57 protein-coding genes and 2 pseudogenes (1 of these 59 cut by a window edge) are annotated in these 56,797 nt (G+C 67.4%); 29 read left to right on the top strand and 30 right to left on the bottom strand.

All coding sequences use genetic code 11. The features are described from left to right. The 3 genes from AP234_RS30215 to AP234_RS36770 form a co-directional block, all read left to right on the top strand. The coding region (locus AP234_RS30215; RefSeq protein WP_152990694.1) for a Tn3 family transposase at positions 1-619 on the top strand (619 nt) is incomplete at its 5' end. A gap of 430 nt (positions 620-1,049) precedes the next feature. Further along, positions 1,050-1,445 (top strand): peptidase inhibitor family I36 protein, encoded by a 396-nt coding sequence (locus tag AP234_RS39720; RefSeq protein WP_431999124.1) that lies wholly within the window; start codon positions 1,050-1,052, stop codon positions 1,443-1,445. Positions 1,446-1,476: 31 nt separating this feature from the next. Next, positions 1,477-2,460, top strand: coding sequence for a hypothetical protein (locus tag AP234_RS36770; protein ID WP_152990695.1), 984 nt, complete (start codon positions 1,477-1,479; stop codon positions 2,458-2,460). Positions 2,461-2,547: 87 nt separating this feature from the next. On the opposite strand, the gene AP234_RS30220 is transcribed toward AP234_RS36770, so the two are convergent. The 4 genes from AP234_RS30220 to AP234_RS30235 form a co-directional block, all read right to left on the bottom strand. Further along, the gene (locus AP234_RS30220; protein ID WP_235558472.1) at positions 2,548-3,411 is read right to left on the bottom strand and encodes a recombinase family protein; all 864 of its coding nucleotides are present in this window, start codon (positions 3,409-3,411) and stop codon (positions 2,548-2,550) included. A 456-nt stretch (positions 3,412-3,867) separates the two neighbouring features. Then, positions 3,868-4,674, bottom strand: coding sequence for a hypothetical protein (locus AP234_RS30225; RefSeq protein ID WP_055483164.1), 807 nt, complete (start codon positions 4,672-4,674; stop codon positions 3,868-3,870). A gap of 14 nt (positions 4,675-4,688) precedes the next feature. Beyond that, positions 4,689-5,261: an AAA family ATPase gene (locus tag AP234_RS30230; protein ID WP_055483165.1), complete on the bottom strand. Its 573-nt coding sequence runs from the start codon at positions 5,259-5,261 to the stop codon at positions 4,689-4,691. Continuing rightward, positions 5,258-6,184 (bottom strand): hypothetical protein, encoded by a 927-nt coding sequence (locus AP234_RS30235; protein ID WP_152990696.1) that lies wholly within the window; start codon positions 6,182-6,184, stop codon positions 5,258-5,260. Before AP234_RS30235 ends, AP234_RS30230 begins: the two co-directional genes overlap by 4 nt. Before the next feature lie 106 nt (positions 6,185-6,290). Here AP234_RS30235 and AP234_RS30240 point away from each other — a divergent pair, with 106 nt between their 5' ends. The 10 genes from AP234_RS30240 to AP234_RS30280 all read left to right on the top strand — a co-directional run bounded on the left by AP234_RS30240 (position 6,291) and on the right by AP234_RS30280 (position 16,501). Further along, positions 6,291-7,424, top strand: coding sequence for a hypothetical protein (locus AP234_RS30240; protein WP_055483167.1), 1,134 nt, complete (start codon positions 6,291-6,293; stop codon positions 7,422-7,424). 65 nt (positions 7,425-7,489) lie between these two features. After that, complete coding sequence (locus AP234_RS30245; protein WP_235558473.1) at positions 7,490-7,939, top strand: NUDIX domain-containing protein; 450 nt, start codon at positions 7,490-7,492, stop codon at positions 7,937-7,939. A 250-nt stretch (positions 7,940-8,189) separates the two neighbouring features. Further along, complete coding sequence (locus AP234_RS30250) at positions 8,190-8,495, top strand: hypothetical protein (RefSeq protein ID WP_055483168.1); 306 nt, start codon at positions 8,190-8,192, stop codon at positions 8,493-8,495. Beyond that, positions 8,492-9,235: a hypothetical protein gene (locus AP234_RS30255; RefSeq protein WP_055483169.1), complete on the top strand. Its 744-nt coding sequence runs from the start codon at positions 8,492-8,494 to the stop codon at positions 9,233-9,235. The genes AP234_RS30250 and AP234_RS30255 overlap by 4 nt, the downstream gene beginning before the upstream one ends. Further along, positions 9,232-10,638: a hypothetical protein gene (locus tag AP234_RS30260; RefSeq protein WP_152990697.1), complete on the top strand. Its 1,407-nt coding sequence runs from the start codon at positions 9,232-9,234 to the stop codon at positions 10,636-10,638. Before AP234_RS30255 ends, AP234_RS30260 begins: the two co-directional genes overlap by 4 nt. Continuing rightward, a complete protein-coding gene (locus AP234_RS30265; protein WP_055483171.1) occupies positions 10,635-12,092 on the top strand; it encodes an SCO6880 family protein in 1,458 nt (485 codons plus the stop codon). The genes AP234_RS30260 and AP234_RS30265 overlap by 4 nt, the downstream gene beginning before the upstream one ends. A 227-nt stretch (positions 12,093-12,319) precedes the next feature. Beyond that, complete coding sequence (locus tag AP234_RS30270) at positions 12,320-13,270, top strand: DUF6192 family protein (RefSeq protein WP_055483172.1); 951 nt, start codon at positions 12,320-12,322, stop codon at positions 13,268-13,270. Next, positions 13,267-13,752: a hypothetical protein gene (locus tag AP234_RS36775; protein WP_152990698.1), complete on the top strand. Its 486-nt coding sequence runs from the start codon at positions 13,267-13,269 to the stop codon at positions 13,750-13,752. The genes AP234_RS30270 and AP234_RS36775 overlap by 4 nt, the downstream gene beginning before the upstream one ends. 192 nt (positions 13,753-13,944) lie before the next feature. Beyond that, positions 13,945-15,381 carry a hypothetical protein gene (locus AP234_RS30275; protein WP_152990699.1) on the top strand — a complete coding sequence of 479 codons (1,437 nt, stop codon included), beginning with the start codon at positions 13,945-13,947 and terminating at the stop codon, positions 15,379-15,381. A 436-nt stretch (positions 15,382-15,817) separates the two neighbouring features. Then, positions 15,818-16,501, top strand: a complete 684-nt coding sequence (locus tag AP234_RS30280) for a pentapeptide repeat-containing protein (RefSeq protein ID WP_055483173.1) — start codon at positions 15,818-15,820, stop codon at positions 16,499-16,501. A 224-nt stretch (positions 16,502-16,725) separates the two neighbouring features. Here the strand turns inward: AP234_RS30280 and AP234_RS30285 are convergent, their stop codons facing one another. The 3 genes from AP234_RS30285 to AP234_RS30295 form a co-directional block, all read right to left on the bottom strand. Beyond that, positions 16,726-16,971: a type II toxin-antitoxin system RelE family toxin gene (locus AP234_RS30285; RefSeq protein ID WP_055483174.1), complete on the bottom strand. Its 246-nt coding sequence runs from the start codon at positions 16,969-16,971 to the stop codon at positions 16,726-16,728. Continuing rightward, the gene (locus AP234_RS37465) at positions 16,968-17,285 is read right to left on the bottom strand and encodes a DUF6247 family protein (protein ID WP_055483175.1); all 318 of its coding nucleotides are present in this window, start codon (positions 17,283-17,285) and stop codon (positions 16,968-16,970) included. Before AP234_RS37465 ends, AP234_RS30285 begins: the two co-directional genes overlap by 4 nt. A gap of 233 nt (positions 17,286-17,518) precedes the next feature. Beyond that, a complete protein-coding gene (locus tag AP234_RS30295; RefSeq protein WP_152990700.1) occupies positions 17,519-17,887 on the bottom strand; it encodes a hypothetical protein in 369 nt (122 codons plus the stop codon). A 463-nt stretch (positions 17,888-18,350) separates the two neighbouring features. Here AP234_RS30295 and AP234_RS30300 point away from each other — a divergent pair, with 463 nt between their 5' ends. The 5 genes from AP234_RS30300 to AP234_RS30320 all read left to right on the top strand — a co-directional run bounded on the left by AP234_RS30300 (position 18,351) and on the right by AP234_RS30320 (position 23,037). Beyond that, complete coding sequence (locus AP234_RS30300; protein WP_152990701.1) at positions 18,351-20,234, top strand: TraM recognition domain-containing protein; 1,884 nt, start codon at positions 18,351-18,353, stop codon at positions 20,232-20,234. After that, on the top strand, positions 20,231-20,611 hold the full coding sequence (locus tag AP234_RS30305; RefSeq protein WP_055483178.1) for a DUF4913 domain-containing protein: 381 nt from the start codon (positions 20,231-20,233) through the stop codon (positions 20,609-20,611). Before AP234_RS30300 ends, AP234_RS30305 begins: the two co-directional genes overlap by 4 nt. Positions 20,612-20,700: 89 nt before the next feature. Continuing rightward, entirely contained in the window at positions 20,701-21,096 is a 396-nt protein-coding gene (locus tag AP234_RS30310; protein WP_055483179.1) for a hypothetical protein, read from the top strand. Continuing rightward, positions 21,096-22,604 (top strand): hypothetical protein, encoded by a 1,509-nt coding sequence (locus tag AP234_RS30315; protein ID WP_055483180.1) that lies wholly within the window; start codon positions 21,096-21,098, stop codon positions 22,602-22,604. Before AP234_RS30310 ends, AP234_RS30315 begins: the two co-directional genes overlap by 1 nt. Before the next feature lie 76 nt (positions 22,605-22,680). Further along, the gene (locus tag AP234_RS30320) at positions 22,681-23,037 is read left to right on the top strand and encodes a hypothetical protein (protein ID WP_152990702.1); all 357 of its coding nucleotides are present in this window, start codon (positions 22,681-22,683) and stop codon (positions 23,035-23,037) included. Between the two features lie 35 nt (positions 23,038-23,072). Here the strand turns inward: AP234_RS30320 and AP234_RS37470 are convergent, their stop codons facing one another. Beyond that, on the bottom strand, positions 23,073-23,237 hold the full coding sequence (locus tag AP234_RS37470; RefSeq protein ID WP_160330520.1) for a hypothetical protein: 165 nt from the start codon (positions 23,235-23,237) through the stop codon (positions 23,073-23,075). A 69-nt stretch (positions 23,238-23,306) separates the two neighbouring features. Here AP234_RS37470 and AP234_RS30325 point away from each other — a divergent pair, with 69 nt between their 5' ends. After that, entirely contained in the window at positions 23,307-23,669 is a 363-nt protein-coding gene (locus AP234_RS30325) for a YchJ family metal-binding protein (protein ID WP_055483221.1), read from the top strand. A gap of 40 nt (positions 23,670-23,709) precedes the next feature. Here the strand turns inward: AP234_RS30325 and AP234_RS38220 are convergent, their stop codons facing one another. Next, positions 23,710-24,102: a hypothetical protein gene (locus AP234_RS38220; RefSeq protein ID WP_083502577.1), complete on the bottom strand. Its 393-nt coding sequence runs from the start codon at positions 24,100-24,102 to the stop codon at positions 23,710-23,712. A 250-nt stretch (positions 24,103-24,352) separates the two neighbouring features. Between AP234_RS38220 and AP234_RS30330 the strand changes: the two genes are divergently transcribed. Continuing rightward, positions 24,353-24,928 carry a hypothetical protein gene (locus AP234_RS30330; protein ID WP_063843140.1) on the top strand — a complete coding sequence of 192 codons (576 nt, stop codon included), beginning with the start codon at positions 24,353-24,355 and terminating at the stop codon, positions 24,926-24,928. A gap of 162 nt (positions 24,929-25,090) precedes the next feature. Here the strand turns inward: AP234_RS30330 and AP234_RS30335 are convergent, their stop codons facing one another. The 6 genes from AP234_RS30335 to AP234_RS30360 all read right to left on the bottom strand — a co-directional run bounded on the left by AP234_RS30335 (position 25,091) and on the right by AP234_RS30360 (position 30,601). Beyond that, a complete protein-coding gene (locus tag AP234_RS30335) occupies positions 25,091-25,594 on the bottom strand; it encodes a hypothetical protein (protein ID WP_055483182.1) in 504 nt (167 codons plus the stop codon). A 455-nt stretch (positions 25,595-26,049) separates the two neighbouring features. Then, positions 26,050-26,514 (bottom strand): single-stranded DNA-binding protein, encoded by a 465-nt coding sequence (locus AP234_RS30340; RefSeq protein ID WP_083502578.1) that lies wholly within the window; start codon positions 26,512-26,514, stop codon positions 26,050-26,052. A gap of 79 nt (positions 26,515-26,593) precedes the next feature. After that, positions 26,594-26,776: a hypothetical protein gene (locus AP234_RS30345; protein ID WP_055483183.1), complete on the bottom strand. Its 183-nt coding sequence runs from the start codon at positions 26,774-26,776 to the stop codon at positions 26,594-26,596. Between the two features lie 357 nt (positions 26,777-27,133). After that, complete coding sequence (locus AP234_RS30350; protein ID WP_055483184.1) at positions 27,134-28,279, bottom strand: hypothetical protein; 1,146 nt, start codon at positions 28,277-28,279, stop codon at positions 27,134-27,136. A gap of 99 nt (positions 28,280-28,378) precedes the next feature. After that, the gene (locus AP234_RS30355) at positions 28,379-29,989 is read right to left on the bottom strand and encodes a ParB/RepB/Spo0J family partition protein (protein WP_055483185.1); all 1,611 of its coding nucleotides are present in this window, start codon (positions 29,987-29,989) and stop codon (positions 28,379-28,381) included. 138 nt (positions 29,990-30,127) lie between these two features. Continuing rightward, positions 30,128-30,601, bottom strand: coding sequence for a single-stranded DNA-binding protein (locus AP234_RS30360; RefSeq protein ID WP_055483186.1), 474 nt, complete (start codon positions 30,599-30,601; stop codon positions 30,128-30,130). Between the two features lie 654 nt (positions 30,602-31,255). On the opposite strand from AP234_RS30360, the gene AP234_RS30365 reads away from it, so the two are divergent. Then, on the top strand, positions 31,256-31,534 hold the full coding sequence (locus AP234_RS30365) for a hypothetical protein (RefSeq protein ID WP_055483187.1): 279 nt from the start codon (positions 31,256-31,258) through the stop codon (positions 31,532-31,534). Positions 31,535-31,542: 8 nt separating this feature from the next. Then, positions 31,543-32,082, top strand: coding sequence for a pyridoxamine 5'-phosphate oxidase family protein (locus tag AP234_RS30370; RefSeq protein ID WP_055483188.1), 540 nt, complete (start codon positions 31,543-31,545; stop codon positions 32,080-32,082). Positions 32,083-32,104: 22 nt separating this feature from the next. On the opposite strand, the gene AP234_RS30375 is transcribed toward AP234_RS30370, so the two are convergent. The 3 genes from AP234_RS30375 to AP234_RS30380 all read right to left on the bottom strand — a co-directional run bounded on the left by AP234_RS30375 (position 32,105) and on the right by AP234_RS30380 (position 33,150). Then, complete coding sequence (locus AP234_RS30375; RefSeq protein WP_055483189.1) at positions 32,105-32,302, bottom strand: DNA adenine methylase; 198 nt, start codon at positions 32,300-32,302, stop codon at positions 32,105-32,107. An 11-nt stretch (positions 32,303-32,313) separates the two neighbouring features. Continuing rightward, positions 32,314-32,472, bottom strand: a complete 159-nt coding sequence (locus AP234_RS35555) for a helix-turn-helix domain-containing protein (RefSeq protein ID WP_083502580.1) — start codon at positions 32,470-32,472, stop codon at positions 32,314-32,316. A 69-nt stretch (positions 32,473-32,541) separates the two neighbouring features. After that, the gene (locus AP234_RS30380) at positions 32,542-33,150 is read right to left on the bottom strand and encodes a tyrosine-type recombinase/integrase (RefSeq protein WP_160330521.1); all 609 of its coding nucleotides are present in this window, start codon (positions 33,148-33,150) and stop codon (positions 32,542-32,544) included. A 257-nt stretch (positions 33,151-33,407) separates the two neighbouring features. On the opposite strand from AP234_RS30380, the gene AP234_RS30385 reads away from it, so the two are divergent. The 4 genes from AP234_RS30385 to AP234_RS30400 all read left to right on the top strand — a co-directional run bounded on the left by AP234_RS30385 (position 33,408) and on the right by AP234_RS30400 (position 37,428). After that, complete coding sequence (locus AP234_RS30385; RefSeq protein ID WP_055483191.1) at positions 33,408-33,815, top strand: hypothetical protein; 408 nt, start codon at positions 33,408-33,410, stop codon at positions 33,813-33,815. 365 nt (positions 33,816-34,180) lie between these two features. Continuing rightward, entirely contained in the window at positions 34,181-35,242 is a 1,062-nt protein-coding gene (locus AP234_RS34420; RefSeq protein ID WP_200926788.1) for a site-specific integrase, read from the top strand. Positions 35,243-35,529: 287 nt separating this feature from the next. Then, on the top strand, positions 35,530-36,837 hold the full coding sequence (locus tag AP234_RS35560; protein ID WP_083502581.1) for a glycoside hydrolase domain-containing protein: 1,308 nt from the start codon (positions 35,530-35,532) through the stop codon (positions 36,835-36,837). Positions 36,838-36,993: 156 nt separating this feature from the next. Next, on the top strand, positions 36,994-37,428 hold the full coding sequence (locus tag AP234_RS30400; RefSeq protein ID WP_055483193.1) for a hypothetical protein: 435 nt from the start codon (positions 36,994-36,996) through the stop codon (positions 37,426-37,428). Here AP234_RS30400 and AP234_RS30405 read toward each other — a convergent pair. Continuing rightward, complete coding sequence (locus tag AP234_RS30405; RefSeq protein ID WP_055483194.1) at positions 37,400-38,503, bottom strand: tyrosine-type recombinase/integrase; 1,104 nt, start codon at positions 38,501-38,503, stop codon at positions 37,400-37,402. The two genes, AP234_RS30400 and AP234_RS30405, sit on opposite strands and share 29 nt — an antisense overlap. A gap of 355 nt (positions 38,504-38,858) precedes the next feature. Here AP234_RS30405 and AP234_RS30410 point away from each other — a divergent pair, with 355 nt between their 5' ends. From AP234_RS30410 to AP234_RS30420, 3 genes are all read left to right on the top strand, one after another. Continuing rightward, positions 38,859-39,446, top strand: coding sequence for a recombinase family protein (locus tag AP234_RS30410; RefSeq protein ID WP_055483195.1), 588 nt, complete (start codon positions 38,859-38,861; stop codon positions 39,444-39,446). A gap of 575 nt (positions 39,447-40,021) precedes the next feature. Then, a complete protein-coding gene (locus AP234_RS38225) occupies positions 40,022-40,630 on the top strand; it encodes a hypothetical protein (protein WP_200926789.1) in 609 nt (202 codons plus the stop codon). Between the two features lie 42 nt (positions 40,631-40,672). After that, positions 40,673-41,530, top strand: a complete 858-nt coding sequence (locus tag AP234_RS30420; protein ID WP_055483197.1) for a hypothetical protein — start codon at positions 40,673-40,675, stop codon at positions 41,528-41,530. Between the two features lie 129 nt (positions 41,531-41,659). On the opposite strand, the pseudogene AP234_RS30425 reads toward AP234_RS30420, so the two are convergent. From AP234_RS30425 to AP234_RS38990, 11 genes and pseudogenes are all read right to left on the bottom strand, one after another. Continuing rightward, positions 41,660-44,692, bottom strand: a pseudogene (locus tag AP234_RS30425) (Tn3 family transposase). A gap of 408 nt (positions 44,693-45,100) precedes the next feature. Further along, a pseudogene (locus AP234_RS30430) lies at positions 45,101-45,295 on the bottom strand (transposase); the annotation flags it as partial. Between the two features lie 163 nt (positions 45,296-45,458). After that, a complete protein-coding gene (locus AP234_RS30435) occupies positions 45,459-46,046 on the bottom strand; it encodes a hypothetical protein (protein ID WP_055483199.1) in 588 nt (195 codons plus the stop codon). 84 nt (positions 46,047-46,130) lie between these two features. Further along, on the bottom strand, positions 46,131-51,137 hold the full coding sequence (locus tag AP234_RS30440) for a LamG-like jellyroll fold domain-containing protein (RefSeq protein WP_055483200.1): 5,007 nt from the start codon (positions 51,135-51,137) through the stop codon (positions 46,131-46,133). Positions 51,138-51,423: 286 nt separating this feature from the next. After that, positions 51,424-54,396 (bottom strand): BTAD domain-containing putative transcriptional regulator, encoded by a 2,973-nt coding sequence (locus AP234_RS30445; protein ID WP_055483201.1) that lies wholly within the window; start codon positions 54,394-54,396, stop codon positions 51,424-51,426. Beyond that, a complete protein-coding gene (locus tag AP234_RS30450; protein ID WP_055483202.1) occupies positions 54,393-54,809 on the bottom strand; it encodes a pilus assembly protein TadG-related protein in 417 nt (138 codons plus the stop codon). The genes AP234_RS30445 and AP234_RS30450 overlap by 4 nt, the downstream gene beginning before the upstream one ends. A gap of 2 nt (positions 54,810-54,811) precedes the next feature. Continuing rightward, positions 54,812-55,243: a TadE family protein gene (locus AP234_RS30455; RefSeq protein ID WP_055483203.1), complete on the bottom strand. Its 432-nt coding sequence runs from the start codon at positions 55,241-55,243 to the stop codon at positions 54,812-54,814. Next, on the bottom strand, positions 55,240-55,623 hold the full coding sequence (locus AP234_RS35565; RefSeq protein ID WP_160330522.1) for a TadE family protein: 384 nt from the start codon (positions 55,621-55,623) through the stop codon (positions 55,240-55,242). Before AP234_RS35565 ends, AP234_RS30455 begins: the two co-directional genes overlap by 4 nt. Positions 55,624-55,691: 68 nt before the next feature. Continuing rightward, the gene (locus AP234_RS37475) at positions 55,692-55,895 is read right to left on the bottom strand and encodes a Flp family type IVb pilin (RefSeq protein WP_055483205.1); all 204 of its coding nucleotides are present in this window, start codon (positions 55,893-55,895) and stop codon (positions 55,692-55,694) included. Between the two features lie 20 nt (positions 55,896-55,915). Further along, entirely contained in the window at positions 55,916-56,785 is an 870-nt protein-coding gene (locus tag AP234_RS38985) for a type II secretion system F family protein (protein ID WP_055483206.1), read from the bottom strand. Then, positions 56,782-56,797: the end of a type II secretion system F family protein gene (locus AP234_RS38990; protein WP_055483207.1), read on the bottom strand. It continues 851 nt past the right edge of the window; the window shows 16 of its 867 coding nt (coding positions 852-867); the start codon falls outside the window, past its right edge; its stop codon occupies positions 56,782-56,784. Before AP234_RS38990 ends, AP234_RS38985 begins: the two co-directional genes overlap by 4 nt.

Below are 56,797 nucleotides of genomic sequence, written 5' to 3' on the forward strand. Positions count from 1 at the left end.
GTATCGGGTGGAGAGCGGTGAAAGCGACCTGTACTCGCGGCTGACGCCGGCGATGACCCGGCCGATCCGCTGGGATCTGATCGAGCAGAACTACGACCAGATGATCAAGTACGCGACCGCGATCAAGCGGGGCACGGCCTCGACCGAGGCGATCCTGCGCCGCTTTACCGAGTCCGCCTCCCACCCGACCTACCAGGCCATGTTGGAGGTCGGCCGCGCGCAGAAGACGGTCTTTGTCGCTCGTTATCTCCGTCTCCGGGAACTGCAGCGGGAGATCCAGGAAGGGCTCAACGTAGTGGAGTCCTCCAACGGCGCCAACGGCGTCATCTTCTATGGCAAGGGCGGCGACATTGCCACCAACCGGCGCGAGGAACTGGAAATGACCGTCTTGTGCCTGCGGATCCTCCAAGCGGCGCTGGTCTACATCAACACCCTGATGTTGCAAGACGTGCTCACCGACCCCGCATGGGCCAACCTGCTCAAGCCCGAGGATCGGCGCGGGCTGACACCGCTGTTCTGGCAGCACGTCCAGCCTTACGGCGAGGTACGGCTGGACGTCGCTAAGCGCCTACGGCTTGGCCGTGCTGCGGAAACTGCTCGGCCGGGCGACCCGAACTGACGTTGCCCGATGCGTGCGGGCGCAGAAGGCCGCTATGAATGCGACGGCATCCTGTCACCGCTGGCGCACAATCTGCCCGCATTCGGGCGCCTCGCACGGTCACCGGATGGGTCGTGGCGAGCCGGATCCACTGACGCGAGCGGAGATGGCCCGGAGCAGAGACGGCCCGTAACGTGCATTCCAGGGGCGGGCCGTGAGCAGCTCTTGACATGATCCTCGATCATGACATATGTACGTAAGGGATGGTTAAGGCGCATATGGGAGAGTAAAGAAAGCGGACTCCACTTATCATAGATCAACTACGAAATCAACCTCTTGATGCACGAGCCCACCAGGCAGCCCTAATCAAAGGGCGAGCGACATGCACCCCCCAGCGCAATCATCTGCGGTTTACGGTAACGAGGAGGTAACCCCCATGGTTGCTAGGAAAATGGCCACGGCTGCCGCATCGGTCGCGTTAGCGGCAGGGCTCGTTACAGCAAGTCCCGCCTCTCCCGCCTTCGCCGACTCATCCTGCGCAAGCTCCTACTTCTGCGTCTGGGACTGGCCCGGGTATACTGGCTGGTACAGCGATGCAGCACGAACCCAGATCGCGATTCCAGAATGGCACCAATCGCAGATCAATCTTTTCCCCTTCATGGTCTGGAACGACGAGTCATACAAGAACCGCTTCACCACCCTCGAATGGGTCTGCGTATACGAAGGCTACTATACGAATCCTACGATCTGGATCAGAAAGGGGCAGAGCTTTTCCTCGGCCCCCAGCGGCATGACCGCGAACCGAGGGGACGGCCACCGCGGGCGAACCGCAAGCCAGAGCTGCTAATCAACCCCCACAAAAGAGGAGGACAACTAAAATGATCCTTAATTCACGGAAGAGAATTCCTCGCGGGGTTATCCTGGCTACCGTCGTGCTTGCAGGGACAACCATTGGCGGTGGCTCCATCCTGTCAAGCGCTAACGCTGACGATGGCAGCTCAGCAACGCCCCTTGCAACCTTCAAGCCCCTCGAGAATCATAGTCCGAACGTACGCGCCTCCCTGCTTGCGCTCTTTTCCGGAGCGAGCACGAGACATGCAGCGGTGGAAACGCTGGTCCAGCGCTGCATGGCACAAAAAGGGTTTACCTATGTAAAGGAACCTACGCCAACTGAGGACGTTGCTCCGACATTAAACCAGGACCCCTACGGTGTGACGGCCGAGAAAGCTAAGCGTAGCGGCTACAACGCCGCCGAAACTCTTAGCGATTCTCCCGGCGAAACAGACAGATCCGGCGTCACCAAGCTGTCCAGCATCGAGCAGAAGAATTGGGGCGAAGCCTACTTCGGCCCTGATAACGCCCCCGAGATTACCGCAACCATCCCCGGATACGGGGAGGTGGGAACGCCAAGCGAAGGCTGTCTCTCGCAGGCACGCGAGGAGATTTACGGGCCTTTGAAAGAATGGATAAAGCTAGACTTCCTGGCAGGGAATCTTCCTCTGGAGGCGAGATGGAAAGCGTCCGCCGACCCGGAGATGAAGAGCATAAACTCCGCCTGGTCGAGCTGCATGGCCGGCAAGGGCTATTCAGGCTTCAAAGATCCCAGCCAAGCCCGAATTAAAGCTCAAGAGTTCCATCAGCGGCTCGGTATAGGGTCGGACGAAGCACGAAGCAAAGAGGTCTCCCTCGCAACCGCAGACGCAGAGTGCGAGACTGCAACTGACTACGCACCACACCGCATAAAGATCGAGGATAAATACTATGCGCAGGTCCTAGAGGCTCGCTCAGCCGATGTTACAGCCATCAAGGAAATGAACCAAAGAGCGCTTAGCCGCGCAAAGGAAGTACTTCGTACGGGCTGAATAGCCAGTTCCAGCTGAAGCCATACTGAACTTAAATGGACCTTGTCCCGACAAGGTCCATTTAAGTTCAGTAGCTGAGCATGATGCTCAGGCCGTGGCCGTGTGCTCGTCGTGTTCGTGCAGCATGCGTAGGACGGTAGCGGGTGAGGGGTGCTGGCCCTTCTTCTTGCCCTTGGTGATGACGAGCCGCGCGGCGATGTCGCGCAGGCTCATCCCCTGCTCGCGCAGGTGAAGGGCCATCGACAGCATGGCGTCGTCGGTGACGGTGGCGCCGCCGATGGTCTTGCCGCGTGTGCGGGCGGATTCGTGGCCTTCCAGGGTCCGGTCGCGGATGTACTCGCGTTCCATCCCTGACAGGGCGGCCAGCACGGTGAACACGATCCCGGACGGGTCGTGCGTCCCCTGGAGTTCGCCGGTGAGGAACTCCAGGCCGATGTCGCCGGCTTTGAGCTGTTCGGCGAGCGCCGCGAGTTCGATGCCGCGGCCGAGCCGCTTGTGCTCGTGGACCACGAGGGTGACGGCGACGCCGGAGGCCCGTAGCTCGCGGGCGAGAGCGACGGCCCGCTCGAGTTCGGGCCGACTGGTGGCTCGGGTGGAGATCTTCTCGGAGAAGAGCCGGGTGACGCCCGCGGTCTTGAGGGAGTCCAGCTGGGTGTCCAGCGATTGGCGGACGGTGGAGGCGCGGGCGTAGCCGATCCGCGCGTGCCCGGACGGTTCGGCGCCGGCGGCCGCGGGGCGGGGCAGCTCGACCCACACCGACCCGGGCTTGCGCACCGGCGGCGTGGAGACGTTCAGGGCCTTGGCCAGAGAGGGCACGAGCCGGAACCGGGCGGTGTGGTACTGCAGGGCCACCTTCCCCTTGCCGGTGCGGCACGGAGACCCGGCGGGGACGGCGCAGGAGGACATGGGGCAGTCGTGGGCTTCCACGCGCGCGTAGTCGTTGTCACTCACCCCGATAGCGTTTCATGTGTATGTTTCACAGGTCGAGTCACTTGCAACAACTCATGAAACATACTTTGCGCTGGACGGCCCATACCGGGCGGCCTGTTTCATAGGCGACCGCTTATGAAACAGCAGGCATGCCCGGAGATGACGACGATCATGTCTTAAGGAAGGATGGCTCAGAAGCTGCTCCCCGTGTGGTGCCTCGCCGCCCCGCTCAGGCGGGGGCCTTGCGGGCAGTTCGATCGGTAGAGAAGCCGCGCTACGGCTGAGTCTTCCCCAGGCCGCCGATTCGGTGCGGAGCTGGTCGAGCTTGTCGAGGGCCATGTCGCAGGCGGGGCCGCCGAGTAGCGGGGGCTGGTAGGCCTCGACTGCGGTGACGATGGCGGCGGCCGCGTGGCCGCCCAGCATTGACCAGGAAAGTCACAACGAGATCAACGCCGTTTGGGGCTCATGACACGTTTCTTACCGGCACCCCCCGTAGGCCCAGTCGCCGCCCTTGACCATTACCGACAGGGTGACGTGGTCGCGGGCGGCCAGGCGTTCTTTGACCAGGTTGCGGTAGAGGGTGGCCAGGTCGAGGTAGGTGCTGGTGTCGGCGGTGACGGTGACCTCGTAGTCGCCGTGGTCGGTGCACACCGCGGCGAAGTCCGCGCCGCCGGAGCCGGTCCGCAGCAGCCTTGTACGCTCGGCGCGTTTTTCCGCCCACCCGCATTCGGGGCAGGGCAGGCGGATATGTACCTGGCCGTGCGAGGGGGCCAGCGGCCAGCGGATCTGTTCCAGGTGGCCGAGGGTGGCCAGGAACTCGTGCCGGAAGGCGGGGCTAGTCTGCTGGGTCGAGTAGGTCTCGATCTCGTAGTCGACGCCGGTGGCGTCGGCGAGCGAGTCGAACATGGCCCGGTAGTACTTGCCGATCAGATCCCCGACCGCTTGCTCGCCGAGGGCGTGGAAGTAGGTTTGCTGGTAGGCATGGTGGGTCTCGGGGTCGAGCTGGATGTCGTACGGCGCGTTGTCCAGCGCGCCGAACCGGACCACGGCGTCGACGTTGAAGGTCCGCTTGGTGGCCTTGGCGAGCAGGAACGCCGCGGTCTGTACCAGGGAGGTGCCCAGGTGCGGGGCGCCGTTGATCTGGGTGCCGACGCAGAAGGCGACGCGGTCGGGGCCCGTGGCCTGCAGGCGGGGGCGGACCATGTCGATGCTGCGCAGCATCGCGTTGGCCAGGACGTTGTTCGGGCTGATGATCTCCACACTGTCGGTACGGCCGTTCATCATGCTGCCCTTTCCGGTCAGGTCGTCGGCACGGGGATCTGGGCGAGGATGAAGTCGACGCGGCGGCCGCTTTCATCGGCGGGGACGAAGATGGGCCGGTAGCCGGCGTCGTAGTAGCCCTGGATGATCAGCTCGTGAACGCGGCGGATCTCGCGTTCCTTGGCCCACACCAGGTCGTCTTCGGAGTCGAAATCGTCCAGCGGGTCGAGCACGAACACCGCGTCGTAGCGGTAGACGCGGGCGGCCTGCTCCAGCTCTGGATACGGGCCCAGGCCGAAGAAGGCGTCCCAGCCGTACCCGTCGGGGATGCCGCGGTTGTAGAACCGCAGTCCGAACGTGTGGTCGCAGTACTCGGCGATGAACGCCTCCAAGACGTCACGGGAGTAGGCGCGCCGGTCGCCGACCTGCAGGTGCCGGCCGAGCCGATCGCGGTGCTTGCGGTAGATCTCCCGGGCCGGTTCGCCCTCGGTCGCCGGGATGCCACGGGCGTGTAGTTCGGCGAGCACGGCCTCCTTGCCGGCGGATGGGCCACCGGTCACGACGTACCGGCGGGGGGGAGTGTTGGGATCAAGGAGCTGTTCGAGGCTCATGACGTGGTGACCTCCATCGCGGTGCCGCCGTCGCGGCTGGACAGTACCCGCCGCCAGGTGGCGGCCAGTTGCTTGCCGCCGGCGGCTGCGTCCAGCCGCGCGGTGAAGTCGGCAAGCCCCTCAGTGGGGTCGGTGAGCTCGGCCAGGAGCAGCTCCTGAACGGGGGTGAGCGGGGGCGTCCACCCGGCGTAGGCGGCGATCTGCTGTGGGCCCAGATCGGTCGCCGCGTGCAAAACAGCGGCGCCGTAGGCGGCTCGGTAGCGCGCGGTGGCCGTCAGGACCAGGGCGTGTCGCCACAGCGCCGCCGCGGCCGCGCCGTCGACCTCGATTGCGGGGGCGTCCATGCTGACCAGCCGGGCGACGGTCAGCAGTTCGGCGCGCAGCAGGTAGACCGCACCCCACAACGTCGCCAGGACGTGCTGGTGCTCGGCGGCCTCCCACGCGAACACGTCTGCGGGGAGCACGAGCGGGCCGGAGGCGGCATGCAGCTCGGGTGGTGTGGCGTGCCGGGCGGTGAACTCCTCACTGTCGCGGCGCAGCTGCCAGGCCACCAGTTCGGTCACCTTCGGCTCGATGCGTTTGCGGAAGTGGTGCACCTCGTACCCGGCGGCGGCGGCCGCCGCCTGGCGGCGGGCCGTCAGCGTCGCCCCGGACGTCGCGGTCCGCGCTCCGAACAGCAGCCGGGCGGCGTCGGCGAGCTCGGCGTTCTCGAACCGGTCGAGCTGTTCGCGCAGCAGGCCGTCCAGCGCCCGCGCCCGGCTCGCCACATCCTCCGGACGCAGTGCCCGCGCCTTCACCCCGCGAAGCCCGAGCAGCGCCGGACCGCACGCCTCCGGCCTCACCGGCAGCCCGGCCCGCAACAGCGTCCGGACCTCGTCCGGTAGCGCGTCCGCCGACGCGCTCCCCGCTCCTTCACCTGTCATACGACCAGTGTCGCAAGAATGCCCACTCGATGCCCAGTATCAGGCCCAGAAAATACCCACATCCTTTCGGCAATGGAGCGCGCCCCCGCCGCGTCAGACTGATCGCATGGACTGGCATCCCTACGCGCACGCACTCGCCGGCCGCGTCACCCATCCGGGGTCACGGTGGCGCGACGCCGTCGCGAACATCCCACGCCACCACTTAGTTCCCGCCTGGTGGACCTGGAACGACCGCTGGAAGGTACGGCGCGGCCCGGACGATGAAGCGGCCTGGCTGGACGCCGCCTACTCCGACCGTACGCTCGTCACGAAGATCGGCACCCTGCACGCCGACCACGCCGAGCCCGGCGACGAGCCGACCGGCCGACCCACCTCCTCCAGCACCCTGCCGACCCTCGTGCTCCAGATGTATCGGCACGCCAGGATCGGCGAGAAGGACACCGTCCTCGATGTCGGCGTCGGCTCCGGGTACGGCGCGGCCCTGCTGTGCCACCTGCTCGGCGAAGACCAGGTGATTAGCATCGACGTGGACAACTACGTGACCACCGTAGCCGCGCGGCGGCTGGCCGACATCGGCTACCACCCGCGTATCGCACCGCTCGACGCCACTGGGACCATCCCGTGGGCGGCCGACCGGATCGTGGCGATGGTAGCCGTCCGGCCTATCCCCGCCTCGTGGCTGACCGCCCTCAACCCCGGCGGCCGTCTGGTGACGACCATCACCAACACCTCGCTCATCGTGTCCGCCGTCAAAACCGCTGACGGCGGCGCGGTCGGGACCGTGGAACGGGACTGGGCGATATTCATGAAGACGAGGACTGGCGGCGACTACCCGCCCGGCCTGACCGGGCTGGTGGCCACCGCGCGGACCGCCGAAGGCGAGCACGTCGCAATGACCCACTACCCCGTCCTGGACATCGAGGAGGACGCCTGGGAACTCCGCAGCATGCTTGAGGTGACCTGCCCGGGGATCGAGCATAGCTACCACGAGGATGCGAGCACGCGGACGGCGGTCATGGTCCACCCGGACGGGTCGTGGGCGCGGGCCGTGCAGGTTGACCACGCGCGGCCGGTAGTCCACCAGGCGGGCCCGCACCGCCTATGGGACGAACTCGACAGGGTCCGTGACTACTGGCTCCAGCACGGCAGTCTGCCGCTGTACGGCGCCCGCGTGCGGATCACCCCGGACGGGACGATCCACCTCCAGCGCGGCCGCTGGAAGGCCACCATCACCGGCTAGGGCCAACACGACGGTGGCGTCGACGCCACCGTTTCGCGTGATTCAAACCATCACCAGGAGATGCTGTGTCCACACCAGCCGGGATATTCCGCCCCCACGTCGGGGTGCATCTGATCCTCGTCGAGCACAGCAAGGTATTGATGCTTCAGCGAGCGAACACCGGCTTCGCTGACGGAATCTGGTCGGTGCCGGGCGGCTGTCTCGATGAAGGCGAGTCCCTGCTGGCGGGCGCGGCCCGTGAAGCCCTCGAAGAACTCGGCATTCTCATCGACCCCGCAGACCTGCGGTTCGTGCATCTGTGCCACCACGCCGACCCTGACGGGCAGGCACGCATCGGCGTGTTCTTCGCCGCTCGGTGGTGGAAGGGGATACCGTCCAACGCCGAACCGGGTAAATGCAGCAAGATCGACTGGTTCGCCCTCGGGGATCTCCCCGATGAGGTCGTCACGTACATCCGCACCGGCATCGACGCATACGCTCGCGGAGACACCTTCAGCCTCGACGGTTGGGCATAGCGCGGCGTGGCCTGCGCTGGCGAATCGACGAAGCCTCGGCCAATGGCCGGGGCTTCACCACGCAGTGCTCGATTGTGAGTTCAAGAGACGTGCTCGAGCGGATGCTATTCCACGCCCATCCGGTTGGCGATCTTCCGGATGTCGTATGTGTCCTTCCGCTGGCGTCACGGCGTGTGCAACCCCTGGTGGGGCTTCCTGAGCATTGACCGATGTGAGCTCGTGGGAGCTCGGGAGCCAGGGGAGAGGCCTGATGTGGCTGCATGCGCTGCAGGACGCGTTCGGTGGTGTCCTGCTCCCACATGATCTTGTTAACGACCCGTCGCCGAAGGTGCCGCCGGGGCTGCAGCCGAAGATCGAGCTCCTTCTCGCCTGGGGGAAGTGGGCCTGCCTGATCCTCGGCATCGCCGGGATCTTGATCTGCGCCGGGAAGATGGCGGTCGGCCAGTCCGGGCGGTCGCACTACGCGGCCGAGGGCGCCTCCGAACTCCCCAAGGTCCTGCTCGGGGTGTCGCTGGCGGCGGTCGCCGTACCGATCATCATGGCGGTCTTCGGGTGAGCCGGCCTCGCAACGGCCGCAGGCTGCTCGTCTACGGCGGGGTCGCGGCGGTTCTGGTCGCCGCCGTGGTGCTCTTGACGGTCACGCGGTGGTCGTCGCCGGTCGATCGGGCGCGCGCCATCCCCTCGCCGCCGGCTGCCCAGGCCCGTGCCGTACCGCCGGGCTTCGCCGATCCGGCTACGCCCGATGTGGACGTGCGCGACTGGCGGTGGACGGGCTTCCACGGCGTACGCCTGCCGTACTCCTCTTCCGACGGCCCGCGCGTGGTGGCCGGGGATCGGGCGTACGGCTTCGCGCCGACGCCGGCGGGGGCGCTGCTGGCCGCGCTGCATCTCGGCATGCGGGCCAGCCCACGCTGGGGCCCGGCCGTGTTCGAGCCGACCATCACCGAGCAGTTCACCGGACCGGAGACCTCGGCTCTGCTGCGGGCGGTGCGGGCCAGCTACGACAGCGTCCGTGCGGTGGCGGGCGTCGCCGACGGCGAGCCGATCGGGCGGGCGTACGTGGTGGTGGAGTCCTTCCGGTGGCAGGCCTACATCCCCGGCCTGGCGATCGTCGATGTGGTCGTGGCCGGGCCCGGACGCGACAGCACCACCGTACGTGCCGCCATGCGGATGCAGGTGCTGTGGCGTGATGGCGACTGGCGGGTGGTGGCCCCGCCCGGCGGCGACTGGGCGCGTACGTCGGCCGTGGTGACCGACGCGACCGGCTACACCCGCTTCCCCGCGTCCGCGCGATGACGGGGCGCCCGATGATGACCTTCCTCCCCGAACTGGTCACCGCACCAACGCCACCGGGCTGTGCCGACATGACCTCCCCGCTGTGCGCAGCCGAGACGGTCGGCAATGCCGTACTGCCCGGAGCCGGCGCTCTCGGCCGCGCCGCCGTCGAGGGCGGCGGCCAGGTCCTCAACGACGCCGCGGGAGCGGCGGCCAAGGGCGCGGTGCAGTACGGCGTGAACGGCCTGGCCGACGCGATCCAGTACGCGGTGTCCTGGCTGATCACCAACACGGTCTCCTGGTGGGTACGGATCGACTCGCCCTGCCTGGTGGTCGACCCCGTGGCCGGCTGCAGCGGCGGCACCTCGGCGGCCGATGTGATCGACCGGATGCAGCAGTGGACGCTGCCGTTCGCCGTGGCCATCGCCACGCTGTCACTGCTGGCGGCCGCGGCCAAGATCGCCATCACGCGCAAGACCACGCCGCTGCTGGACGTCGGCACCGGCCTGCTCGTCATCTGCGGTACCGGCAGCCTCGGCGTGCTGCTGCCCGCCCTGCTGCTGAAGATCGGCGACGAATGGTCCAGCTGGGTGCTGAACATGAGCACCGGCGACTTCGCCGAACGCCTCACCACCGTCCTCGGCCTGACCGGCGCCTCACCCGGAGTGGTGATCGTGCTCGGGATCGTGGCCATCATCGCCGCGGCCATCCAGGCGGTGCTGATGCTGTTCCGCCAGGCCGCGCTGGTCGTGCTGGCCGGGGTGCTGCCGCTGGCGGCCGCCGGGTCGATGACCGCGCTCACCCGCCCCTGGTTCCGCCGGGTGACGGGCTGGATGCTCGCGCTGATCTTCTACAAGCCCGCGGCCGCCATGGTGTACGCCACCGCGTTCGCGATGCTCGGCAACGCCTCCGACACCCGCTCGACGTTCATGGGCTTCGCGATGATCGTCTTGTCGATCCTGGCGCTGCCCGCGCTGCTGAAGTTCTTCACCTGGGCCACCGGCAGCATCAGCGAGACGGCCTCGGGCGGCGGCTTCCTCGGCACGGCCGTCGGGGGAGCGGTCGCCGTCGGCGCCTTCCGCGGCGGGCGCGGCCTGGGCGGGACCGGCGGGGCCAGTGCCGTCGACCACGCCCGCTTCATGTCCTCCTCCATGCCCCCACCTGGCGGGGCACGTCCCCCCACGTCCGGCCCGATCCCCGCGCCGGATCCGGCCCCTGCGGGCGGCGGGAGCCGTACGGCATCCGCCCGGCAGACCGCCACCACCGCCACCGCGTCCACGGCATCGGCGGCCAGGGCGGGAGCCGCCGCCGGTCCCGCCGGAGCCGCGGCCGGGGTGGTCGTCTCCGGGCTGGCCACCGGCGCGAAGAAGGCCGGCGGCAGCGTCTCCGATTCGATGACCCCGCCACGACAGGAACGGACATGAGCCCGCAGACAGAGCCGCGTACCTACGGGGGATGGCGGCGCCGGCGCGGCATCGGGCTGTTTGGGATGGGCGTCGGCGTGACCTTCGCCCTGCTCGGGGTCGTCGTGGCGCTGTTGGTGGCCGCCGCCGTCTCGCCCCGCGCGCTGGTGTACCTGGTGCCGCCGCTGCTCGTGGCCGCTCTGCTCGGGCTGGCCCCGGCCGGTGCCACACCCTTGGCGGGGGTGCTGCTGGTGCGGTGGCGCTGGTGGTACGGCACCCGCCGCGGCCTGACCCGCTTCCGTTCCGGGTCGCGTCTTGAGCTGCCCGGAGTGCTGGCCCCCACCGTGCCGCTGTCCATGACGGACGGGTACGGCCGGCCGTACGGTCTGGTGTGGGACCGCCGCACAGGTCATCTGACCGCGACGCTGCGGGTGGTGGCCACCTCGCCGTGGCTGGCCGACCGCGACGACGCCGACACCTGGGTCGCCTGCTGGGGCGGCTGGCTGGCCTCCCTCGGGCATGTGCCGACGGTACGCTGGGTCAGCGTCACCGTGGAGACCGCCCCCGAGCCGGGCAGCAGGCTCGCCGACACCATCGCCGCATCCGTCGACCCGGCATCGCCCGATGCGGCCAGGGCGATCCTGGCCCAGCTGGTCGCGTCCGCACCCGCCGCGGCCGCGCACGTCGACACCCGGGTATCGATCACCTTCGACCCCAAGGCATCGCCGCTGGCGCCGTCCACGCTCGCCGAGGCCGCCGCCGAGGTGTCCCGGACGTTGGAGGGCCTGGAATCGGCGCTCGGTTCCTGCGGGGTCACGGTGCTGGGGCGGGCGTCGGCCGCCGAGATCGCCGGCATGGTGCGTACCGCTTTCGACCCGAGTGCACGGGGCGAGGTCAGCAGGGCGCTGGCCCACCCGGCCGAGGGGGAGTGGCCCTCGGGGTGGGCCGATGCCGTACCGCTGTCGGCCGAGGAACTCCCCGGCTGCTACCGGCACGACAGCGGCGTTTCGGTGGCCTGGAGCTGGCAGGAGGCTCCCCGGCAGAACGTCCACGCCGACGTGCTGGCCCGGCTCGTCGCGCCCGGGCCGTATCCCAAGCGGGTGACGCTGCAGTACCGGCCGTTCCCGGCGGCGGCCGCCAGCCGGGTGCTGGAAAACGAGGTCACCTCGGCCGCGTTCCGCCAGGCCTACCGGCACCGCACCGGCAGGGACGAGACCGCCCGCGACGCCTTCGACCAGGCCCGGGCCCGTCAGGCCGCCGGTGAGGAGGCGATGGGCGCCGGGGTATGCCTGGTCGGCATGTTCGTCACCGTCACCGTGCTCGACCCCGCCGACCTGCCACAGGCCATCGCCACGACCGAGGCCGCCGCCGAGTCATCCAAGATCCGCCTACGCCTGCTGGCCGGCTCCCAGGCCGCCGGCTTCGCCGCCACCCTCCCCTGCGGCATCTGCCCACCCGCCCTGGCCCGCCGCTGACCGATTGACCGACCAACTGCGACGAAGCCTTACCCGAGGCTTGAGATTAGCGTTGCCCTGTCAGGTCGCTGGACGGGTAGATGACGGTGGATGGCCTCCCGGTTAGGCCGGGCCGCCCTTGGGGTGAGGGTCATCTGGAATTACACGGACGCTCACAACTCCCAAGGTCTACTGCTCCGCTGGGAGTCGCGGGCGTCCGCCAGCGCCGTCCGGCAGGAGTACTCGCCATGGCCGCAGAAATCAAGAGTCCGTTTCCTGAAAAGTTCACCGATGCCGAATGGGCTAAGTACGTCGAGCAGGGCCGAGACCTCATCGAGGAGGAGACACGGATCCAGTTCTCCCTGGGCGACCTGACACTGAAGATGATCCCTTGCCACCTCCACGACGGTAATCACGGAGTAGGTCGGGTTCTGGAGCGCTACGCCGATGAGATCGGTATCCCGTACGACACCTTGCGGGGCTATCGGCATATGGCCATCGCTTGGCCTAAGGAAAAACGCGCGAGCGGTGTCGGTTTCGCCGTGCACCGGGCCTTGGACGCCTGCCCCGACCGGTTCGAGAAGATCCTGCATCCACCGGAAGGCAAGGAGCGTTGGACCTACGATGACGCGTGCCGCCACGCCGGCCGTACTCCTCACACGCCGGAGGACTCTCGGGAGAAGCTCGATCGGGTCCGTACCCTGCTACGCGACGACGAGGTTGCCGCCGAGGCAGTCCAGGACCTAGTTATCCACCGCCCCGGCCTGGCTGAGCAAGTAATGACCAATCCCGATACTCGCTCGGCCATCTGGCGGGCAAATCTGGAGCGGCTGCGCCCCGAACCACAGCCGGACCAACCCCGATTCGTTCGGGAACCCACTCCTACCGAAGGCGATCACGAGCGAGCTCACGAGCAAAGTCGGCAGGGGGCATCCAGGTCGCCCCTCGTCGAGGACACCATCGCCTCGCGGCAGGTCTTGGAACTGCTGGGGCTGGGCACCGCTTTTTACACTGGCATGCAGGACCTCATCCCGAAGCTACGCGTGGGCGAGATCAGCGACCGCGCCCGAAAGGCAATTGTGGAAAATCACCGCCGGGTGAGAGCAATCGTGGACTGGTGCGACACCGTCATCGCCACGGGAGACACCACGATGGACGAGCAACTCGCCCAAATTTTGGGGGGTGAAGAACCGACATGACAACAGCAAGCCCCGGCGATCCCACACGAACCGCCGCTGTCCGGCTGCCCACGCAGTGGGTAGGTGAGCGGATCTGGAGCCTGGTCGAGCCGACCGGAGACGCCGGTGCGCCACGCGACGATCTGCTGAGAAACATCTTCTGCACGGTGAACCAGCTTGAACGAGGCAAAGGATACATCCGCGACTTCACGGCTATGGCCCGAGGGAAAGCTTTCCTGGCCACTCGGAGCGTCTACCTAATCAGTACCGACGCTAACCGCTGCTCTGAGTACATCGGATGGCGGCTGCGCACCGTGGACAGAGAGCTTCGCCGAATGTTGAGTGGAACAATCGATCCACTCGGCGACCTGGTAGTCCAACACGATGTACTGAACTACTATCGCGAAGAGATCTTGCGCATGCTCCAAGTAGTAGAAGGCATGCGTGAGCGCGGCTTCCCGGTCTCGATCATGCCGAACGGAGGAGGGGTGCCCGTGCCGTAGACAGCGCAGGCCTGACCCTACAGCTCAGGCGGCGAGGACCGCCATGGTGCGGTCACACCCTGTGCAATCTCCCCTCGTGCCTACTGGAGGTGGTGATCGACTAGGGAGGGCTTTTTGACTCTGCTGGAGGTCGGTTCGCGTACTCCGGTACGGCTGTCACCAGACGTCGTTGAGCGGGGGAGAGGACGGGCGGTGGCTCCTGCCCGGGGGTGGCGGAGGCCGTACGGCGGGCGGGCGGTGCATGTGGCGCCCGGGGTGGAGTATCAGGCGACGACCACACAGGTGTGCGGGCTGTACCCGTTCGTCGCGGGCTCGGGCACCCCCTCGATCGGCACCCCGATCGGGCGGCATCAGCTGTCCGGGGAGGTCGTCTGCCTGGATCCGCTGACGTGGCTGCGCGCCGGCCTGGTGACCAACCCCGGCGTGTTCGTGCTCGGCCAGCCCGGCACCGGCAAGTCCACCCTCATCAAACGCTTGATCACCGGGGCCGTCGCCTTCGGCTCCACCGCGCTGATCCTCGGCGACACCAAACCCGACTACACGCCGCTCATCACCCACCTCGGTGGGCAGGTCATCACGGTCGGGCGCGGGATGGACCGACTCAACCCCCTGGACGCCGGGCCGCTGGGCGCCGCGCTGCGGCACATGGCCGGGCCCGATGCCCGGCGGTTGCGCTGGGAGGTACGCGGCCGCCGCCTGTCGCTGCTGCTCGCGCTGTGCACCCTCGTACGGGAGACCCGGATCAGCAACGCCGAGGAGGTCGTGCTCGGCCGCGCCGTCGACCTGCTGGACGAACGCCTCGCACGCGAGCCGACGGTGCCCGACGTCCTGGCCCTCATTGAGGAAGGACCCCAGACGCTGCTCTCGGCCGCCCGCACCGACACCGTCGAGGCCTACCGTGAGCGCACGCGCGATCTGGTGTTCACCCTCGACCTGCTGTGCACCGGCTCCCTGGCCGGGGTGTTCGACGGGCCCACCACTCACCCGCTGGACCTGACCGCCCCGGCGGTCGGCATCGACATCTCCCGCATCGGCGCGGCCGGCGACAAGCTGCTCACCGCAGCGATGCTGTCCACCTGGGCGTACTCCTTCGCCATGGTCGACGCCTGCGCCGCGCTCGCCGAGCTGAGCCTGGCCCCGCGCCGGTCCTGGCTGGGCGTGATGGACGAGCTGTGGCGTGCCCTGCGCGGCGCGCCCGGCCTGGTCGAGCACGCCGACGCGCTGACACGGTTGAACCGGGCCAAGGGCATGGCCTCGATCATGATCACACACTCGCTGTCGGACTTGGACGCTCTGGCCGGTGAGGAGGATAGGGCCAAGGCCCGCGGCTTCGCCGACCGCTCGGCCATCACCGTGCTGGCCGGCCTGCCGCCGCGCGAACTCGCCCGCGTCAGCCAGATCACCCCGCTGACGGCGCCGGAACAAGAGATGGTCGCCTCCTGGTCGGCGCCGGACTCCTGGCAGCCCGGCGCCAAGCATCCTGGACGCGGCAAGTATCTGATCAAGACGGGGGAGCGACTCGGCATCCCCGTCGAGCTCGCCCTCGTCGGCGTCGAGCATGAGCTGTACGACACAGACCCGCAGTTCGGCCCATTTTCTGGACGGAGCCCGAGGGGCCATAGCCGGTGAGGCGGGTGTTCACACCCCGGGGTTCCCGGAACCGGGTTGGCGTTCGTGACGGCGCCGGCAGTGCCGCAGGGTTCGTTGATGGCCCGGCGGTGTCGGACTCGGCGGTTGAGACCGATCGGCCATGCGGCGGCGAGGCGGGCGCCATTCACCGCACAGGTCCAGGTCGGCGTTGCTGATGTGACGCGCGTCGTCGGCGAGTGCGGCCTTGAACCGCCCACCGGGCTTGGGGAGCTTCCCACCGAAGAGCTTGCGGTAAAGCCCTTGGAGGGGCCGCGTTCGCGGTCCGGCAGCACGGCCAGTTCCCGCACGCCGCCGGGCATCCAGCGCAGCCACCAGTACTCCTCCCAGTCGTCGGTCTGATCGAGGGCCAGGTGCGCGTTGTCGTGGCCTGGAACGCTTCAGTACGCCGAAGCGCACGGGCATCTAGGCTCCACCCATGTCCTCCTCCATCTCTCGTTCTCAGCAGAAGCAGCCGAAGGAACCGGCCGCCCCCAAGCTGCCCACGTCACTCGCCGTCGCGCGGTTACCCGCACACGACCTCGAAGACGACCGTACATATCGCTCGATGGCGTTCACGGGCATCGACCTGTCGGACCGTGATGTGGAGATCGCCGACTTCGAGGGCTGCCGCCTCGTCGACACCGGCTTCGCGGGCACCCGGCTGCGCCGGGCGGACTTCGTCGATGTGGAGTTCGAGCGCTGCGACCTGTCGACCATGGCGGCCAGGACGACGACCATGCGGCGCAGCCGGGTGTCGTCGAGCCGGTTGACCGGGACGACTTGGACGGAGTGCGCGTTCCGCGACGTGCTATTCGACGGGTGTCGCGCTGACCTGGTCGGGTTCAGATTCTCGACGTTCACCGGCACCGTCTTCCGGGACTGCTCGATGTCGGAGGCCAACTTCCAAAACGCCGACCTGCGGGGTGTTCGCTTCGAACGCTGCGACCTGACGAGAGCTCAGTTCTCCCAGGCCCAGATGGACGGAGCCCGCTTCGCTGACTGCACCCTGGCAGGGATCGGCGGCGTGACCGACTTCAAGGGGGCCATCGTCAGGAGCCAGGACGCCCAGGGCCTGCTCTACGTCCTGGCCGGGGCGCTAGGCATCACCATCGAGCAATAGACATGCCTGGTGGCCCCGAGATCCTGGGGCATCCGAACTCGGTCGGGCCCGGCCGGGAGCTTGCCGTCTCACGTACCTGAGGCATCTGAGCAAATACCTCATGATCGACGAGACATGCCTCAGGTCGTGAGACCGGACACTTGCCAGTCGGCACCGGGGCATGCCGGTTGTCGTCGGCCTGGGGTTCTGGCTCGTTAACGGCACCGACTTCTCACTCCTCGGGGTCAGCCTGCCCAGAGGATGTCGTACACCGTGATGGTGCGGCGGGGCCGGTCAAGGTAGAATGCGACGATGCCGCGATCGCCGAAGGTGGCGTGGCGGAAGTTCGGCTCCTCGGCGCGGACGGGCGTGCTGTCCAGCGGGTCGTCGCCGAGTTCCAGCAGGCGATCCACGAGCGCGGTGAACGCCTCCGGCGGTAAGCCGGGGATCTTGCTGGAGGCCGAGGCGTGATAGATGAGGTGGTAGTTCACCCGGCGCGGCCCGCTCGGCGGGCGGCCACCAGGTCGGCCCAGCCGGGGATGACGTCCTCGGCGGGAATGCGGTTGATGCCCTGCGCCGCCTCGTGCTTGGCCTGCTCGTGCCCGGGATCGGCGTACATCAGGGCGCGCAGGTGCCACAGGTGGAGGACCTTCTGCAGCTGGCGGTAACGCCAGGGTTCCGCGGCGGCGCTCAGGGCCTCGCGATACTCGGCGAGGAACTGGGACCGGTACTGCTCAGGCAGGCGGCTCACGATGTCATCGGGGTCGTGCCCGGCGTCGTGGTATTCGACCGGCTGAGCTGTCACCGTCGCCTCCTCCTGCTCGCCTCTGGGGCCAGTGTACGCCGGGAGCACCAAGTCATCTGTGGTGCCGATGCTCCCCGGAAATGCGGACACCGGTGTCCATACGGCCGAAGGCGGCAGCTTGACAGCGGAGGGAGAGCAAGCGGATACTGATCGTGTCGTGCTCTCTGGGGCATGGAAGTGGCGCCGGGAACCCCCCGATGGAATCGGGAGCCCGGCGTTCGCGTTTTCACCGGTCACATCTCGCCTGCTTCCAGGAACGCGACGCGCTCCTCGAACAGCGGCCACCACAGGTGCTCCCCGCCCAGCCACCCGGTAACGACTCCGGCGATGACGTCAGCCGTCCATAGCGCCGCGTCCAAACTGGCTCGCTCCCACCTGACCGACATCTCGCCGGCGACCTCGCCGCGTCTGCGAAGGACCGTCAGGATCGCCCGGTCTGCGGCATCCTGCTCCCTGCGCGACTCGAAGACCACGGTCCCGATGTCACGTGCCGACAGCTCGGGCAGCAGTCGGAGCAGACAGTGTCGCCTTGCGCGTTCCGGGCGGCTCGCTGTGCCGTGCAGACTGACGGCGACCACAGAGGTGAAGTCGAGGGTCGCCACCGCCTGCGCGATGAGAGACCTTCGAGCCGACCGTTCCGTCCTCCAGTGAACGGTGGGCGCCTTCCCATACCGAAGGGCGTCCATCAACGACCTGACGTGGTCAAGCCGCTCAGCAGGGAGGAGAACAGCGGCGAGGACGTAGACGCAGTCATCGTCCGCGCGCACTCGGCAGCTTTCATCGACGAAGGCGAGAAGCACGGCCCGACCTTACGTCACGACCAGTACCCGTCCTTATACGTTCCGCCACATCCACGGTGAAGGCATAGCGCCCAGGAGAGTTCGCTCAGCCGGTCAGTCTCGGCCAGTTACGCTAAGTGGCATAAGCCCCGGTCATGCCTCTGCTACGGCACGCAGCCGGGGCACGGCCATGTACGGATGCCACCGGCCCGCGGCCACAGGGTGAGCAACACCTCGACGCGACGCTCGCCGGCATGGATCTCTCGCAAACCGCGGGGCGTGACCGGTGAGCCGGGCGCTGGGGCCGGGGGTGCCGCTCATTCCCGGGCCCGCCTTCGGCGGCTGGTTCCTGCTCGGCGTGCTGTGGAGCCTGGCCGGCCTGACCGCGACGGTGTGGGTGGCGGCCAAGCTCGCAGCCGCCATCACCGGCGGCACGGTCGCCCCGCTGGGGACGGCGTTCGTCGCCGACGTGCTGCACGGCCGTACGGCTTCCGCCTGGCCCGGCACACCGACCGGGGTGGTCGTCGCCCTCGCCACTGTCCTGGTGGTGGCGGTCGCGGCGGTGACGCTCACGGCATGTCGGGTGGTGCTGCGGCGGCTTCCCGCTCCGGCCGATCCCGTCGCGGCGCTGGCGCGCAACCCGAGCCTGGCCGCCTTTCATGCCCTGCCGACCGCCCGTACGGCGATCCGGCTGCGCCCCTCGCTCGCTCGGCGGGAGCCCTACCGGATTGAGCCCGGCGAGATCGGCCTGGAGCTCGGCGAGCAACTGCTGCCCAAAGGCCGCAGGAGGCCGGTGCTGTATTCGAGCTGGGAGGACACCGAGGTCGACCTCATGGCCCCGCGCTCGGGCAAGACGACCGCGCGCAGCATCCCGCACGTGCTGTCGGCGCCCGGGGCGGTGGTGGCCACCAGCAACAAGGAGGACCTGTGGGCCGCCACCGCCGAGCTACGCGCCCGGCACGGCACGGTATGGCTGTTCGACCCGCAATCAATCACCTACCAGCCGCAGCGCTGGTGGTGGAACCCGCTGCGAGAGCTGGTCACGGTCGAGGACGCTCACCGCCTGGCCGGGCACTTCGTCCTCACCGTCGAGGACCCCGCCAAGCGGGACCTGTGGGGACCGGCCGCCCAGGACCTGCTGTGTGCGCTGTTCCTGGCCGCGGCGACCTCCGGCCGCACCCTGCGGCATGTGGCCGGCTGGCTGGACGAGCCCGCCGTGCCGACCCCGTGCGAGCTGCTCACCGAGGCGGGCTTCCATCTGCTGGCCTCCAGCCTGCGCGGCGCCCAGAACGGCGCCGTGGAGACCCGGGACGGGATCTACCAGACCGCCCGCACCGCCGCCAAGGCGCTCCGCGACGAGGCGATCATGGCCTGGGTCACCCCCTGCGAGTTGCCCGGCTTCGATCCGTACGGCTTCGCCCGCACCGGCACCGACACCCTCTACCTGCTGTCGCAGAACCGCTCGGCGGCCGCCCCGCTGATCGCCGCCCTGGCCGACGTGGTCATGCGCGCCGCCAAGCGCGAGGCCGAACGCATGGGCGGCCGGCTCGACCCGCCGCTGACCGTCTGCCTGGACGAGGCGGCCAACATCTGCCGGATCGCCGACCTGCCCGAGCTGTATTCGTACATGGGCTCGCGCGGCATCTGCCTGGTCACGATCCTGCAGTCGTACGAGCAGGGCATCACGGTGTGGGGCGAGCACGGCATGGCCGCCCTGTGGGGCGCGGCCACCAAGAAACTGATCGGTGCCGGGGTCGACTCTCCACGCCTGGCCCGCGACCTGGCCACCCTGGTCGGGCAGCACGACGTCCCGGTCAGGAGCCTGTCGTACGGCGACCGCCACGCGAGTGAGCAGATCAGCCTGCGCCGCCAGGACATCCTCGAGCCCGCCGCGATCCGCGCGCTCGAACCCGGCATGGCGCTGCTGCTGGCCACCGGGGTGCGGCCCGCCCTGATCCGGCTGCGCCCCTGGTACGCCGGCCCGCACGCCCAGCAGATCGCCGCCGCGCTCGATCGCGCCACCGCCTCCATCACCGAGCACGCCGTACGGCTGTCGTCGGCCGCGGCCGGGCCGGTGATCACCCGGCACCCGTACGACTCCGGCCGAAAGCGCGTGCTCCCCGCGCGCGAGCCGTACGACGGCGGTCCGGTGGGGGAGGGGCGTCCGTGAGCGCCGAGACCGAGCAGGCGGCGCAGCCGGTGTTCGCCTCGCTGGAGGACTGGGTGACCGAGCGGTTCCTGCCGATGTACCGGCGGACGCTGGGCGGGGAGTACCGCTGGTGCGCCGAGTGGTGGCGTCACGCCGAGGCCATCTCCCGGCTGACGACGCTGTGGCATCTGTGGGAGACCCTGCGGCTCAAGCCCGGCACCGGGATGGCCGAGTGGTACGTCCACCTCGACCACCACCTGCCGATTCTGCTCGGCGCCCGCGGCCCCTTCTATCAGTGCAGCCAGACCGAGCATCTGGAGCCGCAACCGGGCCGCGCCGTTCCCGCGCCGCCGTGGTGGTGGTCCGGCCTGTCCTCTCCTGAGGCGGCCGGCACATGAACCGGGCCATCCACAGATCCGCACTCGATCACGCCGTACGGCGGTGCCCGAGATGACCATTGAGGCCCATCTCGAGGAAAGGAAGAACCTTGATCTCCATCAGTGACGCGTACACCGCCCTCAGCGAGCGGCGCGAGGTCGGCCTGCAGGCCGTGACCGCCGCGGCGATCGACGCCTTCACCTCGATCGCCATCGGCATGGACGCGGGCGAGCTCAACGGTCCATCGGAGCAGTACTCCACCTTCGCACTGCTTCGGCAGGAGGCCCTCGAGGGCATGGCCGCGCTCGGTGTCCAGGTCGGCCCCGAGTTCCGCGATGCCTCCGCCCTCGCCCAGGTGCCAGACCTGGACGAGGTCGGCAGACTCGGCCGACTGTCGTGCGAGGTGCTCGTAGACAGCGCAGAGAACTGCTCCGACCCGGGCGAGGTGCATGGCCTGCTCAACGCCGCCATCCACGCGGGACGGATCCGGGACCTGCTCGCCTGATGGACACGACCTTCGGAGACCTCCTGGACGACGCCCGGGGACACCTGGGCGGCATTGCCGTCCAGGACCGTGATCACCTGGATGCCGCCGTCACAGCCGCGGCGAAGGACGCCAGCCGGTCACTGACCGCGATGCTGGCGCGCTGCGCCGAGGACTTCGCCCACGCCGGCGAGGTCGCGGCCCCCATTCGTCAGGCATCTCTCCTGCTCACTCGGCTGGAGGAGCCCGGACCGGCGGCGGCCGCCGCGCACCCGCTTCCCCTGCATCTGCGGGCAGCCGCGACGGCTTGGGGTGCCGCGGGTGACATGCTGGCCACCCACTTCACCCGGCTCAGAGAAGCCCCCCGGTCGGATTGGGCCGCCGTCATCGGCAACCGGCAGGTGCGCGAACACCTGCTCACCGAGGTCGCCGGCCACGCGCTGGCACTGGCGGAGATCCTGGATCGTACGGCTCTCGCCCACGAACCCGACGTGCAGCAAGCCTGCGTCCTGCTGCGCTCACCCGCCGTACAGCAGGCCTCCCGCTCGGGTGATGCCGCGGCGCTGCGCGCGGTCCCACTCAACTATTCCCCGCAGCCGCCCCAGCCGCTCCCGCAGGTGGCGCAGACCCCCCAGGAGCTGTCCACGCACATCGTCACCAACATTGACGCTCTGCGCGCGCTACACCACCGTGTCCAGACGTTCAGCCCACGGGACTGGCAGCGTACGGCTCTGGCCGCCTCGATCATCACCGACCTCGCGGCGAAGACCCTCATCCAGCTGATCAACCGGACCTACGAGCTGAATCCCGGCCATGGCCGCCTCAGGCGGGCGCTGCGGCGTGCGGCCGAGGGCGTACACCAAGCGAAAACGGAGTGGAAGTGCGTGCTCCGTGCGTGGAACGGCCGGGTCACGCCGGGCCCGATCGTCAATTCCGTACGCCAGCAGCATCTGGAGCAGGTGGCCGTACGGCTCGGCCGGCTGCTGCACGACAACCCGGCGTGGACCCCCGCCAAGCAGGACGCCGCACCGCCCAAGGCTCCTGGCGTGATCGCACCGACCACCGCCGACATGGTCCCGATCGCCAGTGCCGTGCTCCACTCGGTCGAAGGGCTGCTGGTCGTGGGCGAACGCGACCGCCGGAACGTGACAAAAGCACTTCACGTCGACGTCGGGCAGCCCGGGCGAGAGCAACTGCTGACCGCCTACACAGAACTCGGCACCTCGAAGTTCGGGACGTCGAGGGCACTCGGCGAGGCGATGCTGCTGGCCGCCCCCGCCGAACTACATGACGGGCTGCGGCAGGAGATCCACCTGCTGGAACTACGCCGAGGCGGCAGGAAACCCGACGACCGCGCCGTCCGGAGATCGTACGGAAGCCCGCACCCTCTGCAAACACTCAACGCCCGCGCGGCCATGTCCGACTCCCGTCTCGACCTGTCCGCCGCGTCGCAGGCGGCCTCCGTGCCGGTCCCACCGTCGCCGATCCCCGCACCGCCGGTACGGCACCGCGGCGGCCCTTCCCCCTGAGCCCGCCGATGCGACCGCCACCCCTCGTAACCGAACACTCCCTGATCACAAAAAGCACTCGGAAGGAACGATTCGGATGACTGCTGTTCGAATGGCGGCCTCGGCTCTGCTGGTCACCGGATGCCTGCTGGCCACCGCCTCACCGGCTCAGGCCGCAGGCACTGGCTGGAGCGACCAGTGGGACGGCGTCGGACGGGTCACGGTGACCTCCAACCGCTATGAGATCAAGCTCTGCAATCTCAGCCAGGACAACCAGGAGGTGACGGTGCGGTACTCGACGAACAACCCCTTCACCAAGGCCATCGAGACCCTCAAGGCGCCTCCGGGGGCGTGCACCAGCGAGGAGCCCTGGCTTTCCAAGATCAGGGTCTTCAAGCTCTGCAACAGGGCGAGCTGCAAGGCTCCGGTATGGGTCAACCGCTCCTGGCTTTGACGGGCTCCCCGGCCGACGAACCTGCCTAGGGAAGATCAGCCGCTGAGGTGAACGGGGGCCGCCGGCGCCCCCTCCCTCAGGTACTTCTCGACGAGCATCGCGAGACCGAGCGGGTAGACGGTCTGGTCACCCTGGTTGGCGTCGGTCAGAGTCCACCACCATGCGAGGCTGTCGTCGCCGGTGAGTTCACCGTCGATCACGTGGATCTTTCCCAGCGTCGACTACAGCCGCAGTGGCCGCACTTCTTCGCCTGGCCCAGAATGGGCGGCATGGCCAGAGGACGATCCGGTTGCCCGTGTGGGCTGCTCGCCAGGTACGAGGACTGCTGCGGGAGATTTCACAAGGGAGAGGCGGCTCCGACGGCGGAGTCGCTGATGCGGTCCCGGTACAGCGCCTTTGCCGTAGGCGATGCCGGCTATCTGCTCCGTACCTGGCATCCGGCGACGCGGCCGACGTCCCTGGAGTTGGAGCCCTCGCTGCGCTGGGTGCGCCTGGATGTCCTGGAGGCCGCCGGACGTACGGTTCACTTCGCCGCGCACTATGTGGATGCCGGTCGTCCCGGCGTCTTGGAGGAGCACAGCCGCTTCATCCAGGACGGCGACGGCTGGCTCTACGTCGGCCCCGTGTCCTGAAGCTGACATTGCCGGGAAAGCCGGGGGAGCGCGCGCGAGGCTACCCCGCCGGACACGGGATCCGCTTACACCTTGTCAGTTTTCCGTAGGGGTTCACCTGAAGTGGGACACCGTCCGGGTCAGGAGCCATCACGTCGCTCCAGCGGACAGGTAGCGGTGGAACGAGGTCTTGGGGATGCCGGTCTTGGCGGCGATACCGCCCAGCGCCCGTGTCTGTGCCCCTCGATGAACTGGGCCGAGATCGGCGACAGGCAGGAGGGAAGGAGTCGCTGGGTACGAACAGCGCGACGGATTCCGTGGAGCCGGCGACCTTACTGAAGTACTCCATGGTCCCGAGGGTGTCCACGTGCTTGCGGAGCTGCTGGTGGTCTGCCCAGTGGCTGCTCACCTCGGCCTCGTCGCTCGCTTCGATCGCCCCCATGAAGGCGTCCATCGGGACCTTGGCGTCCACGACGACATGTGCTTGCCGCCGGACAGATTGCCCTTGCTGACCGGAGACCGCTCGCCGACACGGCGGCACCGCGCCCGGCCGGGGAGTGGCGGGACGAACCGGTCGCGAATGTGAGACACGCGGCGTCACGCTCTGTCACGCTGTGTGGTGTGCTGCTGGCGTATGTGGACAAGAGCTATACCCGCGACCGCTACGGGCCTGGCCTCGAGGACACCCCTGGGGACGATGCCGAGTGAGGGCGAGCACCGCCTGGGCGGATGAGTCGTTCCAGGAGCACGACACGACCGGCTTCTACATCATCGCTGCCATGATCATCCCTACCCCCATGCAGGAGCCGGCCCGTACGCAGATGCTGCAGGCGCAGGCCCGGCACGCCCCGGCCAAGCTGCACTGGGTGGCCCGCGACGACAAAGAGCGGTTGGAGCTGGCCTACACGGTGGCCGGGATCGACGGGTTGCACGTCGTTGCGGTCGGCTCCCCGGTCCACCAGCGCAAACAAGAACGCGCCCGCGCCTACTGCCTTCACCAATTGGTGCTCGAGCTGTATAGGTTCGGGGTCGAGCAGTTGTTCATGGAGGCCCGCCAGCCAACGCTCAACACCAGGGATGTCACCACCGTGCAGCACGCCCGGTACACACTGCCCAAGGGCACCAAGTTCCGCGTCGATCATCTGCCCGGCGCGAGCGAGGCGCTGCTGTGGATCGCCGACATCGTGGCCGGCGCCGTCCGCGCCGAGAAGCTGGGCGATTCTCGCTACCGGGAGATTCTCGGTGAGAAGGTGATCGATTTTCCCGTCACGGTGCGCTGATCAACACGCTGAAATGCGCCAGGCCAGGCTCCCGGTCATGCCCCAGGTCACCTGGCCTCACGACTTCCAGGAACCCACGGCCCCTGGCGTCACTGACAGCCTATCTCCGGTGACCACGTCACCGGAAGCCAAGGGCACGAAGAAGCGACCGCCCGTCCGCCGCTACCTGCAGTTCTCCGGACTCTGTCCTTTCCGGTCGAACTCCTCCTGTGAGACCAACGTGTTGTCGCTCCACATGAGGACCTTCCCGGGCTGCAGCCTCGCGAGGTCCGCGATCTTGAACTGCACGTGGGTGGTCGAGTGCGTGTTGTCGTTCGACCAGCCGTAGGCAACATAGGTGATCAACGGGTCCGGTCTGAAGTGTCCTGTTGAGAGCGTCCAGCCGTCCGACGGCGCGTCGGGCCGGAACGAGGCGGCCTGGCCCGTCAGCGCGTGTGCCTCGTAGCTGGCGTCCGCTATAGATGGTTCGCCTGAGGGGCCCGGGGGCGTCCGATCGTGGTAGATGGTCACCCCGTCCGGGGCCGGCCCACACCAGGCAAGGACCACGACGAGATGACCGGCGGCGTCCACGCTGATTCCGGTGTGCCCGTTCGTTGCGACGGTGCAGCCCGTGACGCCCGCTGCCAGGAGCACACCGGCGAGGGTCGCGCTGATCCATCGGCGCATGCTCCGACGGTACGCTCTTATGCGATCTTGTTTGTAGTCCTCGATCGCGGCTCGTGACGCAATCGCCCCAAACCCGTTATGTCCGACCGCGAAGCGATCTCCTTGACGCGCGACCTCAGCGTTTGTCGCGCTATCGAGGGAACAGCACGGCAGGGACCTGCTGAATCACATCAATTACGTCGGCTGTCATCGTGACGCTGGGACATCTGACCGTGCCCGGCCGCGCGCTACCCCGACTCGGCGCTAATTCGACCCATATACCAGACAGAAATTACTTTCTGTCTGGTATATGGCTATAAATTCTGATTCGGACCAAAGGCTACTCGTTGGGTGGGCGATTTCCGCGAGGTGTCCAGGATGTACCCGCGCGGAGTCATCCAGCGGCACATATGTCGGCCTGCTCGCACTGTGTCGGCACATGGGCGGTACGAGACGGTGAGGCCGCCGCGCTGCGATTAGAAGCCAGGGACGCCGACGGTGGCGGCGGTGGCGGTGGGGATCGGCGTGACGGGCGGCCACGGATCCTGCTGGGGGATCTGGGCGGTCTGCTGGCCGCGTTTGACCTTGGTTACCTGGGCGGTGGCGAAGCGGAGGGCGGGGCCGATCTCGTCGACCTCGATCTCGTAGACGGTGCGCTTGTCCCCGGTGTCGGTTTCGTAGCTGCGCTGGCGCAGGCGTCCCTGGACGATGACGCGCATGCCACGCTGGAGGGACTCGGCGACGTGCTCGCCGAGCTCGCGCCAGGCGTTGCAGGTAAGGAAGAGGCTGTTGCCGTCCTTCCACTCCCCTGTCTGACGGTCGACGTACCGCTCGTTGGCCGCGATGCGGAACCGTACGACGGCCTGGCCGCTGTTGGTGAAACGGAACTCGGGGTCGTCGACGAGGTTGCCGACGATGGTGATGGCGGTCTCGTTGGCCATCGGGATGTCCTCCTCGGATCGTGATTGGTGGGGGTCTGGACGGGATGCGCGGGGGTCGGGGCCCCCGCGCGGGCTGTGTCTAGACCTTCCTGTCGGCCACAGCCGCCAGGCGGTGGGCCTCGACGGCCGCGGCCACGCAGTCGTGGCAGATCCAGGTCTTGTCGGCGCAGCGGAACAGCTGCTCGATCGGGGTCGTCTGGCCGCAGCGGCTGCAGCCGGTGAGGTCGGTGAGCTGGAGGGGGAGGTCGAGGGTGCGGGTCATGTCCTGCTCCTTCCGCGGGGCCCTTGCGGGGTGTTCGCGTCGTGTTCTGGTGAGGGAGGGGACGCAGGCGGAAGGGAGGGAGGGCAACCGGGCGGCCCCGTACGGGCACGATGTTTTGCCGCGGTGAGTTCGATAGACGGGTGGCGGGTGGAGCCGACTTCAGGCGGCAAAAGATCTTGAACGTGCGGGGTGAGCGGAGCGAGAGCCGGGTTGCGTGGACGACCGGGCCTGCGAGACTGACCGGCCAGAACACGACGCCGGGGTCACCCGTGCTGGGTGAGCGCAGGGCATGAACCTCGCCTGCGGCTACGCACGGGTCCCTTCACGCAAAGGAAGCCCGCGCGGGACCGGTGAAGGTCAGGTGCCAGCGGCGGCCAGGTGCAGGGCGCGCAGCGCCTGGCCTTCCATGTCGTGGGCGGTGTCGGCGTCGTCGATGGTCTGGGCGACGCTGGTGACGGCGTGCATCACACCGCCGGCGGTCAGGTCGCCGCCGCGGATGAAGTGGCGAAGGATGTCGCGCTGCTGCTCCTCGGTGAATCGCAACTTGGTGGCGACCACCTGAATGGTCTTCTCCGGGTCGGCGAGTTCGACGCCGGAGACCTCGGTCAACTCACGAATCTTGGCCTTGACGTAGTCGATGTCCAAGAAGGTGGCGATGGCATCACGACTCTTGGCGGTGATCAAGGCCAGGTTCTTGTCCTGGGTGTCGCCGCTCCAGCGGATGTCACCTCCGTCGTCCAGGCGGCCGCCGAGGTGGACGTGGCGATGGGCGTCAGCGTTGATGGTCATGCCGTTGTTACAGACCTGCACCAGCAGGCGCGGGGTGACGGTGAACGCTCCGCAGCCGGTCTCGCTGTTGCTGATCACGAATCCGGCGAACACCAGCGGGTTGTCAGCACCGGAGGCGCCGGTGAACGGGCTGCGGTAGTTGCGCAGCAGCTCCGGGGCCAAGGCGGCGACCTGCTCGCATACAACCCGCACGTACATGCGCCGCTCGGTCAGGTCGCAGCCGTCGATGCGGACGTCGACGCCGGCGAGCCGTACCCCGTCGAGTGCGGCCATGAGCACGTCCAGGTTGTCGATGATCTTGTAGCGGTCAGACAGGAACGCCCGGGCCACACCGGGGCCGCCGCCTACGCCCCGCAGGGCACGTACGAGGAATCGGCGGTCCTCGGTCTCCAGCCAGCCGTTGACGTTGGCCTCGTACAGGCCGGGCCGTTCGGCACGCAGTCGCCGCAAGTACGGCAGGGGGATGCCGAGCTTGTCGGCCAGGCCCTGGTCGCAGATCTCTGTCGGCAGGTACAGACCGGTGCTGGCGGTGACGCCGGCATCTGACAGCACGGGCGGGGTGTCGATCAGTTCCAGGTGCGTGCCGACGGCGCGGATCTGCGCGGCGCCAACCGGAACATCGACCTTGCGGGCGTGCTGGTCGCGTAGCAGCGCGTGCAGGTCGCCCAGGTCGGCGTTGCGGGTGGTGAGCGGAACGGGAGAGGCGATGGTCATCGAGATTCCTTCCGGGTGATAAGCGGAAGGCCCGGCCTCGTTGTGAGGCCGGGCCCGTAGGGCGTGTCTGGGCGTTCGGCGCGCGCCCTCGATGGTGAGTCAGGCCGCCGCCGAGTACGGCGTGCCGTCGTCGGCGTCGCAGTCGGTTTCGGGGTCAACCCAGGCATCGACGTGCGTCGCGTGCTCGCTGCCACCCGCCTGTGCCGCGTCGTTGTCCTGCGGCCGTTCATCGACGCTGGCGGCCTCGGCCGACGGGTCGAGTTCCAGTCCCTCGTCGGCGGGGGCGTCGCCGCGGTACGGCAGGCCGTCGATGATCGCCTGCTCGATCGGGGTGGGCGAATAGCCGAGCTCGGCCAGCAGGGACAGGTACCCCTGGGCGTCGGTGCGGCCGACCGGGCCGGATCGGTCCTGCCGCCAGGTGTATCGGGCCGTGTCCGGGACGGTCATCTGGTGCTCGTACGCCACGACGATCGGCGCCAGGGCCAGCAGCGGCAGCCGTCCCGGCCGGACGCTGGCGGCACTGTCCACGCTGAAGTTCCCGGTGAGCGTGGCCCACAGCGGGCTGTGCCGGGCAGCGGTGAGCTTGTCCCGCAACGGAGCAGGCATCTCCACCAGCTGCCGGGCGACCCAGGCCAAGACCGGCCTGGGCGCGGTGCTGCGGGCCAGCAGGGCGGCCACCCATTCCTGGCGTACGACGGCACTGGCCTTCCACGCCCGGTTACCCTCGATGACGAGCCTGCGCTCGAGATCATCACCCTTGGCCGGCTCGGTCGAGCCGGCCTCCACTGGTGGGGCCGGTGCGGCATGGCCGTGCTGGTCAGGGGTGGTGCAGTAGGCCACCGGGCCGGTCTTGTCCCACGAGCGGAAGTACACCCCGTGCCCGGCACAGGTGGTGTGGGTGTCGGGGTCGAAGCCGTGGACGGCATCGGCCAGCCGGGCGAGCGTGAGCGCGCCGGGCGGCAGTTGCTCGGTGACGGTGATGCCCGCCTGCTCCAGCTCAGCCCGCAGCCGGGCCTGTTCGGCGGCCTCGGCCCGCTCGGTGCGGACGCGCTCGACCACGTAGCGGACCTTGCCTCCCCAGCGGAGCCGCTCGTGGATCTCCGCCAGGCCCTCTTCGTCGCCGTCGAACTCGGCCAGCAGCGCCAAGTCCTCCAGCGTCCACTCATAATCCATCTGGCCGGCCACCTGCCGGGTCTGCGCGGACAGGCCGCCGACGGTGAGGGCCTCGCCGATCTGCCGACGGTTGCGGCCGGTGACCTGCTGGAGACGGGTACGGCTCGCGCCGGCCTGGTGTGCCTCGAACAGCGCCTGGGCCTGCTCGAAGGCGGTCAGCCCGCGTCGGTAGTCGTCGTCGTTCTCCACCACCATGTCGATGAACTGGCCGGCACGGTCACCGGCCTTGGCCAGGTCGATCAGGCACAGCAGGTCGGGCAGTTCCTTGCTGCGAGCGGCGGCCAGACGCCGGTTGCCCTTGGTCACCCAGAACCGGTAGTCCTCCTCCCCCTCGGCCCGCTGGTGGTCGGCGGGGATCGGGATGACGTGCACCGGCACCTGCTGCTCGGCGGCCAGGGACTGGCAGAAGGCCTCCGTCAGCGCGAAGTCGGAGCGGACGTTGTCGGGATGGTGGTCGAGGAACTTCAGCGGGATCCGGACCAGGCGAAGCCCCTCAGCCTCACCCAAGTCGGTCTCGGCGACGGTTGTCGTGGACATTCGAACTCCTTTCGAAAAACGAAACTGGACGAAAAGGGCAGGAAGTGCCGTACGGGTCGGTGCGCCACGGCGAGGGGGTCGCCCACAGGCAGAGCCGTACGGGCGGCCCGGTGATCGCGGGCCGCCCGTACGGGGAGGTCAACCGGCGAAAGATGCGGTAGCAGTGGTGGCGGGCTCCTCGGCGACGACCGCGGAGGCGCCCTGGGCCAGGCGACGCGGAGAGGCGTCAACCGGCCAGTTGGCGGTGCCCTCGTGTACGGGGCTGTAGCGGGAGGCCAGCCCGACGTTGGCGGCGATCACCTTGACCGTGGCGCGGACGGTCGGCTTGCCGGCGCGGTCCCTGGTCTCGTAGGTGCGCGGGATCAGGTCGCAGGCCTGGACCATGAGGAGCTGGCCCTTGCGGTAGGACTCCTGGGCGCGGATCGCCGCGACGCCGTAGACGACGACCTCCACGTGGCGCGTGGGGATGTAGGTCGAGCCATCACGGCGCGGAGTGGGGGGCCCGTTGACCTCCAGCACCGCCGACCACATGGCCGGCGCCTCGTGATCGGACGGGAAGAATCGCGGGTCGTAGGCGATCCTGCCGGTGAGACTGATGTGGATGTCGAGCACGGGTCCTCCCCCTTCGCTGTGGCCTGCCGCCACACGGGTTTCTTGCGTCTTGACCGGGGGGGAGCTGTTTCGGCGGCTGCCCCGTCCCGGCGAAAAGGCAGACGGAGCGACGGCGTGACCGGCCCCGCAACCCGGGTGCTGGTGGCCGTTGAAGATGTTTTGCGCAGCAAAAGATCTTCAACGGCCACCACTCGCCCACCACAGCCCGCAGCCGAGCGCGGGCGAGAACCCGGGTTGCGGGGACGGGCTAAGCCGGCGCATAGTCAGCCACCGGGACGGGGCGCCGCGTACGGCGACCACGGCGGGGATGCAGAGACCCTGGAAAAGGCCAAGCTCAGAAGGATCCGTACCGATCTCCCGGGCAGGTCCGGCAGCACTTGCCCGCCATGCCGACGAGAATGACGGAAATCTCTGGACTTGGGCTCGGCGGGAAGATCCGGCTTTAAGGGCCGGGTCGCCATCGATGCATGGGTGATCAGTGCTGCCAGACAGAGGAGTTGAACGTCGTCGCCGTCAGCGCGTCAGTGGACAGGGCCTCGGTCCGCACCGGTAGGCATCGTCGCTGGGGTTGACGTGGAACGGCGGCTCGTGAATCGTCGGCGACGCGTACCGATCTCTCCTTCTATGGGGTCATTCTCTATGAAAGGCTGAATCATGGCCATGCCTACCGTGATCAGGATCGTCTCGGACGACGAGTACCGCTCTGAGCGGCACAAGGCCGACTCAGCCCCCCGGCGCGGCAAATGCAGCTGGCACGGCGAACCACACGAGATCACCCGATCTATGCGGCTCGAGGAACACCGGTCGAACGGCGTCCGGGTGGCGCTGTACGGCGTGTGCGACGCGGCACGTGCCGAGATCACCGACCACGCGATGCGCGGGCCCAGTCTGCTGCTGACCACCGTGACGACACTGTCGGTGGGAGCTGATTGACTAGCCGAATGTTCGAAACTCCCGACGAGCTCCACAGCCTCCAAGTCCTGCTCGACACGTCTTTGGCTGGCTCCAGCAGCCACCTCAAATCGATCATCCGGCCAGGTGAAAGCACCTTGGACGCCGAGCAGGTTGTCCGAGTCTGCCAAGGCATGTGCACACTGGCCATCGCCACAGTCACCCGGCGCGGTGAGCCACGCATCAGCGGCGCCGACGGGCACCTCCTGCACGGCCGTTGGATCGTCGGCACCCACCGCCAGGCCGCTAAAGCCCGTCATCTCGCGGCGCGGCCCGGCATCAGCGCGACATTCATGCGCGGCGAGCAGCTCGGCATTTTCACGCATGGACACGCCGTTCCGCTGAACCCCGAGGGGACGAGCAGCGACCCGACTTGGCCGACCGTCCGCAACTACCTCGTCAACCACTACGACGGCGACGGCGACGATCCGTTCTGGGACGAGAACGTGTGGTATCGCATCGACCCCAGCTGGATGGTCGCCTACAGCGCCGACCCCGTCGAGCTGCTCGACCAACAACCGTCAGTCTGAAGAGAGCTCGCGCGGGTCCATCTCAGGCCGTTACTCCGGGGCCAGTCGAGGTTGACATCTTCACGTTCACCGTTTCCATGCGGCTGGGCGTCTTCGCCAGCAGCACCGACAGTCCACCGGCGAACGGCTCGACGTAGTGGGCGTGCTCGGGCAGGAGCGCGGCGATCCGGGCTGCCAGACGCGACTTGCCGCCGTAGTAGGCGAAGAGGGGAGCAGCCATCACGGCGCCTTTCAGTAATCCTGGGGCAGAGTGGCCCGGCCGCCGGACAGCTCGGGCAGGTACTTGTACAGCGTGGAGCGCGACACCCCGAGCAGGCGGGCGATGGACGTAACGCTGTTCTCCGGGCGGGTGAGCAGGTCGCGGGCGTGGCGCACCTGCTCCTCACTCATCGCCGGTCTCGTAGTGGCGGCCGCGCTCAATTGGGCACTCAGGTAGCGAGGTCTTCAGAACGGGCAGGGTTAGGGCGTCGACGGCGGCGCGGCGCTGGCGGCCGGGGCGGCGGTCGTGACGGGGGACGCGTGGCCCATGAGTTGCTGTACGCGGGCAAGGTCGACGCCGTTGTTGAGCAGGTCGCCGGCGAAGGTGCGCCGCAGATCGTGTGGTGACAGCCGGGTGAGGTCGGCCTGTCGGCGGCGGCGTTCCAGTACCGCGGCGATGGCGTCGGGTGACAGGTGCCGGGCCGTGGCGGTGCCCCAGCGGTTCACAGGTGCGATCAGCGGTCGGCGGATGTGCTCGGTCGTGGAGAGCCATCGGCCGAGGTAGAGCGCGGCGACCTCGTGGAGGTAGACATCGCGTGACTTGTTCCCCTTACCGGTGACGAGCAGGCATCGGTCGCCGGGGTCGTAGTGCGCCCTGGTCGCCTTGGCCAGCTCGTCGCGGCGCATACCTGTCGACTGCAGGACGGCGATCACCGCGGCATCGCGGATACCGATCAGGTCGCCAGCCGCGAGGCATGCCTTCAGCATCGCGGCGACTTCGTGCTCGGCGACGCTGCGTCCGGCCTTGGCACGGATGCCGCCCTTGACGTTCTTCACGGCTTTCGCGCGGTGGTAGTCCTCGGCAGTCATCTGGCCGAGCATCCATGCGTGGTAGGAGGACCTGACGCAGGGCGTTCAGGTGCTTGTGCACCCTGGAGGGCGAGCAGGGCACGGGCTCACCGTCGGCATATCGAGGTGAACTTGGTTCACCAGGTCGCTGCGGAGTGCCGCCGCATGCTGATAGCGCAGCAGACCCCCACGGCACGCTCCCACCGGTCGCGTTCTCTCTGTTTGCTTGCTTATTCTCCTCCCTCTGCGCTAATGTCCCTCTATAGAGAGGAGAGGCTATGCCTGAGACAGTCGAGGTGGACGAGCAGACGTACCGGTCGCTCGAGTTTGCGGCCCGCATGAGCGGGTGCACGGCGGGTGAGGTGGTTGCGCGGCTGGTGGCTGCGGCGAGCATGCCGCCGCCCGCAAAGGAGGAATCGGAGCAACGGGAGGCAGCCAGCGACGTGGCGGTGTACGCCGACTACGAGGGCCACCGCACGCAGGGCAAATACGACCAGAGGACTACGCGCATCGACATCACGTCGGGACCTCTCGCCGGGCGGAGCTTCAAGACGCCGACCGGTGCGGCCCGAGCCGTGGTGGCACACTACAAGCCCGGCGTCAGCCCGAACCGCAACGGCTGGTCCTTCTGGATGCTCGACGACGGCTCCGGGAGGTTCCTCCAGAGCATCCGGGAGACCTCGTAACCAGCTAGGCGGAGCGGCAGCACAAGATCAACAACAGGACCATCTAGATTCGGTGCAATGAAGGTCACGACGGTGACCTGGGCGAGCCGCTCGCTTGAGGCTCATGACGACTCGACCCTAGGACCTTTTGACCTGGTTCACCCAGTTCGCTTTGGAGTGCGGCCACCGTCTGCTGCTGGTAGCGCGCAGACACCACGGTATGGCTCACCGGCGTCACCCACTGAGCCACTGTACTGAAGATCTTTCCCTCCGATCAGTTCTGCTGAGGCGAGACAGCGGCTCTGTCGCCGCGTCCCGTGCTCACCGCCTCTAACTCACGTTAAGCTCACTTATCGATATTCAGAATCACGGCGAGGAGGAGCCGCGTGGATCTCGTCCCGGCGGGCGATGGCGAGCTTCTCGCCGTTCCGCACACTGCCATGCCGGACATCGTGACGGCGGCCGACGACGACACGCTGACCGAGGAGGCGGCCCGCCTTGTCTTCGAGGGCCTGGCCGAGAACACCCGGATCGGCTACGCCCACGACTGGCACCTCTATATACGGTGGTGCGCCGAGACCGGCCGTACCCCGGTTCCGGCCACCGGTGCGACGCTGGCCAACTATGTGGCCCATCTGTCGGCGACCGGCTATGCGCCGTCGACGATCGATCGCGCGCTCGCCTGCATCCTGGCCGCCCATGACCACGCGGGCGCCACCAAGCCGAACACGAAGGCCGCCCGCCTGGCGCTGCGCGCCTACCGACGGGATCAGGCTAAGAAGGGCCGCCGGGTCCGCAAATCTCCCCCGATCACCATCGACCGCTTGCGCGCGTTGATCGCGGCTCTTTCGGGAGACACCGTGCTCGGCATCCGTGACCGCGCCGTCCTGGTACTCGGCTTCGCTCTCATGGGCCGCCGCTCCGAGATCGCCGCGCTCGACATCGCCGATCTCTCGTTCACCGACGATGGCATCGAGGTCTACATCGCGACATCGAAGACCGATCAGGACGCCCAGGGTGAGACGGTCGCTATTCCCTACGGCTCGCACCGCGATACCTGTCCGGTGCGCGTGGTCCGGGTATGGCTTGCCGTCCTCGCCGAGCACGGCGTTACCGCCGGGGCGCTGCTCCGGCCGGTCGATCGGCACGGCCGGATCGGAGGCACCGGCCCCGTCCGCGCCGGCAGGGGCACCGGGGAACGGATCACCGGTCAGGCCATCAACATCATCGTCAAACGCGCCGCCAAGCGCGCCGCGCTCGATAAGGCCAGTTCCTACAGCGCCCACGGGTTGCGCGCCGGCGGCGCCACCTCTGCGGCCAAGGCCGGCGCCCCCATGTCGGCGATCACCTCGCACGGCCGATGGGCCGACGGCTCCCCCGTGGTCGCCGGATACATCCGCCAGGTCGACCGATGGAACGACAACCCCATGCGCGGGATCGGGCTGTAGGCCGAGAATGATCAACTCGCGTGAATTTCTCAGAGGTTGAAGATGGAGCCTTTCCGGCCTCGTACTCGGCGCGCCTCAGCGGGTCCGCCGCGGGCTGCTCAGCGCACTGATCGGAGGCGAGCGCCAGCCGGGCGGCCCAATGTCGTTTTGATAGCGATCTTGCTGGTACTTTCAGCCAATGGCACAGCCAGGCGAGATCGACAGCACATCACGCTTGACCGACCTCGAGACGTTGGGAGCGCCACCGCTGGAGCCCTGCCTCAAACGCGGGGGGCTCACAAGGCCATCTGACCAGGGAAGCCGGCCGCATCCAGGGCCTGGAGGCCATCGAGCGGTGCCGCACCCTTGGCTTACCTTGGGACAGCATGGTGTTCTTCAGCGTCGACTTCGACCCCGTGGGCGAGACGATCCATGGTCCGGTCCTCGACTTCTTCGAAGGTGTCAACGAGGTCATGGACTCCACACTCAACGGGTCCTTCAAGGTCGGGGTCTACGGCACTCGCAACGTCTGCCAGGTCATCCTGGACGAGGGGAAAGCCGAGGGTGCGTTCGTTGCCGGGATGTCGACCGGGTTCTCCGGCAACATGGGTTTCCCCATGCCGGAAAAATGGCACTACAACCAGATCGTCGAGGTCACGGAGAGCCTCGGCGGCACGTCGATCCCCGTTGACCACGACGTAGTATCCTCACGTGCCGCCGCGATCGACCTGTCCGGGGTCGTCGGGCCACCTGTCGAACGGGACGGGTCGCCCTCGGCTACCGGCTTCGACGTCGTATTCGAGTGGATATGCCGGGCTGAGGTCGCCTGTGAGCAGGCGATCAAGGAGGCCGACAGCATCTTGAACCCGATCAAGCAGTGGGTCGTCGCCGTTCCCGAATACCTACTCCACCACCTCCGCGTGCCGGAGTACTGGGGTAACAATTATCGCGGGCTCTGGAACCTGTACACACCGCAGATTGACGCAGACAAGTATGCAGCCGCTGCGCGCAGGGCCTGCGAGAATGCGCTCGCGTCGTTCTCACCGGCGAAGCCGGCGAGCAACCGCGATGTCGCGCACTGGGCCGTGACAATGCTCGGATATCGAGCGTGGGGCATCGAAACGGCCCACGATGACTACGGCCTCGGCGACCTCGGCGGGTGGCCCCTCGACCTCCTCCAGGCATGGGGCGTCTACGACAAGCTTCCGGCGAAACCCGACCTGATGTCGTGGATGACCACGAATCTTGGCAGTGTCAACTCATCGGGCTTCGGATATGCAGATGTCATCGCCGATGTCGACTCGTGGCTCATCGCCAAAGCTTTGAAGGACAGCGGGGGCGGCACTCTGTCGTCGTCAAGCCGCGGCCTGTGGCGTATGACCTCGGCGCAGCGCATCCGGAAGTTTTATGCGGATCGCTTCGGTTCATCCGAGAGCAACATCGGCGCCGCCTTCGCCAAGCTCGTCGACGGCATCGACGTCGGACCGATCGAAAACTTTCCGGTCACCGTCGATTTCCTCCGTCAAGCCGCGGGTGCCGATAACCTCCCGTCCCAGGCCCAGGCGGAGACGTGCGGACAGGCCTTCGGGCGGGTTCTCGCCCAGCTCGGCGCATGAGCACCGGCGTGGGAACCTCTTCCCCAGACCCCGACGCCCGCGGGGCGCGCATCGGGGTGGGCCGTCGCCGGGGCGCTGCTCGCGTTCGTCGGCACGTACTGGATCAGCTTCGGCGGTGCCCAACTCGCATATGTCCGTATAACCTCGCACACCATCATGCGCCCCACCCTTGCCCCGACGCCGTCGTGGGCGGTCCTCACGGCGGTGACCGCTGCCGGCCTCGCCCTGTTCACGGGGCCGCGCGCATGGGTCAGGTGGGCCGACCCCGTCTCCCTCGCCGGCGGCATCTGGACGCTCGGCTGGCTCGCGCTGTTCTCCTACCTCGAGTCGAATTTTGAGCTCACCGGTACGGCCCACTGCGTCTACGCCTCGTGCTGGCCACTCGGCTGGCGGGAGCTCGCGGTCGCGGCACCGCTCGGCCTCGGTTGCCTGGCCCTCCTCGTGATAGGCACGCTTGGCCGCCGCGCCCCTGGGTGGGTTCGGGCCGCCGTCCCCGCTTCACTGTTCGTCGTCTTGGCGGTGGTCCAGGTGGCGATCTGGGACGGCGTCGTCGTCCCCGTCCTCAACGGGCCACCACTGTCCTTGTTCTGACCCCAGGAGCCATCGTGCGCATGCCCTTCCCCCAGTCGACGTCGATCATGGGCCGCCGCGTCGTCCTCGGCGGCGGAGCCGCCATGATCGGACTGCTGTTCACAGGCCCGGTCGCCCAGGCGAGCACGGCCGGCGCCGCGATCGAGGTGACCCCCACCGGGGACACCATGTGGATCGCCACCGCCATCTTCGGTTTCGCCAGCTGACGGAGTATCTCGCAGCTTGGCGACACCTCCACGGCCGATGGGCCAATGGCTCCCCCCGTCGTGGCTGACGGGGAGTTGATCCATATGCGTTTGCGGCCATCTTTATATAGGAGCGGGAACAGAGCGCCGGGGGTTCGGCCGCGTACGGCGATCCACCGTTCGAGCCAGCCGACGGCGTCGGGGATGAGATACACCCTGCGTTCCTTGTCGCCTTTGCCGCGAACCTTCAGCGACCGGTCGCCCGGCCGGTAGTCGGCCATGGTGAAGGCGGCGAGTTCGGAGCGGCGGCAGCCGGTGGAGTACAGGGTCGCGATGATCGCGCCGTCGCGGGCGCCGATGAGAAGCCCGGCATCGGTGCCGTCAGCGGTTTCAGCGTCACAAACCCCGAGAAGGACGGCGACGACCTCCGAAGGGACATCATTGTCGGCGGCTTCGCGGATGCCATCGACGGATCCGACGTCGGCGGCCCGGTGGTAGGTCTCGGAGTCCATCAGGCCCAGCCGCCACGCCTCGTTGAGGACACACCGGAGTGCGTTGAGGTGCTTGTTGACGTGGGCGGGAGACCAACCTTGTTCAAGGAGCATCGCGCGGATTCGGCTGGTATGGGCGTAGGTGAGCTGCCCCCAGTCCAGAGTGGCGCCGAACTCGCCTCGCTGGTCGGGGGTGAGCTGCTGCCACTGCTCGTCGTCGAGGCCGGCGACCACGCGGGCAATGCGATTCAGGCAGCCGCGCATGGTCCGCTTGGACTCCTCGCTTTTGAGGTTGTCCAGGTAGACGTGGAACGGGCTTCGTGTGCGCGCGACCGGTGCGGCATCGACGGCGGGCTGCCAAGCTTCGACTCCGTGACGGACGTCAGGCAGACCGCTCACAGCGCGGCCCGCTTCAAGCCGACCCGTCCGTAGACGTGGATGCCGTCCGGACCGCCGTACGGTCGGCGGGCCCCGCCTCCACTCTCGAGGAGGTGCGCTTCGGGACCAGGGGTGCCGGTAAGAAACGTGTCATGGGCCCCAAACGAGCGGTTCTGCCCACGTCCTCGTCGCGAGGTTCACCGCGCCGGACCTCGACCGGCCCTGCTGTGATCTTGTCCGGAATCGATCGTTATCGAGACGCGGTCAGTCGATCTTGTCGCTTCCGTGGCTCCCCAGGTCGGCCGTTCTCAAAAGCCACGCCCGAAATCAACGTCTCATTACTGCACCAGGCAACCGTTTGTGAAACACTTCCCATGTGAGCAAGATCGGCTACGGCCGGGTCAGCACTCGCGACCAGAATCCCGACAGCCAGCGCGACGCGCTGGCATCCGCCGGATGTGACCGTATCTTCATCGACAAGGCATCCGGCAAGCTCGACCGCAGGCCCGAGCTGGACAAAGCCCTGGACTACTTGCGACCGGGTGACACCTTCGTCATCACCCGCTTGTCCCGGGCGGCCCGCTCCTTGCGCCATCTGCTGGATCTGGCCGCCGACCTGCGACGGCGCGAAGTCGACCTGCTGGTGATCAAGCAGGGCATCGACACCTCTACCCCGACCGGGCGTCTGCAGTTCCACATGTTCGGCGCGTTCGATGAGTTCCTGCGTGAGCTCATCGTGGAGGGCACCCTTGAAGGGCTCGCCTCCGCGCGCGCTCGCGGCCGTGTCGGCGGCCGGCCCCCTGCTCTGGACGCCGACGGAGTCGAGATGGCCCGCGCGCTGTATGAGATGAAGGGCCCGGACGGCAAGCGTAAGTACACCGTCCAGCAGATCGCCGATCGGCTCGGTGTCGGCCGCGCCACCATCTATCGCCACCTCAACCCTGACAAGACGGAGACGGCGTAGGAGGTGAAGAGCCGAATCGGCGAATGGTGACTTATCCCTTGCTTCGTTGCCGACAACGTCATCCGGCGCCTCGCGCAGTGCTGTCACCGAGGGGGCGCCGCCGGTCGGGCCGGTCTCGTCGTTGTAGAGCGGCAGGAGAAGCTGGCCGAGATGTTCGGCGAGGTGAAGACGCCGACGCCGTTTATCAGCAGGGTTGGGGAGCCGTGCATCCCCAGCCGGGCCGCGTCCGGCATCATCCCGGGCGCGCCGTATTCGGCCATCGAGGACCGGAAGCCACGCAGCAGGCATCCCTCACGGTGTGAGCTTTGTCACGTTCCTAATTGGTCCTGGTGTTGCGCTCCGTCAGTGGATCAATGCATCTGACCTGGCCGCATATCGATCTTTATAAGGAAATACACCTTTCCCTCTAACTTGTCGACATGGCTATGTCAAGATCTTCACATCTGGCTGTCATGTGAGTCATGGTGGGCGCACCAGTTGATCACACAAGTCGTTGTCGCGGAGTGCATATCCGCCACCGGCGGCAGTGATCTCCCTTTCGAGGGCTTGCCCCCTCACCGTCGAAAGGATCTTGCTTGTTCGCTCTCAAGCGCTTGGCTCTCGGCGCGGCAATCGCCGTCCTTGCGATCACGGGTATGCCCGCCTCCGCGCAGGCAGCCACCCCCGATCTCGTCTCTCCTGGTGGGGAACATTCCAGGCTGCAGGCCCCGGCTGCGGACGCTGTGCCGGGGATAGCACCCCCGGGTGCCGACAAGACAGCGGTCTACCTGGACAGCGCCGGCCGGGTAATTCCTGCAGTCGAAGGCCCGACGACAGATTCGGAAACAGCACTGATCGGCTGCACACCGGTCAGTGGAAGGGACAATCCACACCGATCCAGCACCGGGGTGGTGGTGTCCGGCCACGGGTGGTGGGACAAGGGGAACTGCAGCAACGACCGTGCCAACGTGCAGAACTGCCTCTACGAGTGGTACACGGACAACACTTGGCGGCAGAAAGCGTGTTCGCCGGTCGAGGAACTCAAGCCCGGTGGCGGGAGCAGCTGGCGTACGGTGGCACGCCACGACTGCGATAGCACCCTGGCGACTTCGTGGCGGAACCACGTGGACGTCGACGTGATCGGCGAGATCGACACCGCTGAGAAGCCGATGAACCAGGCGGACGTCAACTGCCGGGTGAACTAATGTGAGGGACGTCGCAGCGGCGGGACAAAGGGAGAACCCAGCATGCCGGAGCGCGGCGTCCCAGCACAGCCGGGTGTGGTGCCCGCGGGCCGTCGGACCGCGGGCACCATGTTCGCCGCTTTCTACGGCGAGCTGGTCCCGCACCCCTGGCACGACCCTGAGCACGACGCTTACCAACTGTTCTATCAGCGGTCGCTCGCCATGGGCTGGCTCGATGGGACAGCCGCGGTGCGAGGGGACGACCCGTTCGATGTCTCCGGCCTGTGGGCCATGAACGACGCCGGATGGAACCACCCCCTGGCTGCTCCCGGGGCGGGGCTGATCTCGTGGTTCCAGGTGGAGGCAAGCGCGCCGGCCGGTGACCGGCCGCTTCCCGTACAGCCGTTCCTGCGGTGCGCTATGGACACGACGGCGCGGGCCGGTACGCCGCACCTCTCCGCGATACAGATCCTCATACCGGTTCAGGGTCTGGACGCTTCGGCTCGTCCACCGTACGCGGCCGTACCGTCGATACTGACAATCGATTGGTTCGCCGAGTGCGCCCCAGAGGCGAGGACACCGGTGGAGGTCGGCATCAACAGCGGCCAGGATCCCTCGATTCCCGCTGCTGTGGAGCGGCTCACCGACCGCCTCGGTCACCTGGACCAGGACGTGTTCGGTTACCGGTCTCACGAGGTCACCAGCCGAGATGACGTCCTTCCTCCGCCGTTCGACGACAGTTTCTGGAACGGCCCGCCCCTGCACGGCGTGGTGCTGCGCGGGGAGCTCGCCGAGTGGTCGTGTGACGCGGTCGGGTGGCTGGCCGAGGTCATCGCCGACTCCGCCGCCCACCTCGGTGTCCGTTCACCACTGCTGATCACGATCACGCGAGCCCTCCCTCCGAGGGCAGGCCTGATCTAGAGGATGCAGGGCCGGGGGACGTTCACCACTCGGCACCGCGTCGAAGGTGCCGGCGACTGAAAGGAACGTGCGATGAGCTACACGGCCCAGCAGATCGCCGAACCCGTAGGGCAACATCGCGATCCTGGACTATAGGTCACCCGGGCGCGCAGCATCCGTAGCGCCGCCCAGCGGCAGGCGCTTGGCGACGTCCAGCCGTACCTCACCGTAGGGCTGGACGTGTTGCCAGAACAGGGGAGTCAGCCCGCGGCGGTCGGCGGGCTTGAGCAGCTTGGCCCACTCCGGCTCGGCCAGGACGTCCTGGAGCATGAGGGTGTTGATGTAGACGAGCGCGGCCTGCAGGATGCGCAGGCACAAGACGGTCATCTCCAGTTCCTCGCGTCGGTTGGTGGCGATGTCGCCGCCCTTGCCGTAGAAGATGACGCTGTTGGCGCCGTTGGAGGTCTCCACCACGTTGAGCCCTTCCTGGATCTCCCGCTGTAGTTCGCGGAGACGGAGGTAGCGGGCGACGAAGATGGTCTTCTGCGCGCGGCCGACCTCCAGCATGGCCTGGTAGGTCGGATGGGAGGCAGACTCGGTGAACCGGCGCAAGATCGCCTCGGTGGAGGCGGTTCCCCGTTTGATAGCGGTCGCATACTTGATCATCTGATCGTAGTTCTGCTCGATCACCTCCCAGCGGATCGGCCGGATCATCGCCGGCGTCAGCCGCGGATAAAGGTCGCTTTCACCGCTCTCCACCCGATACAGCTTGACCTTGTTGATCTGCTTGATGCGCGGCAGCAGGTCGAAGCCCAGGAGCCTGGTCACGCCGAAGCCGATTTCCGATTGGCCGTGGGAGTCCACATAGTTGCCCTCGACCTTCATGGCGGTGCCGTGCCGTACGGCGCCCTCGACCATCGCGTGCACCTCGGAGGCCGACGCGCGCAGCGTCTGGGAGTGCACGACCATGGACCCGCGCTCGATGTGCCAGTAGATGAGGATGCCGCGGCCTCCGTAGCGGGAGTGCCACTCGGTGAAGATATTTTGATCGTAGGCGCGCACGTGCGTGGAGTCGGAGGCGACCGTGGTCGTCCCCTCGCCCCACAACTCCACGTCCCGGGCGGCGAAGGTCGCATCCGCGATGGCGATCGCGATGTCGGTGGCGATCTACGGGGTCAGGTAGCGGCGCCGCACGTACCGGATGTCATCCTCACTGTGAGCATGACTGCCGGAGGCGACGGCCCGGATACCGGTGTTGGTGCCGTAGGCGTAGATCGCGAGCATGAGGCGCTCGGACAGGACCTCGGGCTTGAGGCTGGAGTTGCCCGCCAGCGAGGTGACGGCGTTCAGGCAGCCGGTGCGCAGCACCGCCTCCTTGAGCATGTCGATCAGCGGGACCGAGCCCCAGCGGCGGCTCACCTCCGCCTTGATCTTGCGAAGGTTCCGCGGCTCCTCCGCCGGGCCGATCTTCGTCAGCTTGATCGCACCGGACTTGCGCTCGGAGATCTCCACCCAGTCCAGCCTGGGCAACGCCGCGTTCAGCGCCTCAAGCTCGGCGCGCATCTCGGCCTTCAACTCGGCGATGAATTCTTGGGGGTCCAGCGGTTTGCGCAGCTCGGCGTAGTTCTCGACGCGGCGGGTGGCGAAGTCCTTGGGCAGGTCCTCCTCTGGGTCACGGAAGAAGTGGGCACCGACCACCCAGATCTCCTTGCACCGCAGCGCGTCGCGCAGCGCCTGGAAGGTGACGATCTCATACACCATCCGCACCACGAGCCGGCGCCCGCGCTTGTCGTTCTTGAACACCAGGTCTTCCCAGGCCCCGGCTGTCCCGCGGTGCTCGGGCACCGTCTCGCCGCGTGGGTAGTAGGTGGTGTTGCCCGCCTTCGCGTAGCGGCGGATCAACTCCAGCGCCCGGGTCACCGGCTGATAGGCGGTGTTGTTGCTCTTGAACTCCAAGGTCTCCAGCAGCGCGACCAGACCGCGGCGGTAATGGTTGGTGTAGGAGGCGCGCAGCGTGGTCTGCACCGTGGTCCGATAGGCCGGACCCTTCGTCTTGAACTCGTGCACCAGGTCCCGCAACGTCTGCTCGCCACCGCTGACCGCCGGGAAGATGACCTCCCGGACAGCATCATCGGGATGTCCAAGGGCGGCGTCGGCGACCTTGAACAGAATGTTCTCCTTCCCCGTCACCCGCTTGAACGCATTGATCAGTTCCTTGGTCACCTTGCTGTCGGCCCGCGCCTTGATTCGATGCACGGTGGCGATCAGCAACTCCACCAGCGTGTCGGTGATCTCCCGCTCGCGCTCGTGAACCAGCGCCGCCAACAGGAGAACCGTCAGCTCGCGCGGGTGCGTGCGCATGTGCGAGGGCGCCTCCACCGCCGCCCGGGCCCGCCAGGCCGCCAGCACCTTGGGCGCCACGTCGGCGAACAACCCCGGTGGCAGCTCGATCGAGCGCACTGCCGCCAGTTTGCGGATCTCAGTCATCATCGACTCCAGGCTCACGTTGCCCGGCGCCGACTTGATGAACGCCAGCAGGTCGAAGTCGTCGTCTTCCCCGGCAGGCGTCCCGCCAGTGGGCACCTGATGGTCGCCGGCCGCCCCGGCTCCCGCACAGCTTTCATCGGCGATGCCGACCAGGGCGTAGATGCGCTGCGTCGTCTCGGAGCTCAACCGGGAGGTGATCCGCAGCGACCAGGTGACCTCCGCGTTGTGCAGGGCCGAGGCCACGATCCGGGAGATCCGTCCAGAGGTGGGCGGTTCGATCCTCTCCTCCCGTAGATGCTTGAGCAGTTCCTCCCGTACCCACTCCAGCCGCCGCTCGGCGTGCGCCACGTTCTCGGCCAGCCACACCGTCACCTTCGCCGCGTCCGCGGTCGTGCAGATGCGAAAACCCAGGCGCGTGCGGATCTGATTGCGGTGGTACTCGATCGTGGAGCCGGACCACTCGTAGAAGCCGAGCTCCGAGGCAGGAACCTGGACCTGCTTGGCCACATGCTCGACCACGTCGTCCGGCAGCTCCGAGCGACCTCGCGGGAACCGGCCGTACCGCGTGTAGAACTTCAGCAAGATCGCGAAGCCCAGCCGCGTCGCGCCGCGCTTTCCGGCAATGAGGTCGCGCTCCTCGTCCAGGACCGTCCAGTGCTCGACCAACTCGTCGATGCGCATCGGGGGGTGTGTCATGTCCGTCCAGTATTGACCAGGCAAGTCACGACCAGATCAACGCCGTTTGGGGCTCATGACACGTTTCTTACCGACACCCCGACCAGTGAGGATGTCGTCCCGCGACTCGTCTGCCGAGTCCTCGTGGAAGGTCCGGCCCATATGCTCTCCTGGGTCGCCGACGATCGTGGGGCGGGGTTGGCCGGTCGGACAGCGGTGCGGCATGACGACGACCGGAGACCGGACCGGGACCTAGATCGTGCTCCGATTAGTTCCGGGAAGACCTCTTCCGTGAAGTCATTTCCAGGATGGCTTAATCATGGTCCTTCGCCGCGTGACGGTCGCGCCCTTGGTGGGGATGTGAGCCGACCACGGTCACGTCCAGGGAAGTGGTGTACGAGCTGCCACCGCGTGATCCGCTTCTGCAGGTTAAGCGGTGAGGGCGTCGGGGAGCTGCTCCTGCTCCGGTGTGTCGCCAGGGATTACGCGTAGGCGTGCTTTGGCCAGGACGTCCAGGCCCATGTAGCGCCGGGCTTCGGTCCATTCATCGGTCTGCTCGGCGAGCACGACGCCGACCAGGCGGATGATCGCCTCCCGGTTGGGGAAAATGCCGACCAGTCGCGTTTACGGCCATCGCATTCTTCTCCTTCGATCTTGACTTAGCAATCACGAAGGATCACGCGATGGCAGTGCTCCTTTCACGACGCCACGCCTTTACCAGCGCAAACTCTTACACCACTTCCGTGGACGCAACCCCGACCGACCACAGCGAATGAGCCCGACAGTTCTACATGGAGATCGGCAGAACCGAATGAGGAGGACTGTCCAGCAGTCCTTCGTCGAAACGAACGCCGCTTTCCGCCTCGATCACAGCCAGGCAGGCCGCGTTGACGTCCACCTGTGCCTCCGCCTCCTCGGTGTCATAAGCACTTAGCAGGAGTTCGGAGTAGTGCCTCAGCGGACCAAAGTAATCCGTCGGGGGAGTGAACGGAAACCATCCCGGCTCGGGATACTCCAGGCAACCCTCGGTCTCTCCATAGCGGGCGTATATGACGGTGTTGCCTTCGATGTCGTAGGACAGGTACCAGTGCCGGAAGCCGTCTCCGGCGAGCCGATCGGTCACCTGTTTGAGGTCGTCATAAGGGTTGGTCCAGTTGAGCGTGACGATGCCGGTGCCGACCTGGTAGAGGGACAGGTCGTGTCCGCTGTGCGGCTCACCCGAGTCAAGCAGCGCGGCGGGGTCGAATCCGAGGCGACGTACGGCATCCTCGACCGTGAGAATGCCGGAGTCGGGCACCGTCACCGTGAACGCGAAGGTGTCCAAGCCAAGGAGACCGAGCATGTCGTCGTAACGGGCGACGATCTTATCTAGCACGAGCCGATCAACCTTTCTGTGCAGGTCTTCCGGGATCGCGAGGCTCGACCTGCGATCCCGGAAGACGTGGCTTGGAGCTTACAGCTACTGGTGCGGGTTCTGCCCAGGCACATATGCCTCTACATAGAATCGATCAAGGGTTACCGTCCTGCGGTTGCCATCTACTGCAAGGATGCGTTGCGTGCCATAGAAGACGCCGAGCTGAGTACCGTCCTCCCTGTTGCGTACGTGCCATACGGGCCTGACCGAGTACGCATAGGCGTCCGGGCTGTTTACTCGCTCGACCGAGACCCATGTTCCCTGCATAGTGGACTGGAAGGGAAACTCATCGCACTGGTACACCTTCTGATACCTCGCGTCACCGAGCACCATGTCCTTGCGATCGTAATCTGGGAAAAGCTTCCTGCATAGGTCGCGGGCCTTTGTATTGTTCTTTCTTTTCCAGGTTCCATTGATCTGTCTCGAGAGCGGTTCGCCAGTACCCAGCCAGTGGCCATGGATTAGTTTACCGACACGCTTTGGAATGGTCAGCTCTGGCTTATGCTGTGCCGTCCAGATGTGGGCCGGAACGCTTCGATACGCCCTATTGATGTTGTCGGGGGCACCCATGGGATCCCACGGAATTCCCGGACGAGTTTCGGTTGTCTCGTAGACCGCCGTGGCCTCATCGAAGACACAGCCACTGCCATAGTACTTGGTGATATAGGAAGCCGAATCGCACCGGACTTGTGGCTTGGCATCAGACCAATAGTACTTCGGCTTTGAGGACGGGACGCCACGAAGCCAGAATTTGGAGTAGAACTTGGGGTAGCACCATTCGATCTTATCGGTCTCCCGGCCGTTCGACTCATATGACAAGACGGTGAATTCAACGGTCTTTCCGTCCCGCCACTGCTGCCAGCTACCTTCTTCATATCTGGTCCCTCCAATCTGACAGGAGGTGCCCTCTGTGCTGATACCGAAGGCTATCCATGCCCAGTTTGTGTAGGCACCCCCGACTGGAGTCACATTTTTGAGGGATATCCGATAGTGGCTGTAACGTAGGTTCCTGGGGGCCCCCTCGCCATTATTGTAGGTATATCCGATAATCGTGGCGTCGGCGAAGATGCCGTTGATCATATTTTTGGTACCGAATCGCGCGTCGCCGTCTGCGACCTGCTGAATGGCACACCAGTTCTGGCGCCTCGGCAGGTAGCCGTCGCTGACCGGGTTCCTGGCCTGCTGCTCGTTCCTCCAGCACTCCTCCACAAGTGCGTCGTCCGCCAAGGCGAGCGCGGTGTCTGCTGAAGCGGAGGGATCCAGCCGCGCTTCCCGTGTCTTGGCCTTGGTGTCGATGATCAGGTCCTGCCAGAGCGACCACGCGCCATTGGCACCGACCCTGGCCCGCCAGCGTATGTGCTGGCCGTCATGCAGCTTCCCAGCGGGGATCTTCAGGTCAACATGCGATTTCTTGGAACTGCCCGCTGCCTTCCCCGACCAGATCAGTCGCTTGCCCCTCGCCGACTTTGTCGGCGTGTGGGCGACCTCGACTTCCACAGTCGCCGGGCGGCTCCTGCGTCGGGACACCCAGACCGCGAGCCGCGGTGTGAGGGTGGACACGGTCGCCTTGCCGTCCGCTACCGTGGAACCGGATACTGCCATCTTTGCGATGGTGGGAGCGGAGGTCGTCGGCTCCGTCTCCGAATTCGCTTCCGCCAGTGCGTGGACACCGGTCACCGTAGCAGTACCGATCGGGGTGTTCATGTCGGTTTGGATCTCTGTTCGAGTTTGGGCGCGATTGTAAACGCGGACCTCATCGATCAAACCGTTGAAGAATTCACCCCACACGCCGTTGCCACCAATGCGCAACGCACCGCTGTCGATGTCGAGGCGGCTTTGGGTGGGGACTTGGCCGACTTGGTTGCCGTTGACATACAGCCGGGCGGTGGTGCCGTCGTAAGTGAGGGCCAGATGGCTCCAGGTGTTGATCGGCAGCGCTGTGATACCTCCCACCTCGGCGTCCTGCTCCATGTCCTCCATCGCAAGCCATCCCGCTGGAGCGCCATCCTCGACGGACGCGTACAGGGCATAGGACAGGTAATCGTCGCCGACAAGTTCCTTCAGCACCACAGGGCGCCAGTCAGTGACGGTGGATGGTTTGACCCAGGCCGACAGCGTCATCCCGGTCGACAAGCGCAGCGACGGCGCATCATTGACCGTGACCCAACTGGAGGTGCCGTTGAACGACAACGCCTTGCCATGCCTGCCGTCGGAAACCCACGTGGTGTCACGGGCAGTGCCGGTGTTGTTCTGGCCGGAGGCATCCGCCACGACCGTACCTGCGCCCTCCTCCATACCATAGGCAGCCACCAACCCTGACACAGGACTCGGCGTCGGGGTGGGGGTCGGCGTTGGCGTCGGCGTGGGGGTCGGCGTCGGGGACGTGCCACCACTGATCGGGGTGTTCATGTCAGTCTGAATCTCGGCTTGGGTCTGGGCACGATCGTAGACGCGCACCTCGTCGATCAGACCCTTGAAGTACTCGCCCCACATGCTGTTGCCGCCGATGCGCAGCGCACCACCGTCGAAGTCGACCCTGCCGCTGGCGGCGACCTGGCCGACTTCGCTGCCATCGACGTACAACCGGAGGCGACTGCCGTCATACGTGACGGCCAGATGGCTCCAGACGTTGATCGGCAGAGCCGTGTCGCCCCAAACGTCGGCGTCCTGCTCTGCATTCTCCATTCCGAGTGATCCGGACGGAGCCTCCCCATCGGACGCGTACAGAGCGTAGGAGAAATACTCCTCGCCGACGAGCTCCTTCAGCACAACGGTACGCCAGCCGGCGACGGTGGACGGCTTGACCCAGGCCGATAGCGTCATGCCGGTCGACAGACGCAGCGAGGGCGCATCGTTGACGGTGACCCAACTAGACGTGCCGTTGAACGACAACGCCTTGCCGTGCCTGCCGTCGGAAACCCACGTCGTGTTGCGGGCCGTACCGGTGTTATTCTGCCCCGACGCATCAGCCACCACCGTACCGGCGCCCTCCTCCATACCGTAGGCAGCCACCAACCCTGACACAGGAGTCGGGGTCGGGGTGGGGGTGGGGGCCGCTCCTCCCACCGTCGTGAATGTGGCGGCATAATTGGCCATGACGTTTCCGGCTGAGTCCCTGGCGGACGCAACCTCGATGCGATAACCTTCGGCTTCTTTCAGCGGCTGCCCAGGCTTGAGCACCCACCCCTGATCGCTGGGCTCGACTTCCTCTGTATCCGGATCATCGCCGATGGGCGTAGTACTGAAGCCCACGTCGGTTCCCGCTGAATCCTTCAGCGCGAACATCTGACCTGTCACCGATTCGGTGAAGGCGACCCGGATTTCGACATCGGTGGGGACCTCGATATCGCCGTCAGCGGGATTCGTCAGCACTTGAGGGGCCACTGTGTCCTGTTCTGGCTCAGGTTCCGGATAATCCTCGAACCCTCCTCCTTCGTCCTCGGCGAACTCCTCCAGTTCCTCACCAGTCAGGTGCGAGGGTGCCTGCAGCTCATTGGCGTTGACGGAGACGCGTACATCGGAGTTAAGAGCCGCCTGCCGTGCCTCCTCATCCGACGGGTTGGTGAAGGGCGGGACCTCGTCCTCCGTCTGCCGTGCCCGCTGCTCATCCAGCGACCGCTGCGAGGTATCCCATTCGCCGTACTGAAACGTTCCGATCTCAGCGGTTTGAACGGGTTCGTAGTCGATAATGAGGACCGGGCCGCGGGGTGTGTAGGGGTAGGTGTCGTAGCCGCCATATTCGGATGAGCGGTACCAGCGCCAATTCTGGCTCACGGCCTCGCTGGCGGAGCTGAGCTGGACGCCGCGATGCGGTGTGCCGTCCATCCAGCTTTGGACCATTTGCTCGATGGAGTACCACAGCTCGCCTTCTCCCTGCGGGCAGCTGTTCTCGTCGTAGGCGCCCTTGAGGCCCACCTGACCGGTGGTGGTCACCGAGGGCTGGTTGTTCAACGTCAGGCTGGCTGCAGTCCACTCGGTGGTGATCATTCTGGCTACGATGCCGGGACTGTCGGTGTGACTGCAGGTATGCGACCGGTGGTTCCACAGCCGCAGGTCACCGTTGAGGACCGTTCCGCCCAACAGTTCCTGAGGGAAGTCGAAGCGGACGTAGCCGCGCCAGGTGACCGTACCGGAGTTGGACCGGCCGGCGATGACCCGGTCCAGGCTGCTGTTGCTCTGCCCACTCGGGTAACTGTCGCTGACGAAGGTATCGGCGGGAACCCCGGCACCGATCCAGGTGTCGGAGGCGGTCACCACGGTGACCGGGTAGGTCACCGCCGGGTCGGCCAGGAAATCAGCCTTCGCAGTCAAGACCACGGCGTCACCCTTGGCCGTCTGCTCGAGAGCAGCAGGGGCGGTTCCTGTCTTGCCCTTCTCCGGGTTGTCCATCGCCGCAGCGTCGATCATCATCGCTGCAGGCAGTTCGGCGAACTTCTTACCTTCGCCGTCCAGCACCGACGGCGTGGCACCGGACGCCTTGCCGAACTTCAGCCCCTTGGGCAGGCCGATCGGAATGTGAAACTTGAGGTCCTTGGCCGGGCGTTGGCGGATCACGATCTCCTGCCGGTACCCCGTAGGGGTGGCGGTGATGACCAGATCCGTCCCGGGCCCGTAGGCGTTGCGGTAGGTGGCCGTGCTGCCCGCCAGTTCGGCCTTGGGCAGCTTGCCCGGTGCGGCGATGGTGGCCGCGCCCTTGTCGCCCTTGATTTTGATCAGCTGGGTGTCGCCACCCGGAGACAGCTCCAATGCACCCTTCGCTGATCTGGGTCGGATGACGCCGCCCTCTTCCACCAGGCGCGTGTCGATTGGCTGCCAGGCGCCGTTCTTGTCCTTCACCCGGATGGGGGTGGAGTGCAGTTCGGTGTGGAACGTCTTGCCGTCGGGGTTGGCGAACGTGGTCGATGTCTCGCTGCGAGCGGCGGTGATCTCGATCCGCTCGTTCTGTTTCTTGGCCTCCTGTTTGGCGGCTTCCACCGGGTCGGTGGCGGCCGGAGCGGAGGTAGGCGACGCGGGAGGGGGTGAGGGATCCGCGGCAGCGGGCAGGGCGACCATCAGAGATGAGGTCAGTACGAGAGCGGCTACCGGCGCGGTATGGCGGCGGTAGCCGCGGGGTAACGCGCGCGGCCTCGGCAGATGTGTGTTCATTCCGACCTTTCAATCAGTTGCGATCATGGGTCGGATGGATCTTGACATAAAGTGAAAATAAAGTAAAGATCCAAGCTATTCGCACATCTGCCAACCGGTGAAGATCTACGATGGACAGGCACGAGGCACCAACGGCCCTGGTCAGAGAGCTTCAATTGGCGCATCTCACCCGCTGACCCCCTGTTCAGGGTTCTTATATGGGGCGGCGGGTGGTGGTGAGCTGGCGGTAGAGGGCGGTGGTTTCGGGGTGGGGGTCGCCGTCGGCGCTGACCTCGGCGACCGCTTTCAGGCAGGCCTTCCATGTCTCGTGGACGCGGCTCATGTTCCCGGCCTCGTACTCGGCACGCATCAGCGCCCGCCACAGCTGCTCGGCGTACTGGTCGGACCCCAGCCCCAGGCGGGCGGCGCGCGCTGAGCGGTCGGGGCGGCCGGCGTCGAGCTCGAGTTCGGCGAGCAGGTCGGCGGCGTCGACGATTTCGGCCCGGATGTTCTCGATCAGCGGGGTCTCCAGCCACCAGTGGTAGCACCCGTCCAGCACCGGCCCACGCACCAGGGCGAGCGCCTCCCACAGGTCATCCGTCGAATTGCGCTCGGCACCGCGGTCGGCGAGCTCCTGGAAACGCGACCAGTCCAAGGTGATGCCGTGGGCTCGGTAGACGTAGACGGAGTCGCACAGGATCCGGGACTGCCCGTCGGGGGCCTTGCCCAGCTTGCCCCTTGTGCGGGTGATGAGCTGGCGCATCTGGTCGGATGGCTTGGGGGTGTCGGGGTCGGGGCCCATCATGGCGGCGAGCTGGACGTTGCGCAGTCCGATCGGCCCGGCCAGAGCCAGGGCGAGCACGAGTTCGGCCATCTTCGGCTGCAGGTCGGCGGCCGTACCGGTGATCTCCAGCGGCCCGAGGATGGACACCTGCACGACGCTCGACACCTGGTCGCGCCCGGTCGCTGGCTCGGCCTCCCCCGATCCTTCTTCTTCCTGCTGTTCGGCGTCTCTCCCGGGCTGCGACGCCGTGCCTTCCTCCTGGTCAGCGACCGGCTCCGCGGTTGATGATGCGGTCATGCCGCTTGCCAGCGGCAGCAGGTTCTCTCGGGCACAGGCGTCGTACGGCGGGGCGTCGGCGGCCACATCACCCGTGTCGCCGGCGACGGTGAACAGTTCCCCCAGCCGCTCATAGGACTCGATCGACAGCAGATGCGGCCGTACGGCAAGGCCGAGCGGGGCGACCTCCAGCAGCGGGCCGTCGTCATCCTGCGACAGCACCAACCGGCTCGGCGCGGATGGAGCATCGCCGGGGACGAGGGCGGCCAGGCCACCCGGCAGGGCAGTGACCGTGTCTATCAGCCGGGCCATCTGATCGGCCGAGGGGGCGTCCCTGCTGATCAGGACGGTCAGCGCCCAGTCGCCGTCGGGGTCGTGGAGGCGGCGGCCAGCGACGTCCCCCGGGCCTTCGGTCTGTGCCAGCCGTCCACGGAGTTCCCGTGCCCGGTCGGCCAGCAGCCCTACCGCCTCGGTCAGGTCGGCGCAGGCGCGGACGCGTCCTCCCGCGGCTTCCAGTTCGGGAAACCCGACGGCCAGGACGTCGAACCACGGCCCGTCTGCGGTGACGAGTTCGGTGGCCGCGGTCACGAGCAGGCGGTCGGCCAGCTGGTCGGGGCCGGACACGACGGCGACCTGAAGGTGTTCGAGGTTGACCAGCAGGGCCTGGCCCTCGGGCAGGTGTCCTGCGGTGAGCAGCGCGGGGAGCACCTCGACCGCATCATCTGGTCGAACGACTTTCCCGATGTCGAGTCGCCAGGTCGCCTTCGTACGGCCCTGGGTGAAGGGTGCGGGAGCCGTACCCGAAGGACCGGCCAGCAGGACCTCGACGGTCTCGGTCGAGACCCGTGTTCCGAGCACGGGCGGGATGTCGCGCCTTTCGGCGGCTACGGCGCCGCCGAGGCAGGCCAGCGCCTCACGCGCGCGCGTTCGTGCCTCCGGTACGGCAAGGCGGCGCAGTTCCTGCTCGGCACGGAGGGTGCCGGGATCGGCGGGCAGCGCGATGCGGCGGCCTCGGCGGCGGGATTGCCGCTGCGCGTGCCGGAGCCTGGCCAGGGTGAACAGCGAGCCGACCGCCACTCCCCCGGCGAAGGCTGCGGCCACCGGCATCGCGGCATCGCCGTTCCGTTCGGCTCCGCCGTCGGTGAGCAGGACCGTGGTCGGTTCGGGCTGTGCCCGTATGGCTTGGCCCTGGCGAGCGCTCGGGTTCCCAGCCTCCAGGTTCTCGGTGGATGGGCGTGCCTCCTGTACGGCTTCCGCCCGCTCCCCCGGGCTCGTCGAAGGCGTGGGAGTCGCCCCATCGTGCGGTCGGGAGAACTCGGAGGCACCGCTGGAGTGGCCTGGGTGCCTGTCCGGCCTGGGGAGCTCCATCTTGTCGAGGTGCTTGGCCGTGGTCGGCACGCGCAGCACCCAGCCGGGGTGGATGAGGTCAGGCCGAGTGAACCGGGCTCCGTCCGTCATGACGCGGCCCTGGTTGAGCTGGACGATTTCGGTATAGCGTTCGCCGTCGCCGAGATGCCGTTCGGCGATCGTCCAGAGACAATCGCCGCGGCGCACCTGATAGGCGGCATACGTGAGCCGTACCAGCCGGGCTCGTGCCTGATCAGATGAAGAAGAGAGACCGACGTCGTGGTGGACGGCGCCCGTGAGCCGTACGGGCCCATATCCGGTATCCGGCACAGTGGCAGCCTGCTCGACGGTGGTGTCGGCCAGCGCGACGGAGGCCGTGGTCACCACCGCGGCGGGCGGTACGGCGGCCATGACGAACGCGGCCGGTGAGCCGGCGGCCAGTGCGACCGAGGAGATGAGCTGGGCCGACAGCCACTGGGCCGGGCCGAGTCCGGGCAGGCGCGGGGTGACGCGGCCGCGCACACGGAAGCCGACGTCGACGGCGGTGGTGAAGACGAAGGCGGCCCACGCCGCCCAGCTCGCGACCTTCACCACGCCGAGGAAGAGGGTGCCGTCGTCGCGCTGGGTGAGTGTGTGGCCGATCTCGTCCAGGCCGGGAAAGTGCGCGGGCAGCGGGGATCCGGCCAGCGCGTACAGGAGCATCGGGACCCCGGCGATCAGCGCGACCAGGACGGCGGCGGCGAGCAGTGCCCGCAGGCCATCGAGCAGGCGGAACCTCATCGGAGCTCTCCTTCCACGCCGGGGACGAGACGGGCGGTTGCCGTACCGGTAACCGCGATGTCGCTGACGCCGATCAGGGCCAGGAAAAGGGTGGGCTTGGTGACCCGTACGCGGACCCGGATGGCCTGGGTCCCGACCGGCGACGCGCTGCCGGGATATCCCGTGGAGGCGAGATAAGAACGTACGGCTCGAAGCGCGGCGGTCTGGTCGACCACGTAGCGGCCGTCGGCGTAGGCGGTGCGCCGGTCGACGTATCCGGCTCCGGCTCGGGCCGCCTCCTCCGCGATGTTGAAGGCCTCCCGTCCGGCGCGCAGCTTTGCCGTGCCGTCCCAGACGAAGGCCGCGAGCAGCAGCATCAGCGGGCCCACCACCACGGCGGTGAACACCGTGACCGATCCCCGATCACTCCTCATGATCACGCTCCGCGGAACGGGTCGATGGGCGAGGTGAACGACGCCCGGACCGCCCGACTACCGGGAAGCCCCGGAAGCAGATCCCCGAGCGGGACCACGCAGGACACCCGGGCGGTGACCTGGGCGGCGGTGCCGATGCGCCGGGAGAACCCGGAGCTGTCCACCGAGATGGACGGCCTGCAGCGAAGGCCTTCGCGGCGCAGTACGGCGGCCGCGCCGGCGGTGGCGGTCTGCCTGGCCTGGGCCGGGTCGCGGGCGATGGAGGCCTGCCGGGCGGCGTCGCGTGCCGCCGACTCGACGGCGCCGTAGGCGTTGGCCACTTTCCCGGCCAGCACGATCAGCGCGATGAAGGCCAGCAGCACGGGTGCGAGCACCACCAGCTCCAGCGTCGCGCTCCCCCGCTCACCCCGCCGCGTACGGCGTGGGCCGCTCATGGCCGGCTCGCGGGGACGAAGCGTTCGACTGGGGCCCGGGCGGTCTCCGAGATGGTCCAGTCGGCTCCGGGCAGGAATGTCGGGACCCGGCCGGAGACGACCACTTCGACAGTGCGGGTATCGCCCCCGGCCCGGGCCGATGGCTGGATGAGGAAGGCGTCGCCGACGCGGGTGGCGAACCGCAGCGCCGCAGCCGTCCCCGATGAGCGTGCCGCTCCGTGGGCGCGTGCCGCCCGGATTCCTTCCTGCGCCGCCGCCTGTGCGGTGGATCTGGCCTGGTAGACGAAGACGGCCTGCACGGCGATCGCCAGGACCAGGAGCAGCATCGGGAAGAGGACGACCATCTCGAGCGTGGCCGCACCCCGCTCCCCCGATCGCACCGGCGATACCGCACGACGGTCGGCGAAGACCCGAAGCGGGCGGGATGGCCATGCCGCCGCGGGAGCGCTCACGGGATCTTCCCGAGCCACTCGTCGACCTTGCTCTTCAAGACCGCGACGGCACCGATGGCGATGCCGATGATGAGGGCGGTGAGGACGACCCATTCCAGGGTGCTGGCGCCCCTTTCCTCACGCAGGCGGTGCCCGAGGACCTTCACCTGCATGAGCAGGCAGTCGATCTGCGGGGGCAGGTGGTTTCCGGGAAGGCGCATCGGCGGCTTTCCTTTCCTGTTCAGCTGGCGACCAGCCGATAGATCTGCGGGAAGGTCAACAGGAGCAGGAAGGCCGCGCCCAGCAACGCGATCGGGATGACCATCGTGGTCGTGCGGCCGTTGGCCTCGGCCTTGGCGGCGGCCAGGGCCTGCCCGCGCATCGAGGCGGCCTTGCTCATCAGCGTCTCCAGGACGCGGGCGCCCTCCTGCCCGGCGAGCGCGGCGATGTCGGCCAGGTCGGTGAGCTCTGCGACGCCGACCTGCTCACCCAGCCGGGCCAGTCCCTCCCAGGGTGGTCGCTGGTTGCGCCGTGCCTGCTCCAGCACGGCGGCGATGCGACCGAACGCCCAGCCGTCGCTGACCGAGGCGGCCTTCTCCAGGGCGTCCGCCGGTCCGGCCCCGGCGCTGCGTTCCAGCGCCACGAGGTCCAGGTAGCCGGTAATGGCATGCCGGAAGTCGGCGCGCCGTCGCGCGGCTTCGGCTCGGACGCTCAGGTCGGGGGCCAGGCCCAGGAGCAGTCCGCCCAGCAGGGAGGCCCCGGCGGGCAGCGCGATCCCGGGGTCGCCGCCGGTGGCCGACAGCAGCGCGGACACGATGGCCGGGAGCGTCAGGCCGAGTACGGCACAGCCGGCCCTGGTCGCGTGGAACCGTTCGACCGATCGCCCGAGCAGCGCCAGGTCGCGGCGCGGGCACGGTAACCCGCCGAGGCGGGCGGCCAGGACGCGGCCGATCCGCTCGGCCACGCCACCCGATGTGTCGGGTGGGACGTAGCCGTGCCGTAGCCGCGCCACCACCTCCTCCAGCCGGGGCGGCGCGGGCCGCAGCTCACCGACCAGCAGGAACAGCCCGAATCCGATCAGGGCCCCGGACACGACGAACAGCACGCTCACTGCGGCCTCCCG

It is taken from the genome of Sphaerimonospora mesophila (assembly GCF_001417795.1).
GTDB classification, from domain to species: Bacteria; Actinomycetota; Actinomycetes; order Streptosporangiales; family Streptosporangiaceae; genus Sphaerimonospora; species Sphaerimonospora mesophila.

Bases quoted from the DNA above. Each gene is read 5' to 3' on its own strand.
- AP234_RS30375 (WP_055483189.1), bottom strand. From the start codon at position 32,302: ATGGCTGCTCCCCTCTTCGCCTACTACGGCGGCAAGTCGCGTCTGGCA.
- AP234_RS30445 (WP_055483201.1), bottom strand. From the start codon at position 54,396: ATGAGGTTCCGCCTGCTCGATGGCCTGCGGGCACTGCTCGCCGCCGCC.
- AP234_RS36770 (WP_152990695.1), top strand. From the start codon at position 1,477: ATGATCCTTAATTCACGGAAGAGAATTCCTCGCGGGGTTATCCTGGCT.
- AP234_RS30335 (WP_055483182.1), bottom strand. From the start codon at position 25,594: ATGCGCCGATGGATCAGCGCGACCCTCGCCGGTGTGCTCCTGGCAGCG.
- AP234_RS30400 (WP_055483193.1), top strand. From the start codon at position 36,994: ATGCGCCCCACCCTTGCCCCGACGCCGTCGTGGGCGGTCCTCACGGCG.
- AP234_RS30440 (WP_055483200.1), bottom strand. From the start codon at position 51,137: ATGGTCGCCCTGCCCGCTGCCGCGGATCCCTCACCCCCTCCCGCGTCG.
- AP234_RS37475 (WP_055483205.1), bottom strand. From the start codon at position 55,895: ATGCGCCTTCCCGGAAACCACCTGCCCCCGCAGATCGACTGCCTGCTC.
- AP234_RS30280 (WP_055483173.1), top strand. From the start codon at position 15,818: ATGTCCTCCTCCATCTCTCGTTCTCAGCAGAAGCAGCCGAAGGAACCG.
- AP234_RS30450 (WP_055483202.1), bottom strand. From the start codon at position 54,809: ATGAGGAGTGATCGGGGATCGGTCACGGTGTTCACCGCCGTGGTGGTG.
- AP234_RS30455 (WP_055483203.1), bottom strand. From the start codon at position 55,243: ATGAGCGGCCCACGCCGTACGCGGCGGGGTGAGCGGGGGAGCGCGACG.
- AP234_RS30420 (WP_055483197.1), top strand. From the start codon at position 40,673: ATGCCGGAGCGCGGCGTCCCAGCACAGCCGGGTGTGGTGCCCGCGGGC.
- AP234_RS38220 (WP_083502577.1), bottom strand. From the start codon at position 24,102: ATGGACGCCTTCATGGGGGCGATCGAAGCGAGCGACGAGGCCGAGGTG.
- AP234_RS30345 (WP_055483183.1), bottom strand. From the start codon at position 26,776: ATGACCCGCACCCTCGACCTCCCCCTCCAGCTCACCGACCTCACCGGC.
- AP234_RS30230 (WP_055483165.1), bottom strand. From the start codon at position 5,261: ATGAGCCTCGAACAGCTCCTTGATCCCAACACTCCCCCCCGCCGGTAC.
- AP234_RS30370 (WP_055483188.1), top strand. From the start codon at position 31,543: ATGTTCGAAACTCCCGACGAGCTCCACAGCCTCCAAGTCCTGCTCGAC.
- AP234_RS30340 (WP_083502578.1), bottom strand. From the start codon at position 26,514: ATGGCCAACGAGACCGCCATCACCATCGTCGGCAACCTCGTCGACGAC.
- AP234_RS30325 (WP_055483221.1), top strand. From the start codon at position 23,307: ATGGCCAGAGGACGATCCGGTTGCCCGTGTGGGCTGCTCGCCAGGTAC.
- AP234_RS30260 (WP_152990697.1), top strand. From the start codon at position 9,232: ATGACGGGGCGCCCGATGATGACCTTCCTCCCCGAACTGGTCACCGCA.
- AP234_RS39720 (WP_431999124.1), top strand. From the start codon at position 1,050: ATGGCCACGGCTGCCGCATCGGTCGCGTTAGCGGCAGGGCTCGTTACA.
- AP234_RS36775 (WP_152990698.1), top strand. From the start codon at position 13,267: ATGACAACAGCAAGCCCCGGCGATCCCACACGAACCGCCGCTGTCCGG.
- AP234_RS30270 (WP_055483172.1), top strand. From the start codon at position 12,320: ATGGCCGCAGAAATCAAGAGTCCGTTTCCTGAAAAGTTCACCGATGCC.
- AP234_RS30240 (WP_055483167.1), top strand. From the start codon at position 6,291: ATGGACTGGCATCCCTACGCGCACGCACTCGCCGGCCGCGTCACCCAT.
- AP234_RS30265 (WP_055483171.1), top strand. From the start codon at position 10,635: ATGAGCCCGCAGACAGAGCCGCGTACCTACGGGGGATGGCGGCGCCGG.
- AP234_RS30320 (WP_152990702.1), top strand. From the start codon at position 22,681: ATGACTGCTGTTCGAATGGCGGCCTCGGCTCTGCTGGTCACCGGATGC.
- AP234_RS30350 (WP_055483184.1), bottom strand. From the start codon at position 28,279: ATGACCATCGCCTCTCCCGTTCCGCTCACCACCCGCAACGCCGACCTG.
- AP234_RS30380 (WP_160330521.1), bottom strand. From the start codon at position 33,150: ATGACTGCCGAGGACTACCACCGCGCGAAAGCCGTGAAGAACGTCAAG.
- AP234_RS30385 (WP_055483191.1), top strand. From the start codon at position 33,408: ATGCCTGAGACAGTCGAGGTGGACGAGCAGACGTACCGGTCGCTCGAG.
- AP234_RS30315 (WP_055483180.1), top strand. From the start codon at position 21,096: ATGGACACGACCTTCGGAGACCTCCTGGACGACGCCCGGGGACACCTG.
- AP234_RS30355 (WP_055483185.1), bottom strand. From the start codon at position 29,989: ATGTCCACGACAACCGTCGCCGAGACCGACTTGGGTGAGGCTGAGGGG.
- AP234_RS30365 (WP_055483187.1), top strand. From the start codon at position 31,256: ATGGCCATGCCTACCGTGATCAGGATCGTCTCGGACGACGAGTACCGC.
- AP234_RS30250 (WP_055483168.1), top strand. From the start codon at position 8,190: ATGTGGCTGCATGCGCTGCAGGACGCGTTCGGTGGTGTCCTGCTCCCA.
- AP234_RS30235 (WP_152990696.1), bottom strand. From the start codon at position 6,184: ATGACAGGTGAAGGAGCGGGGAGCGCGTCGGCGGACGCGCTACCGGAC.
- AP234_RS30225 (WP_055483164.1), bottom strand. From the start codon at position 4,674: ATGATGAACGGCCGTACCGACAGTGTGGAGATCATCAGCCCGAACAAC.
- AP234_RS35555 (WP_083502580.1), bottom strand. From the start codon at position 32,472: ATGAGTGAGGAGCAGGTGCGCCACGCCCGCGACCTGCTCACCCGCCCG.